At 75.9% G+C, this 57,671-nt stretch carries 51 protein-coding genes (1 of these 51 running past the window's edge); 34 read left to right on the top strand and 17 right to left on the bottom strand.

The genetic code is table 11. The features are described 5' to 3' along the window. From ACI783_RS11510 to hpf, 10 genes are all read left to right on the top strand, one after another. Positions 1-781, top strand: partial view of a phosphomannomutase/phosphoglucomutase gene (locus tag ACI783_RS11510; protein WP_457140558.1) — the 3' portion only. Its footprint begins 617 nt before the window's first position; only the last 781 of its 1,398 coding nucleotides appear in the window; the start codon falls outside the window, past its left edge; it ends in the stop codon at positions 779-781. Beyond that, a complete protein-coding gene (locus ACI783_RS11505) occupies positions 778-987 on the top strand; it encodes a Trm112 family protein (RefSeq protein ID WP_457140557.1) in 210 nt (69 codons plus the stop codon). Before ACI783_RS11510 ends, ACI783_RS11505 begins: the two co-directional genes overlap by 4 nt. A gap of 58 nt (positions 988-1,045) precedes the next feature. Next, on the top strand, positions 1,046-2,191 hold the full coding sequence (locus ACI783_RS11500) for an SIS domain-containing protein (protein WP_457140556.1): 1,146 nt from the start codon (positions 1,046-1,048) through the stop codon (positions 2,189-2,191). 139 nt (positions 2,192-2,330) lie between these two features. After that, on the top strand, positions 2,331-3,506 hold the full coding sequence (gene manA, locus ACI783_RS11495; protein WP_457140555.1) for a mannose-6-phosphate isomerase, class I: 1,176 nt from the start codon (positions 2,331-2,333) through the stop codon (positions 3,504-3,506). A 237-nt stretch (positions 3,507-3,743) separates the two neighbouring features. Further along, positions 3,744-5,228, top strand: a complete 1,485-nt coding sequence (gene ahcY, locus ACI783_RS11490) for an adenosylhomocysteinase (RefSeq protein WP_457140554.1) — start codon at positions 3,744-3,746, stop codon at positions 5,226-5,228. Positions 5,229-5,438: 210 nt separating this feature from the next. Next, positions 5,439-6,146 (top strand): MtrAB system response regulator MtrA, encoded by a 708-nt coding sequence (gene mtrA, locus ACI783_RS11485; RefSeq protein WP_457085144.1) that lies wholly within the window; start codon positions 5,439-5,441, stop codon positions 6,144-6,146. Positions 6,147-6,369: 223 nt separating this feature from the next. Next, entirely contained in the window at positions 6,370-8,097 is a 1,728-nt protein-coding gene (mtrB, locus tag ACI783_RS11480) for an MtrAB system histidine kinase MtrB (protein ID WP_457140553.1), read from the top strand. Then, a complete protein-coding gene (locus ACI783_RS11475) occupies positions 8,094-9,824 on the top strand; it encodes an LpqB family beta-propeller domain-containing protein (protein WP_457140552.1) in 1,731 nt (576 codons plus the stop codon). The genes mtrB and ACI783_RS11475 overlap by 4 nt, the downstream gene beginning before the upstream one ends. A gap of 96 nt (positions 9,825-9,920) precedes the next feature. After that, positions 9,921-10,718, top strand: coding sequence for a ComF family protein (locus tag ACI783_RS11470; protein WP_457140551.1), 798 nt, complete (start codon positions 9,921-9,923; stop codon positions 10,716-10,718). Between the two features lie 90 nt (positions 10,719-10,808). After that, a complete protein-coding gene (gene hpf, locus ACI783_RS11465; RefSeq protein WP_457140550.1) occupies positions 10,809-11,537 on the top strand; it encodes a ribosome hibernation-promoting factor, HPF/YfiA family in 729 nt (242 codons plus the stop codon). 100 nt (positions 11,538-11,637) lie between these two features. Here the strand turns inward: hpf and ACI783_RS11460 are convergent, their stop codons facing one another. Together ACI783_RS11460 and ACI783_RS11455 are read right to left on the bottom strand one after the other, a co-directional pair. Continuing rightward, positions 11,638-12,195, bottom strand: coding sequence for a GNAT family N-acetyltransferase (locus tag ACI783_RS11460; protein ID WP_457140549.1), 558 nt, complete (start codon positions 12,193-12,195; stop codon positions 11,638-11,640). Between the two features lies 1 nt (position 12,196). Beyond that, positions 12,197-12,631, bottom strand: coding sequence for a pyridoxamine 5'-phosphate oxidase family protein (locus ACI783_RS11455; RefSeq protein WP_457140548.1), 435 nt, complete (start codon positions 12,629-12,631; stop codon positions 12,197-12,199). Positions 12,632-12,720: 89 nt separating this feature from the next. On the opposite strand from ACI783_RS11455, the gene secA reads away from it, so the two are divergent. Further along, entirely contained in the window at positions 12,721-15,897 is a 3,177-nt protein-coding gene (gene secA / locus ACI783_RS11450) for a preprotein translocase subunit SecA (RefSeq protein ID WP_457140547.1), read from the top strand. A 156-nt stretch (positions 15,898-16,053) separates the two neighbouring features. Here the strand turns inward: secA and ACI783_RS11445 are convergent, their stop codons facing one another. Continuing rightward, complete coding sequence (locus tag ACI783_RS11445; RefSeq protein WP_457140546.1) at positions 16,054-16,635, bottom strand: Rv3235 family protein; 582 nt, start codon at positions 16,633-16,635, stop codon at positions 16,054-16,056. Next, positions 16,632-17,417 (bottom strand): LysM peptidoglycan-binding domain-containing protein, encoded by a 786-nt coding sequence (locus ACI783_RS11440; RefSeq protein WP_457140545.1) that lies wholly within the window; start codon positions 17,415-17,417, stop codon positions 16,632-16,634. The genes ACI783_RS11445 and ACI783_RS11440 overlap by 4 nt, the downstream gene beginning before the upstream one ends. A gap of 85 nt (positions 17,418-17,502) precedes the next feature. On the opposite strand from ACI783_RS11440, the gene ACI783_RS11435 reads away from it, so the two are divergent. Beyond that, the gene (locus ACI783_RS11435) at positions 17,503-18,069 is read left to right on the top strand and encodes a hypothetical protein (RefSeq protein WP_457140544.1); all 567 of its coding nucleotides are present in this window, start codon (positions 17,503-17,505) and stop codon (positions 18,067-18,069) included. 17 nt (positions 18,070-18,086) lie between these two features. Here ACI783_RS11435 and ACI783_RS11430 read toward each other — a convergent pair whose 3' ends face one another. Further along, entirely contained in the window at positions 18,087-18,335 is a 249-nt protein-coding gene (locus ACI783_RS11430; protein WP_457140543.1) for a helix-turn-helix domain-containing protein, read from the bottom strand. A gap of 195 nt (positions 18,336-18,530) precedes the next feature. Between ACI783_RS11430 and ACI783_RS11425 the strand changes: the two genes are divergently transcribed. The 4 genes from ACI783_RS11425 (at position 18,531) to ACI783_RS11410 (ending at position 22,683) form a co-directional block, all read left to right on the top strand. Further along, a complete protein-coding gene (locus tag ACI783_RS11425) occupies positions 18,531-19,271 on the top strand; it encodes an SAF domain-containing protein (protein ID WP_457140542.1) in 741 nt (246 codons plus the stop codon). Then, positions 19,271-20,548, top strand: a complete 1,278-nt coding sequence (locus tag ACI783_RS11420) for an AAA family ATPase (RefSeq protein WP_457140541.1) — start codon at positions 19,271-19,273, stop codon at positions 20,546-20,548. Before ACI783_RS11425 ends, ACI783_RS11420 begins: the two co-directional genes overlap by 1 nt. Before the next feature lie 92 nt (positions 20,549-20,640). After that, a complete protein-coding gene (locus ACI783_RS11415; RefSeq protein WP_457140540.1) occupies positions 20,641-22,038 on the top strand; it encodes a WS/DGAT/MGAT family O-acyltransferase in 1,398 nt (465 codons plus the stop codon). Between the two features lie 132 nt (positions 22,039-22,170). Further along, complete coding sequence (locus ACI783_RS11410; RefSeq protein WP_457140539.1) at positions 22,171-22,683, top strand: DUF6912 family protein; 513 nt, start codon at positions 22,171-22,173, stop codon at positions 22,681-22,683. Between the two features lie 13 nt (positions 22,684-22,696). On the opposite strand, the gene ACI783_RS11405 is transcribed toward ACI783_RS11410, so the two are convergent. Then, on the bottom strand, positions 22,697-26,929 hold the full coding sequence (locus tag ACI783_RS11405; RefSeq protein WP_457140538.1) for an FtsK/SpoIIIE domain-containing protein: 4,233 nt from the start codon (positions 26,927-26,929) through the stop codon (positions 22,697-22,699). A 153-nt stretch (positions 26,930-27,082) separates the two neighbouring features. On the opposite strand from ACI783_RS11405, the gene ACI783_RS11400 reads away from it, so the two are divergent. After that, positions 27,083-27,376, top strand: a complete 294-nt coding sequence (locus ACI783_RS11400; protein ID WP_457085126.1) for a WXG100 family type VII secretion target — start codon at positions 27,083-27,085, stop codon at positions 27,374-27,376. An 89-nt stretch (positions 27,377-27,465) separates the two neighbouring features. Here ACI783_RS11400 and ACI783_RS11395 read toward each other — a convergent pair whose 3' ends face one another. From ACI783_RS11395 to ACI783_RS11385, 3 genes are all read right to left on the bottom strand, one after another. Continuing rightward, positions 27,466-28,395: an MFS transporter permease gene (locus ACI783_RS11395; protein ID WP_457140537.1), complete on the bottom strand. Its 930-nt coding sequence runs from the start codon at positions 28,393-28,395 to the stop codon at positions 27,466-27,468. Further along, positions 28,392-28,880: a hypothetical protein gene (locus ACI783_RS11390; protein ID WP_457140536.1), complete on the bottom strand. Its 489-nt coding sequence runs from the start codon at positions 28,878-28,880 to the stop codon at positions 28,392-28,394. Before ACI783_RS11390 ends, ACI783_RS11395 begins: the two co-directional genes overlap by 4 nt. Positions 28,881-29,016: 136 nt before the next feature. After that, a complete protein-coding gene (locus ACI783_RS11385) occupies positions 29,017-29,454 on the bottom strand; it encodes an NUDIX domain-containing protein (RefSeq protein WP_457140535.1) in 438 nt (145 codons plus the stop codon). Positions 29,455-29,559: 105 nt separating this feature from the next. On the opposite strand from ACI783_RS11385, the gene ACI783_RS11380 reads away from it, so the two are divergent. The 5 genes from ACI783_RS11380 (at position 29,560) to ACI783_RS11360 (ending at position 33,044) form a co-directional block, all read left to right on the top strand. After that, a complete protein-coding gene (locus ACI783_RS11380; protein WP_457084897.1) occupies positions 29,560-30,183 on the top strand; it encodes a DUF6758 family protein in 624 nt (207 codons plus the stop codon). 206 nt (positions 30,184-30,389) lie between these two features. Beyond that, positions 30,390-30,545, top strand: coding sequence for a hypothetical protein (locus ACI783_RS11375; RefSeq protein WP_457084898.1), 156 nt, complete (start codon positions 30,390-30,392; stop codon positions 30,543-30,545). 8 nt (positions 30,546-30,553) lie between these two features. Continuing rightward, positions 30,554-31,237 carry a PH domain-containing protein gene (locus ACI783_RS11370; RefSeq protein ID WP_457140534.1) on the top strand — a complete coding sequence of 228 codons (684 nt, stop codon included), beginning with the start codon at positions 30,554-30,556 and terminating at the stop codon, positions 31,235-31,237. 51 nt (positions 31,238-31,288) lie between these two features. After that, positions 31,289-32,146 carry a PHP domain-containing protein gene (locus tag ACI783_RS11365; protein WP_457140533.1) on the top strand — a complete coding sequence of 286 codons (858 nt, stop codon included), beginning with the start codon at positions 31,289-31,291 and terminating at the stop codon, positions 32,144-32,146. A 49-nt stretch (positions 32,147-32,195) separates the two neighbouring features. Further along, positions 32,196-33,044 carry a RecB family exonuclease gene (locus tag ACI783_RS11360; protein ID WP_457140532.1) on the top strand — a complete coding sequence of 283 codons (849 nt, stop codon included), beginning with the start codon at positions 32,196-32,198 and terminating at the stop codon, positions 33,042-33,044. 46 nt (positions 33,045-33,090) lie between these two features. Here the strand turns inward: ACI783_RS11360 and ACI783_RS11355 are convergent, their stop codons facing one another. Beyond that, positions 33,091-33,717 carry a LysE/ArgO family amino acid transporter gene (locus ACI783_RS11355; RefSeq protein ID WP_457140531.1) on the bottom strand — a complete coding sequence of 209 codons (627 nt, stop codon included), beginning with the start codon at positions 33,715-33,717 and terminating at the stop codon, positions 33,091-33,093. A 76-nt stretch (positions 33,718-33,793) separates the two neighbouring features. Here ACI783_RS11355 and ACI783_RS11350 point away from each other — a divergent pair, with 76 nt between their 5' ends. After that, positions 33,794-34,687, top strand: coding sequence for a LysR family transcriptional regulator ArgP (locus tag ACI783_RS11350; protein WP_457140530.1), 894 nt, complete (start codon positions 33,794-33,796; stop codon positions 34,685-34,687). Positions 34,688-34,690: 3 nt separating this feature from the next. Here ACI783_RS11350 and ACI783_RS11345 read toward each other — a convergent pair whose 3' ends face one another. Genes ACI783_RS11345 through ACI783_RS11330 form a run of 4 tightly spaced genes read right to left on the bottom strand, consistent with a single transcriptional unit; the run spans position 34,691 to position 39,387 of the window. Then, on the bottom strand, positions 34,691-35,563 hold the full coding sequence (locus ACI783_RS11345; RefSeq protein ID WP_457140529.1) for an oxygenase MpaB family protein: 873 nt from the start codon (positions 35,561-35,563) through the stop codon (positions 34,691-34,693). Next, entirely contained in the window at positions 35,560-36,504 is a 945-nt protein-coding gene (locus ACI783_RS11340; RefSeq protein ID WP_457140528.1) for an alpha/beta fold hydrolase, read from the bottom strand. Before ACI783_RS11340 ends, ACI783_RS11345 begins: the two co-directional genes overlap by 4 nt. 46 nt (positions 36,505-36,550) lie before the next feature. Next, positions 36,551-37,777 (bottom strand): outer membrane protein assembly factor BamB family protein, encoded by a 1,227-nt coding sequence (locus tag ACI783_RS11335; RefSeq protein WP_457140527.1) that lies wholly within the window; start codon positions 37,775-37,777, stop codon positions 36,551-36,553. Next, positions 37,777-39,387, bottom strand: coding sequence for a DEAD/DEAH box helicase (locus ACI783_RS11330; RefSeq protein ID WP_457140526.1), 1,611 nt, complete (start codon positions 39,385-39,387; stop codon positions 37,777-37,779). The genes ACI783_RS11335 and ACI783_RS11330 overlap by 1 nt, the downstream gene beginning before the upstream one ends. 523 nt (positions 39,388-39,910) lie before the next feature. On the opposite strand from ACI783_RS11330, the gene ACI783_RS11325 reads away from it, so the two are divergent. Beyond that, a complete protein-coding gene (locus ACI783_RS11325; RefSeq protein WP_457140525.1) occupies positions 39,911-40,585 on the top strand; it encodes a ferritin-like fold-containing protein in 675 nt (224 codons plus the stop codon). Positions 40,586-40,704: 119 nt separating this feature from the next. Here ACI783_RS11325 and ACI783_RS11320 read toward each other — a convergent pair whose 3' ends face one another. Together ACI783_RS11320 and ACI783_RS11315 are read right to left on the bottom strand one after the other, a co-directional pair. Further along, on the bottom strand, positions 40,705-40,935 hold the full coding sequence (locus tag ACI783_RS11320; RefSeq protein ID WP_457084909.1) for a DUF3107 domain-containing protein: 231 nt from the start codon (positions 40,933-40,935) through the stop codon (positions 40,705-40,707). Positions 40,936-41,040: 105 nt separating this feature from the next. Then, positions 41,041-41,691 (bottom strand): TetR/AcrR family transcriptional regulator, encoded by a 651-nt coding sequence (locus tag ACI783_RS11315; RefSeq protein WP_457084910.1) that lies wholly within the window; start codon positions 41,689-41,691, stop codon positions 41,041-41,043. Between the two features lie 103 nt (positions 41,692-41,794). Here ACI783_RS11315 and ACI783_RS11310 point away from each other — a divergent pair, with 103 nt between their 5' ends. The 8 genes from ACI783_RS11310 to ACI783_RS11275 all read left to right on the top strand — a co-directional run bounded on the left by ACI783_RS11310 (position 41,795) and on the right by ACI783_RS11275 (position 54,039). Next, complete coding sequence (locus ACI783_RS11310; protein ID WP_457140524.1) at positions 41,795-42,820, top strand: alpha/beta fold hydrolase; 1,026 nt, start codon at positions 41,795-41,797, stop codon at positions 42,818-42,820. A 72-nt stretch (positions 42,821-42,892) separates the two neighbouring features. Continuing rightward, complete coding sequence (locus ACI783_RS11305) at positions 42,893-43,912, top strand: DUF3152 domain-containing protein (protein ID WP_457140523.1); 1,020 nt, start codon at positions 42,893-42,895, stop codon at positions 43,910-43,912. A 297-nt stretch (positions 43,913-44,209) separates the two neighbouring features. Further along, complete coding sequence (gene moeZ, locus ACI783_RS11300; RefSeq protein ID WP_457140522.1) at positions 44,210-45,370, top strand: adenylyltransferase/sulfurtransferase MoeZ; 1,161 nt, start codon at positions 44,210-44,212, stop codon at positions 45,368-45,370. 129 nt (positions 45,371-45,499) lie between these two features. Beyond that, complete coding sequence (locus ACI783_RS11295; protein WP_457140521.1) at positions 45,500-46,087, top strand: TIGR03086 family metal-binding protein; 588 nt, start codon at positions 45,500-45,502, stop codon at positions 46,085-46,087. A 333-nt stretch (positions 46,088-46,420) separates the two neighbouring features. Continuing rightward, entirely contained in the window at positions 46,421-47,053 is a 633-nt protein-coding gene (locus ACI783_RS11290) for a hypothetical protein (RefSeq protein ID WP_457140520.1), read from the top strand. A 3-nt stretch (positions 47,054-47,056) separates the two neighbouring features. Next, a complete protein-coding gene (locus tag ACI783_RS11285; RefSeq protein WP_457140519.1) occupies positions 47,057-47,371 on the top strand; it encodes an MGMT family protein in 315 nt (104 codons plus the stop codon). Positions 47,372-47,422: 51 nt separating this feature from the next. Beyond that, positions 47,423-50,638: an ATP-dependent helicase gene (locus tag ACI783_RS11280; protein WP_457140518.1), complete on the top strand. Its 3,216-nt coding sequence runs from the start codon at positions 47,423-47,425 to the stop codon at positions 50,636-50,638. Continuing rightward, positions 50,635-54,039: an ATP-dependent helicase gene (locus tag ACI783_RS11275; protein WP_457140517.1), complete on the top strand. Its 3,405-nt coding sequence runs from the start codon at positions 50,635-50,637 to the stop codon at positions 54,037-54,039. The genes ACI783_RS11280 and ACI783_RS11275 overlap by 4 nt, the downstream gene beginning before the upstream one ends. A 73-nt stretch (positions 54,040-54,112) precedes the next feature. On the opposite strand, the gene ACI783_RS11270 is transcribed toward ACI783_RS11275, so the two are convergent. After that, on the bottom strand, positions 54,113-54,997 hold the full coding sequence (locus tag ACI783_RS11270) for an alpha/beta fold hydrolase (RefSeq protein ID WP_457140516.1): 885 nt from the start codon (positions 54,995-54,997) through the stop codon (positions 54,113-54,115). A 59-nt stretch (positions 54,998-55,056) separates the two neighbouring features. Here ACI783_RS11270 and ACI783_RS11265 point away from each other — a divergent pair, with 59 nt between their 5' ends. Next, positions 55,057-56,469, top strand: coding sequence for a dipeptidase (locus tag ACI783_RS11265; RefSeq protein ID WP_457140515.1), 1,413 nt, complete (start codon positions 55,057-55,059; stop codon positions 56,467-56,469). 1 nt (position 56,470) lies between these two features. Continuing rightward, positions 56,471-57,358 (top strand): DUF2510 domain-containing protein, encoded by an 888-nt coding sequence (locus tag ACI783_RS11260; protein ID WP_457140514.1) that lies wholly within the window; start codon positions 56,471-56,473, stop codon positions 57,356-57,358. Positions 57,359-57,671: the final 313 nt, after the last annotated feature.

Below are 57,671 nucleotides of genomic sequence, written 5' to 3'. Positions count from 1 at the left end.
GCTGCCGCTGGACGTCGTCCCCATGTACTTCGAGCTCGACGGCAGCTTCCCCAACCACGAGGCGAACCCGCTGGACCCGGCCAACCTGGTCGACCTGCAGGCCGCGGTCCGCGAGCACGGCGCCGACATCGGTCTGGCCTTCGACGGCGACGCCGACCGCTGCTTCATCATCGACGAGCGGGGCGAGCCGGTCAGCCCCTCGGCGATCACCGGGCTGGTCGCCGTCCGGGAGCTGGCCAAGGGGCGCGGGACCACGATCATCCACAACCTGATCACCTCCCGCGCCGTGCCGGAGATCGTCCGCGAGCACGGTGGGGAGCCGGTGCGCACCCGTGTCGGTCACTCGTTCATCAAGGCGGAGATGGCGCGCACCGACGCGGTCTTCGGCGGCGAGCACTCCGCGCACTACTACTTCCGGGATTTCTGGCGCGCCGACACCGGGATGCTCGCCGCGATGCACGTGCTCGCGGCGCTCGGCGAGCAGTCCCGGCCGCTGTCGGAGCTGACCGCGGAGTACGAGCGCTACGCCGCTTCCGGCGAGATCAACTCCACCGTCACCGACGCCGCCGGGCGGGTCGCCGCGGTGCGGAAGGCCTTCGAGGAGGGCGAGGGGGTGACCGTCGACGAGCTCGACGGGCTGACCGTCTCGCTGCCCGACGGCTCCTGGTTCAACCTGCGGGCCAGCAACACCGAGCCGCTGCTGCGGCTGAACGTGGAGGCCCCGGACGCGGCACGGATGGCCGAGCTGCGCGACGAGGTGCTGAGGACGGTGCGGGCATGACCGACGGCGACACCGGCGGACGTGCGGACACGCTGGGCATCGACCCGGCGCTGCTGGAGATCCTGGCCTGCCCGGACACCCACCACACCCCGCTGACCCTCGACGTGCCCGCGGCGGAGCTGGTGTGCCCGACCTGCCGGCGGGCCTTCCCGGTGCGCGACGGCATCCCGGTGCTGCTGCTCGACGAGGCCCGGCTGCGGCCATGACGACGGGGCTCGTGACGACGGGGCTCGTGACGACGGGGCCCGGGAGAGGGGGCCGGGCGTGACCTCCCCCGAGCTCGCCGAGGAGGTCCTCGACGACCTCTCCCTGTTGCGGGCCCGCGACCCCCGGGGCCTGCTGCCGGCGGTCGCCGGCGCCGGTGCCCAGGTGCGGGAGACCGCCGCGCTCACCGGCGAGACCGACCTCGGCCGGGTCACCGCCGGTGGCCGTCCGCGCGGGCTGGTCATCGTGGGCCGGCGCGAGGGCGCGGTGGCCGCCGAGGTGCTGCGGAGCCTGCTGGGCCCGGCGAGCCCGGTCACCGTCGACGTCGTCCCCGGGCCGGCGCTGCCGGTCTGGATGGGCGCCTCCGACATCGCGGTGGTCGCCACCCGGACCGGCGCCGGGCAGTACGCCGTCGCACCGGCATACGAGGCAGCCCGCCGCGGCGTGGCCCTCGTCGGCATCGGTGCGGTCGACGCCCCGCTGCACGCCGCCTGCGCCACCGCCCGCGCGCCCTACGTGCCGCTGCCTGCCAACCGGGTGCGGCACGCCACGCTGTGGTCGCTGCTCACCCCGATGCTGCTGCTCGCCGCCGAGCTCGGGCTGCTGCCGGGCGACACCGCCGACGTCTCCCCGGTCGCCGACGCGCTGGACGCGGTCGCCGCGGAGTGCGGGCCGGCCCGGGAGTCGTTCGTCAACCCGGCCAAGACGCTGGCGCTGGAGCTGCTGGACGCGCTGCCGGTGATCGTCGCCGAGGGGCCGCTGGCCGGCGCCGCGGCGGGGCGGGTCGCCGACCAGCTGGCCACCCTCGCCGGGCTGCCGGCCACCACCTTCCGGCTGCCCGACCAGCGGGTCGCCGCGCGCACCGTGCTGGCCGGACCGCTGGCTCCGGAGGGCGGCGAGGACGACTTCTTCCGGGACCGGGCCGAGGACACCGGCCGGCGGCTGCGGCTGCTGACCCTGCGGGACGCCGGCGCCGGCGCCAGCGAGGGGGCGCACGAGCGCGATCCCCGGTCGGCGGGGGAGGCGATGACGGAGGTGCTCCGGATCGCCGCGGAGCACAACGTCCCGGTGAGCCGGCTGGGTGACGACGACCAGCCCGAGCGCCACCCCCGGCTGGCCCGGGTGGCCCGGCAGCTGGCGGTCGCGGACTTCAGCGCCGTCTACCTGGCACTGGCCCTGGACCACGAGCGGGCGCTGGGCTCGTGAGCGGCACCCCCACGGCGTGGGCGACGGCGCCGGACGCGACTGCCCCGGCCGGGTGAGCCCCGACGGCGTGGGTCTCCAGCTCAGGAGGGAGGTGGCCGACTCCCGGGAAGTGACCACTCCACCGGTAGCCTCCGCATCGATGTGGCAGCTGGACAGCCCGGTGCGGCACTACCCGTGGGGGAGCCGGACGGTCATCCCCGAGCTGCTCGGCCTGCCCTCGCCGGCCGAGCAGCCCTTCGCCGAACTCTGGATGGGGGCACACCCCGACGCCCCCAGCCGGCTCGCCGACGGCACCGGCCTGGACGATGCGATCGCGGCCAACCCCGACGAACTGCTGGGCACCCGGGTGCGCGAGCGCTTCGGCCCGCGGCTGCCGTTCCTGATGAAGGTGCTGGCCGCGGACACCCCGCTGTCGCTGCAGGCGCACCCCACCACGGCCCAGGCCGAGGTGGGCTTCGCCGCCGAGGAGGCCGCCGGGGTCCCGCACGACGACCCGACGCGGACCTTCAAGGACCGGTTCCACAAGCCGGAGCTGCTGCTCGCGATCACCCCGGTCGAGGCGCTGTGCGGCTTCCGCCCGGTGGCGGAGTCGCTGCACTGCCTGGCCAAGCTCCAGCTGCCCGAGCTGATGCCGACGATCGCGGCGCTGGCCCACGGCGGGCTGCGGGCCGCGATCCCGCAGCTGCTGGCGCTGTCGCAGCTGCGCAGGACGTCGCTGGTGGCCGCGGTGGCCGAGCGGGCCGCGTCCTTCGTCGCCGCGCACGACCCGGAGTTCATCAACACCTACCGCTGGGCGGCCACGCTGGCCGAGCAGTACCCGGGTGACCCCGGCGTCGTCATCTCCTTGATGTGCAACCACCTCCGGCTCGCCCCGGGCGAGGCCGTGTTCCTGCCCGCCGGCAACCTGCACGCCTACCTGTGCGGGGCCGGCGTCGAGGTGATGGCCAGCTCGGACAACGTGCTTCGCGGTGGGCTCACCAGCAAGCACGTCGACCTGGCGGCGCTGATCGAGGTGCTCGACTTCACCGACGGCCGGGTGCCGGTCATCCACCCGGTGCTCGGCCCGGGCGGCCTGCGCTACCCGGTCCCGGTCGACGACTTCGACCTCACCCGGTGCCAGGTCGACGTCGACCCCGGTGTGCTGACCACCGCCGGCCCGCAGCTGCTGCTGTGCGCCGAGGGCACCGCACGGCTGGCCGCGGCCGACGGCGAGCTGGTCCTGGAGCGGGGGCAGTCGGCGTTCGTGCCGGCCGGGGCCCCGGTCACCGCGCGCGGCCCCGCCGTGCTCTACCGGAGCACCACCGCCCTGCGCTGAGGGGAGGACCCCGCTGCCCCCCACCGCTCGCACGCTCGCGGCGGGACCCTGCAGGGGGGCCGTTCCAGCACCTCACCAGGCGGCCGACCCGGCAGCTCACCTGCACTACCCTGAGACGCGGCACGAGCCCCGCCGAAGCCTCGGCATGCTCGCTCACCGCGTCCGCCTGACCGATCGTCAGGGGACTCAGCGACCGACGACCGCCCGCCGACCGAGCGGGCCGGACACTGGAGCGACATGACCGCCAGCACTGGCAACCCCGTCCTGACCGACGGCGACTTCAAGGTCGCCGACCTCTCCCTCGCCGGCTTCGGCCGCAAGGAGATCTCCCTCGCCGAGCACGAGATGCCCGGGCTGATGGCGCTGCGCGCCGAGTACGGCGACGCCCAGCCGCTGGCCGGCGCCCGGATCGCCGGCTCGCTGCACATGACCATCCAGACCGCGGTGCTCATCGAGACGCTGACGGCGCTCGGCGCCGACGTGCGCTGGGTCAGCTGCAACATCTTCTCCACCCAGGACCACGCCGCCGCGGCCATCGTCGTCGGCGACGGCACCCCGGAGCAGCCGTCCGGCGTCCCGGTGTTCGCCTGGAAGGGCGAGACGCTGGAGGAGTACTGGTGGTGCACCCAGCGGCTGTTCGAGTTCCGGGACGAGAACGGGGACGTCGTCGGGCCGAACATGGTGCTCGACGACGGCGGCGACGCCACCCTGCTGATCCACCTGGGCACCCGGTTCGAGGCCGACGGCGTCGTGCCCGACACCACCGACGCCGACTCCGAGGAGTACGGCGTCATCCTCGACGTGCTGCGCGGCACGCTGGCGACCGACGGGCAGTACTGGACCCGGATCGGCCAGGGCATCAAGGGCGTCACCGAGGAGACCACCACCGGCGTGCTGCGGCTGTATGAGCTCGCCCGCGAGGGCCGGCTGCTCTTCCCGGCGATCAACGTCAACGACTCGGTCACCAAGAGCAAGTTCGACAACCTCTACGGCTGCCGGCACTCGCTGATCGACGGCCTCAACCGGGCCACCGACGTGATGATCGGCGGCAAGGTCGCCGTCGTCTGCGGCTACGGCGACGTCGGCAAGGGCTGCGCGGAGTCACTGCGCGGCCAGGGCGCCCGGGTGATCGTCACCGAAATCGACCCGATCAACGCCCTCCAGGCCGCGATGCACGGCTACGAGGTGACCACGCTGGACGAGGTCATCGGCAAGGCCGACATCATCATCACCGCCACCGGCAACAAGGACATCATCTCCGCCGAGCAGCTGGCCTCGACCAAGCACCAGGCGATCATCGGCAACATCGGCCACTTCGACAACGAGATCGACATGGCCGGCCTGGCCCGCACACCCGGCGTCACCCGGACGACGATCAAGCCGCAGGTCGACGAGTGGCGGTTCGCCGACGGCCACACGATCATCGTGCTCTCCGAGGGGCGGCTGCTGAACCTCGGCAACGCCACCGGGCACCCGAGCTTCGTCATGAGCGCGTCGTTCTCCAACCAGACGCTCGCCCAGATCGAGCTGTGGAACAACCGCGCCGCCTACGAGGGCAAGACCCCCGGCGTCACCGTGCTGCCCAAGAAGCTCGACGAGCACGTCGCCCGGCTGCACCTCGACGCCCTCGGGGTAAAGCTCACGACGCTGACCAAGGTCCAGGCCGACTACCTCGGCGTCCCGGTCGAGGGCCCGTACAAGAGCGACCACTACCGCTACTGAAAGGACCCCCTCGCCCCCCGCCCCTCGCAGGCTCGGGGCGGGACCCTGCGAGGGGGCCGTTCCAGCACGTCACCTGCTCGGCGCGGGCCCCTGAAGGGTGGCCGTTCCATCCGCTCACCTCCGCCCCTCACCCCCGCTCGGGGTGAGGGGCGGACGGCTTTCCCGGCCGGGTGGGAACGATTGCCGCGCTCCGTCACGCACAATGGCGCCGTGCCCCCTTCCGCACCCATGCCAGGAGCCAGTCGCGGCCGCGTGCTGGTCGTCGACGACGACGCCGCCCTCGCCGAGATGCTCGGCATCGTGCTGCGGCGCGAGGGATACGAACCCGCCTTCGTCTCCGACGGCGCCCGGGCGGTCGCCACGTTCCAGCAGGTCCGGCCCGATCTGGTGCTGCTGGACCTGATGCTGCCCGGCCGCAACGGCCTGCAGATCTGCCAGGACATCCGCACCCAGTCCACGGTCCCGGTCATCATGCTGACGGCGAAGGGCGACACGATCGACGTCGTCCAGGGTCTGGAGGCCGGCGCCGACGACTACGTGACCAAGCCGTTCAAACCGGTGGAGCTGGTCGCCCGGGTGCGGGCGCAGCTGCGGCGTGGGGAGAACGGTCAGGCGGAGAGCCTGTCCATCGGCGACGTGCTGATCGACGTCCCGGCCCACCAGGTGACCCGGGACGGCGAACCGATCGCGCTGACCCCGCTGGAGTTCGACCTGCTGGTGGCGCTGGCCCGCAAGCCCCGTCAGGTGTTCACCCGGGAGCTGCTCCTGGAGCAGGTGTGGGGCTATCGGCACGCCGCGGACACCCGGCTGGTCAACGTGCACGTGCAGCGGCTGCGCGCCAAGGTCGAGCGCGACCCGGAGAAGCCCGAGGTCGTGCTGACCGTCCGCGGCGTCGGGTACAAGGCCGGCCCCCCGTGAGCGGAGCGGGCCGTGAGCATCGCAGCGAGCGCCAGCGAGCGAGGAGCGGAGGGGGTCGCGGGAGCGAACCACTGGGCGCCGTGAGCGGAGCGGGCCGTGAGCATCGCAGCGAGCGCCAGCGAGCGAGGAGCGGAGGGGGTCGCGGGAGCGAACCACTGGGCGCCGTGAGCGGAGCGTGCCGCGAGATCGGGCCAGTGGGCGCCGTGAGCGGGCCGTCCGGCCGGTGAGCACCGTGCCACCCGCCACGTCGGCACCGACGGTGCCCGGGCCCGACGCCGCGCCGGCCGCGCGTCCGGGTGGTGCGCCCGGCACCGCCCAGCGGCTGCGGCGCGGGGTGCGTCGCCGGGCCCGGCGGGCCCGCCGCAAGGCGCTGGTCGGCAGCTGGCGGCTGGCCCGCCGGGCGTTGCACGCCTGGCGGTCCTCGCTGCAGCTGCGGGTCGCCTCGATCACCGTCGTCGTCGCGGGCGCGGTGGTGGTCGTCGTCAGCCTGGTGCTGTTCCGCCAGATCACCGACCAGCTGCTGGGCGTGAAGGAGCAGGCGGCGATCGACCAGTCGCTCAACGGCATCCCGTTCGCCCAGTCCGAGGTCAGCGCCATCGCCACCGGTGACTCCGCCAGCGTGCGGTCGGCGCTGGCCCGCACCGTCGAGGGGCTGCAGCAGCGCGGGGGCGCCGCCGGCGACTTCGACGTCGTCATGCTCTACCGCTCCGGTGAGTTCGAGCGGCCGGCGGTCAGCCGGCGCGACGTCTACCCGGCGTTGCCCGCCGACCTGCGCGCGGAGGTCGCCGCCGGCTCCCAGGCCTACCGCTACGCCCCCGTGTCCGACGACGAGGGCAACCCGGTGCCCACCCTGCTGGTCGGCGCGCCGGTGCCCACCGATGCCGGGGCGGGGGAGCGGGTGGAGCTGTACTTCGCCTTCCCGCTGGACCAGGAGCAGGAGAGCCTGGAGCTGATCCGCAGCACCGTGGTGATCAGCGGGACCGCCCTGGTGCTGTTCGTGGTGGGGATCGGGGTGCTGGTCACCCGGCTGGTCGTCGACCCGGTGCGGCGCGCCGCGGCAGGCGCCCAGCGGCTCGCCGAGGGGCACCTGGAGGAGCGGCTGGCCGTCCGCGGCGAGGACGAGCTGGCCCGGCTGGCCACCAGCTTCAACGCGATGGCCGACAGCCTGCAGCGCCAGATCACCCAGCTGGAGGGCCTGTCCCAGCTGCAGCAGCGGTTCACCTCCGACGTGTCCCACGAGCTGCGCACGCCGCTCACCACGGTGCAGATGGCGGCCGCCGTCCTGCACGACGCCCGCGACGAGTTCGACCCGGCGGTGGCCCGTTCCGCGGAGCTGCTGCAGGCCGAGCTGAACCGCTTCGAGGTGCTGCTGTCGGACCTGCTGGAGATCAGCCGGTACGACGCCGGTGCCGCGGTGCTGGAGGCGGAGGCGCAGGACCTGCGGCGGCTGGTCGAGCAGTCGGTCGAGGGGATGACCGCGCTGGCCGAGCGGCACGGCTGCGAGCTGCGGGTCGACGTCCCCGCGAAGCCGGTGGTCGCCGAGGTCGACGGCCGGCGGATCGAGCGGGTGCTGCGCAACCTGGTGGGCAACGCGGTGGAGCACGGCACCGGACGCCCGGTGGAGCTCACCCTGGCCGCCTCGGGCAGCGCCGCGGCGATCACCGTCCGGGACCACGGCGTCGGCCTGAGCAGCGCCGACGCCCAGCACGTCTTCGACCGCTTCTGGCGCGCCGACCCCTCACGGGTGCGCACGGTGGGCGGCAGCGGGCTGGGCTTGTCGATCAGCCTGGAGGACGCCCGGCTGCACGGGGGCTGGCTGCAGGTGTGGGGTCAGCCGGGGCAGGGCGCCCAGTTCCGGCTCACCGTGCCGCTGACCGCGGGTGCGGCGCTGACGAGCAGCCCGCTGCCGCTCCGCCCGGTCATGCCGCGCCGGACGGAGGACGCCCGGTGACCGCCCGGCGGCGGTGGACCGCCGTGTTGAGCCTGCTGGCGGTCCTGGTGCTGGCCGGCTGCAACACCGTGCCGAGCAGCTCGCCGACCGTGCGGATCACCCACGTTCCCCAGCCGCCCCGCGGGGACGTCGGGCTCGAGCCGTTCGGCCCGGTGTCCGGGGCGACCCCGGAGGAGGTCGTCCGGGGCTTCATCGAGGCCAGCGCCAGCCCGACCCGCAACCACCCGGTGGCCCGCCAGTACCTGGCCACCGGGGCGGCGGAGTCCTGGTCCGACGCCGACGGCATCACGATCATCAGCCGCGACTACGCCGCGGTGCGCGCCGAGCCGGGCACCGTCGAGGTGACCGCGGCGAAGGTGGGCAGCGTGGACCAGCGGGGCGTCTTCACCGTGGCCGGCGACGAGCAGTACAACGGCTCCTTCACCCTCGTGCGGGAGGAGGGGGAGTGGCGGATCACCGACCCGCCGGGTGGCCTGGTCATGCTGCAGCCGGACTTCGAGCGCACCTACGACCAGCTCGACGCGTTCTTCCTCGACCCCACGTTCAGCCGCGTCGTGCCCGACCCCCGTTACCTGGTCTCCGGCGACGCGCAGTACAACCTGCTGGTGGAGCGGCTGCTCAGCGGGCCCGCGCCGACGATCGCCGCCGGGGTGGAGAACCCGCTGGCGGGGGCGCAGCTGCGCAGCGCGGTCGAGGTGTCCGGCCAGACCGCGACGGTCGACCTCACCTGGCCGGACCGGGTCTCCGACACGACGCTGGAGGCCGCGGCCGGCCAGCTGGTCTGGACCCTGGTGCGCGCCGGCCTCGGCGCGGTCGAGGTGCGCCGGGACGGCCAGCCGTTGGGCATCCCCGGCCTGCCCACCGCGCAGACCACCGACGACTGGGTGCGCCTGGACCCGGACTACGCACCGGCCGACGCGGTGGGGCACTACCTCGCCGGCGGCGCGCTCCGCCGGGCCACCGACGGGGAGCCGGTGCCGGGCCCGGCGGGTGCCGGGGCCTACGGGCTGCAGTCGGCGGCGATCACCACCGACCGGGAGGGCGCGCTGGGCCTCACGGCGGGTGTCTCGACGTCGGTGAACCCGATGGGTGCGCCGGCGACGCTGTTCGCGGGGCCGTACGGCGGGGAGATGGCCCCGGTACTCGGCGGTCCGGGCTTCACCCCACCGACCACCGCGGGTCCCCGCGCGGAGGTGTGGACGGTCCGCGACGGCACCGAGGTGGTGCGCCTGGCCGCCGGGGGTGCCCCGCAGACGGTGAGCGCGACGACGTTGGCCGGCCTGGGGCGGGCGACGGCGTTCCAGCTGTCGCCGGACGGGGTCCGCGCGGCCTTGGTCATCGAGGGCCCCGACGGCGGCCGGTTGTACGTCGGCACCGTGGTGCGCGACGAGGAGGCGGTCAGCGTCCGGGACCTGCGCTCGATCACCCCCTCACTGCGGGAGGTCACCGACGTGGCGTGGCGGAACGCAGGCGTGCTGGTCGTCCTCGCCGCCGACGCGGGGGAGGAGCGCGCCGTCCCCTGGTCGGTCGACGTCGACGGCTGGGCGCTGACCGCGCTGGCCACCGCCGGCCTGCCCGCTGACCGGACCGGCCTGGCCGCCGCTCCAGGTCGCCCGTTGCTGGTCAGTGCCGATGGCACGATCTGGCAGCTGGTCAGCGGCACCTGGGTGACGCCGATCCGCAGCGCCGGGCCGCTGGCCGGTGGAGCGCCCTTCTACCCGCTCTGACCCGCCGGTGACCGCCGCCGTCCCCAGCGCCGGTGGGCGTCCCCAGGACGCAGTGCGGGACGGTGGTTCGCGCGGGAGCCGGGCAGCCTGGTGCCCGTGGGCACGACGCCGGCCGGCCCGGGTTCCCAGTGGCGTGGCCTGCTGGGGGACGCCGTCCGCACGCTCGCCGACCTGGTGCTGCCGCGTGCCTGCGCCGGCTGCGCGGTGCCCGGCCCGGTGCTGTGCCCGCGCTGCCGGGCGCTGCTGGCCCGCCCCCGGCTGGCCCAGCCGCGGCGGCACCCGCCGGGCTTCCCGCCCACCGTCGCCGCCGGCGCCTACGCCGGGCCGGTGCGCCCGGCGGTGGTCGCGTTCAAGGAGCACGGCCGGGCGGAGCTGGCCGTGCCACTCGGCAGCGCGCTGGCGCTCGCGGTCGCCGCGGTGCTGACCGGCCTGGCGCACCCGCCTGCGCCGGGCGCGCCGGTGCTGCTGGTGCCGGTGCCCAGCTCCGCCGCGGCGGTGCGGGCCCGCGGCCGGGACCACGTGCGCGAGCTGGCCGACCGGGCGGTGGCGGACCTGCGCGCCGCGGGGACGCAGGCCACGACCGTCCCGCTGCTGCGACGGCCCCGGGGCGCCGTGGACAGTGCGGGGCTCGGGGCGCGGGAGCGGCAGGCCAACCTGGCCGGCCGGTTCGCCGTGCGGGGCCGCCCGGTGCCGTCCGGCGTCCTGGTCCTGGTCGACGACGTGGTGACCAGCGGGGCCACCCTGACCGAGGCCGCCCGGGCGCTCCGGGCCGCGGCGGAGCAGGCTCCGCCGGCCGACACGCCGGTGCTCGCCGCGGTGGTCGCCGCGACCCCGCGGCGCGGCTCCGTGCCCCGGACGGCGCCCCCACCAGGGGCGTTCACCGTGCGTCGCTGACGGCGGCCCCCGAGGGGGGCGTCTCCGGTGTCGGGAACCGGAAGACGCAACTAGCGTGGGTGCGATCACACCCGCTCACCGGGAGGTCTCATGGAGATCGTGGTCCGTGGACGCAACGTCGAGGTGCCCGAGCACTTCCGCACGCACGTCGAGGACAAGGTCGGTCAGCTCGAGCGCTTCGACGGCAAGTTGATCCGCATCGACGTCGAGCTGTTGCACGAGAAGAACCCGCGCCAGGCGGCCAACTGCCAGCGCGTGGAGATCACGCTCCGCGGCAAGGGCCCGGTGGCCCGCGCCGAGGCGTGCGCCCCCGACTTCTACGCCGCGCTCGAGCTCGCGGTGGACAAGCTGGAGAACCGGCTGCGGCGGGCCAACGACCGCCGCCGGGTGCACCACGGCCGCCGGACTCCACCGAGCGTCCGGCTCGACGGCGTCTCCGACGCTCCCGTGGAGACGATGCTGGCCGGCAAGGCCGCCGACCTCGGCGGGGGCGTGCCCGACCTGGAGCCGAACGCCGCGCCGCTGGTCACCGACCTCGACGAGCACCTGCCCGGCCGGATCGTGCGCGAGAAGGTCCACTCGGCCACGCCGATGCACGTCGACCAGGCCCTCTACGAGATGGAGCTCGTGGGCCACGACTTCTTCCTGTTCCTGTGCGCCGACACCGGCCAGCCGTCGGTGGTCTACCGCCGGCACGCCTTCGACTACGGCCTGATCCGGCTGGGTGCGCAGGTGCCGGGTGCCCAGACCGCCGGCGCCGACGCGGCGAGCGGCGGGGACAGCGTCGGGACGACGGAGCGGGAGCCGGCCACGGTCTGACGAAGGGCCTCCCTGCCCCCACCACTCGCCAGCTCGCGGCGGGCCCCTGCAGGGAGGCCGACGGCGGGCCGTCTCCCTCCCGGGAGGCGGCCCGCCGTCGTCAGTCGCCGGGCAGCCGGGAGAACAGCGCCGCGTCGCCACGGCTGCCGTCCCGGTACGGCAGGTAGGAGCGCAGGACGCCCTCCTGGGTGAAGCCCGCCCGGCGGGCGACGGACTGTGAGCCGGTGTTGCGCACGTCAGCGACGAGGTAGACCCGCGGGGCGCCGAGCCCGATGGCCCACTCGGCCATCGCGTGCGCCGCCTCGGCGGCGTACCCGGTTCCACGCGCGTCGGGGGCGATCCAGTAGCCGACCTCGGGGCCCAGCGGGTGCTGGTTGATCCGGTGCACACCGGTCGACCCGATGAACCGCCCGTCGGCCTCGATGGCGACGGTCAGCCCGGTGCCGGCTGCGCGCTCACCCGGCGCCTCCCGGGTCACCCACGCGACCGCGTCGTCCCGGGTGTACCGCGGACCGACCGCCGGGATCCAGCGTCCGATGTCCGGGTCCTGGCAGGCGGCCAGCACCGCGTCGACGTCGTCGGGCCGGTAGGGGCGCAGCACCAGCCGCTCGGTGCGCACCACCTCGGTGGTCAGGTCCACGCCGCTGAGGTCGAGCACGTCAGTCCTCCGTCGGTCGGGGAGCGGATCGTTCCGCGTTGCCCAGCACCCGGTCCACCGAGATCTCGATGACCACCCGCGCGGGGTTGGGGCGGGGCTGCTTGTAGCGGCGGGCGTAGCGGGCCTCGGCGTCGGCGATCGACGCGGCGTCCTCCCGCAGCACCGCCGTCCCCTCCAGCGTCGCCCAGCGCCGCCCGTCGACGGTGCAGACGGCCACCCGGGACTGCCCGGACCGGACGTGTCGGGCCTTCACCGACGTGCCCGAGGTGATCACCCGGGCGGTGCCGGTGGCCGCGTCGAAGGTGACCCCGACCGGGACGACGTGCGGCGTGCCGTCGGCGCGCAGCGTGGTGAGGGTCGCCAAGTGCCGTTCGGTGAGGAACGCGACCAGGCCGGGGCCGAAGGACGGCCGGGGCGGTGTGGTGGGGGAGGACACGCCCGCAGACGGTACGGCCGGGACCGCGCGGGGTAGGGAGATCGGCCACGTCGGGACCGCTGCCCGGCTGCGCCGCCTACGCTGGGGTCGTGGTGTTCTCCAAGATCCTGCGTGCCGGTGAGGGCAAGATCGTCCGTCGTCTGTCGAAGATCGCCGATGCGGTCGAGGCGCTGGAGGTCGAGGTCGTCGACCTCACCGACGCCGAGCTGCGGGCCAAGACCGACGAGTTCAAGGCGCGCTACGGCGACGGGGAGACCCTCGACCAGTTGCTGCCCGAGGCGTTCGCGGTGGTGCGCGAGGCGAGCAAGCGCACGCTGGGCCAGCGGCACTACCGGGTCCAGCTGATGGGTGGCGCGGCCCTGCACCTGGGGAACATCGCCGAGATGAAGACCGGTGAGGGGAAGACGCTCACCGGTGTGCTGCCGGCCTACCTCAACGCGCTGTCCGGCGAGGGCGTGCACGTCATCACCACCAACGACTACCTGGCCACCCGCGACGCGGAGTGGATGGGCCGGGTGCAGCGGTTCCTGGGCCTGAGCGTCGGCACGATCGTCTCCGGGCAGCGGCCCGACGTCCGCCGGGAGCAGTACCTGGCCGACATCACGCACGGCACGAACAACGAGTTCGGCTTCGACTACCTGCGCGACAACATGGCCTGGTCCAAGGCCGACCTGGTGCAGCGCGGGCACGCCTACGCCATCGTCGACGAGGTCGACTCGATCCTCATCGACGAGGCCCGCACGCCGTTGATCATCAGCGGCCCGGCCGAGTCCAGCGCCCGCTGGTACGGCGAGTTCGCCCGCATCGCCCCGCTGATGAAGCGCGACCGGCACTACGAGGTCGAGGAGAGCAAGCGGACGGTCGCCATCACCGAGGAGGGCGTGGAGTTCGTCGAGGACCAGCTGGGCATCGACAACCTCTACGAGGCGGCCAACACCCCGCTGATCAGCTACCTGAACAACGCCCTCAAGGCCAAGGAGCTGTTCAAGAAGGACCAGCAGTACATCGTCAGCAACGGCGAGGTGCTCATCGTCGACGAGTTCACCGGCCGCGTGCTGGCCGGTCGCCGCTACAACGAGGGCATGCACCAGGCCATCGAGGCCAAGGAGCGGGTGCAGATCAAGGACGAGAACCAGACGCTCGCCACGATCACCCTGCAGAACTACTTCCGGCTCTACGCCAAGCTCTCCGGCATGACCGGTACGGCGCAGACCGAGGCCGCCGAGCTGCACCAGACCTACGGGCTGGGCGTGGTGCCGATCCCGACCAACCGGCCGATGATCCGGGCCGACGAGGCCGACCTGATCTACAAGACCGAGAAGGCCAAGTTCGAGGCGGTCGTCGACGACATCGCCGAGCGGCACGAGGTCGGGCAGCCGGTGCTGGTGGGCACCGCCAGCGTGGAGAAGTCCGAGCTGCTGTCGAAGTTCCTGCTCCGCCGCGGCATCCCGCACGAGGTGCTCAACGCGAAGAACCACGCCCGGGAGGCCGCGATCATCGCGATGGCCGGTCGGCTCGGCGCGGTCACCGTGGCCACCAACATGGCCGGCCGAGGCACCGACATCCAGCTCGGCGGCAACGCCGAGTTCATCGCCGACGAGGCGCTGCGGGCGAAGGGTCTCAGCCCGACGGAGACCCCGGAGGAGTACGAGGCGGCCTGGGACGACGCACTCGCGGCGGCCAAGGAGCAGGTCAAGGCGGAGCACGACCAGGTCGCCGAGGCCGGGGGCCTCTACGTGCTGGGCACCGAGCGGCACGAGAGCCGCCGCATCGACAACCAGCTGCGCGGTCGCTCCGGCCGGCAGGGCGACCCGGGCGAGTCCCGGTTCTACCTGTCGCTGGGCGATGACCTGATGCGCCGGTTCAACGGGCCGATGCTCGAGAACATGATGAACACGCTGCGGGTCCCCGACGACCAGCCGATCGAGCACAAGATGGTCAGCCGGGCCATCCGCTCGGCGCAGACGCAGCTGGAGCAGCAGAACTACGAGGTCCGCAAGGACGTCCTGAAGTACGACGAGGTGCTCAACCGCCAGCGCACGGTCATCTACGCCGAGCGCCGCAAGGTGCTCGACGGCGAGGACCTGCACGTGCAGGTGCGCAGCATGGTCGACGACGTCGTCGCCGCCTACGTGGACGGCGCCACCGAGATCGGCTACGCGGAGGACTGGGACCTCGAGCAGCTGTGGACCGGCCTGAAGGCGCTGTACCCGGTGGGCCTGGACCGGCAGGAGCTGCTGGACCGGGTGGCCGACGGCGACCAGGCCGCGCTCACCGCCGACGTGCTCAAGGCCGAGCTGCTCGCCGACGTGGAGCGCGCCTACGCGGAGCGGGAGGGCACGCTCGGCGCGGAGGTCATGCGCGAGCTGGAGCGGCGGGTGCTGCTCTCGGTGCTGGACCGCAAGTGGCGCGAGCACCTCTACGAGATGGACTACCTGCGGGCCGGCATCCACCTGCGCGCGATGGCCAACCGCGACCCGGTCGTGGAGTACCAGCGCGAGGGCTACGACATGTTCAACGCGATGCTCGACGGGATCAAGGAGGAGTCCGTCGGCTTCCTGTTCAACATCGAGGTCAAGACCAAGGAGCAGCAGGAGGCCGAGGCCCGGGCCAAGCAGGCGCAGTCCGAGGCGGAGGCGCTGGCCCGCGCCCAGGCCGGCACCCAGCGGGTGCTGGCGCGGCAGGCCGCGGCCGCGGCCGCCCAGGCGGCCACCGCGACGGCCGCGCAGGCGCCGGCGCGCACCGACGGCGACGGGGCTGCGCCGGCCACCGACGGCGCGGCGCCGACCACCGACGGGAACAGTGCACCGCCCGCCGCGACCGGCGATGGCGCCGTGCCGGCCGGCAGTGGTGCGGTGCCGGCCGGCAGTGGTGCCGTGCCGGCAGGGAACGGCAACGGCTCGGGCAACGGCTCGGGCAACGGCTCGGGCAACGGCGCGGGGACCGCGAGCTCCGCCCGTCGCGCCCGGAAGCCCGCCACCGCCACCGCCACCGCGACGGCTCCCGAGGCCCCGGCCGCCGCCGCGGTGCCCGGGGCGCCCGCCGGGGGGCCGGAGCTGGAGGTCAAGGGCCTCGAGGCGCCGAAGCAGGAGCAGCTGACCTACAGCGCGCCCGGCCTGGACCAGTCCGCCAAGGACGCCGGCCGGCCGAAGGCGGCCAAGTCGGCGACGGTCACCGGCACCAAGGAGACCCCGCGCAACGCTCCCTGCCCCTGTGGCTCGGGCAAGAAGTTCAAGCAGTGCCACGGGTCGGCTGCCAACAGCTGAGAAGAGGCCCCCTTCCTCCCCACCCTTCGCAAGCTCAGGGCGGGCCCCTGGAAGGGGGCCTGACGACGCTCCGCTGAGCTGCAGGTCGGCGGGGCGACCCGAAGGACCCCGTCCCCTCGACCTCCGCACGCGCGGGCGAGCCTCCGGACGGGGCCGTCAGCCGATCTGCAGCGCGGTGCACCGCCAGCGCCCGTCGATGCCCTCCAGGCGAGCGGCGACCGCGTGGGCCCGCCCGGCCCGGCGGGCCACCGCGCTGACCTCCGCGACGCCGTCCACGGGCTCGCAGACGTGCACCCGGCCGACCAGCAGCGGCGCCGTGCCCTCGGCGCACCAGCGCGGACGGCGCCGCTGGGCGAGGGCGGTGAAGAGCGCGGGGGTGACCAGCGGCTGCAGCTGTGCCATCGGTCGGCGGCCGGCGAACGCCTCCAGGGTGAGGGTGACCAGCCGACGGCCGGCCGAGGCGGCATCGGGCAGTTCCGCGCGCCCCGACCAGCGGGGGCCGAACTCCACCTCCTCCGGGGCGAACAGGTGCGCCGCCCGGTCCAGCCGGGGGCGCGGGCCGGGCGGTGGCGCCGGCCGGCGGCGCCGGTGACCGGGCACGAGCAGCCGCACCGGGTGCGCGTCCGGCTCCAGCGCCGGCCCCGGGGTGCGCACCACCGTCAGGTGCATCCGCGGTCGCGTGGTCGGCTCGGCCACGCCGGGCACGGGCGGGGGCAGTTGGTGCTGGGGTGCGCTCATCGGAGCTCCTGGGAGGGCGAGGGCGGGGCCTGCAGCACCTGACCGGGCAGCAGGAGGTCGGGGTCGGGGCCGATCACGTCGGCGTTCGCCTGCCACCAGGCGGCGACCGCGCTGGTGGTGGCGGCGTCGGTGACCGGGGTGCCGGGGGACGTCCGGGCCAGCCAGGCGGCCGCGATGTCCCAGAGGCAGTCCCCGCGCAGCACCACGTGCTGCGCGGACCGCACGTCGGGCGGGGTGGGGCCGGCCGTCCCGTCCGCGGCGTCGCCGGGGTGGTCGCCGGCTCGTGGCCAGTCACCACCGGGCGCGGCGGGCCAGTCGATGTCGGAGCCGAGTGGTCGCTGGCCACCGGGTGCCGTCGGCCAGTCCACGGACACCGGCGACCCGAGGTCGGTGGCGTCGGCGACGGTCGCGACGACGGTCGGCGCGGGCACTGCCACCGTGGGTGCGGCGGTGACCAGACCCAGTCCGACGGCGAGCGCGGCCGTTCGACGGGCACCGGCCGGCAGCAGCAGGTGGAGCAGCCGGCTCGCCGCACGGCCGGCCGTGCCCGGCGTGGCCGACAACGCGGTGAGGAGCAGGCCCACGGCCCCCCAGCCCCAGCAGAGCCAGGCCGCCGCAGTGACCCCGGCGAGGACCAGTGCGTCCGGTCCCGCGCCGTCGACCAGCCCCTGCGGGTCGGCCAGCGCCGTCCGCACCGCGGCCGGATCGGTGCCCAGGGCAGCCAGCGCCCAGGCGACCGCAGCCATGGTCGCCGTCGTCGTCATCCATCGCCGAGTGGACATCACACCTCCTGGATGACCACCAAACAGGATCAACGCAAGCAAATGCAACCAAATGCAAGGATCTGTGGACGGCTACGCTCCCGCCATGCGCTGGGAGCAGCTCTTCGCCGACCTCGAGGCGCAGGCGGCTGAGCAGGAGGCGGCCGAGCTCGACGCCGAGGCGGCGTCCCGGTCGCGGGCGGAGCTCGGCCGGCTGCAGCTGACCGATCGGCTGCGCGGCGCGGTCGGCACCGAGATCGCGCTGGCCTGTGCCGGGGTGGGTGAACTCGCCGGACGGCTGGTCGAGGTGGGCGTCGACTGGCTGCTGCTGACCGACGTCCAGCAGCGGGAGCTGCTGGTCGCCACCCGCGCGGTCCGGGCGGTGAGCGGGCTGACGACCGTGACCGTGGAGGTCCCCGACGTCGGTGCGCCGTCGCGGCTGGACCTCCGCCGGGCGCTGCGTGGCCTGGCCCGCGATCGTGCGACGGTGCAGTGCCTGCTCGACGACGGCAGCGTCTTCGCCGGCACCGTCGACCGGGTGGGCGCCGACCACCTGGAGCTCGCCGAGCACGCGGTCGACCGCCCGCGCCGGCGGGGTGCGGTCAGCGGGGTGCGGGCGGTCGTGCTGGCGGCGGTGGTCGCCGTGCGCACCCTGCCGCCGGCGGTGGTCTGAGCCCGGAGCTCAGCCGGTCAGGAAGGCGAGTCGACCTGCGCGTCGTGCGCCGCGCTGTCGAGCGCCTCCGGCTCGCCTGCACGCGCCTCGGCGTACTTCTGCTGGATGAAGCGCTCCAGCTCGTCCTTCTCCACCCGCCACTGGCCCCGGCCGCCGATCTGGATCGCGACGAGCTCCTTGCGGCGGACCATCGCGTAGGCCTGCGACCAGGAGACGTTGAGGATCTCCGCGACGTCGTCGAGGGTCCAGAACCGCTGGGTCGCCATGAGGTGGGTCGCTCTCCCGTCGAAGGTGGTCGCCAGTCTGTCAGTCGGGTGGTCCAGGCCTGCACCGTCCACCCGAACGTGTGGACAACGGCTGCGGGGCCGGCGGTCCCTCGGTCATGATCTGCCTCCGCCGCACCGAGCGGTACTGCTCCGGACGCATCCCGTCCGGCCGTGATCCGGGGAGGACGACCAGGCATGAGCGTGCCGAGCACCCCCGTGGCCCCCGGCGTCGGGTCGGCGCCGACCGGCCCGGTCGTCCGGCGCGTCCGCCCGCCGCGCTGGCTGGACCTGCGCCTCGTCCTCGGTGTCCTGCTGGTGCTCGGGTCGGTGCTGGTCGGGGCCCGCGTCGTCACCGCGGCTGACGCGACCGTGCCCGTGTGGTCGGCCGGCGCCGACCTGGCGGCGGGCACGGTGCTGACCGCCGCGGACCTGGTCTCGGTGCCGGTGCGGCTGGACGACGTCGCTGGCGCCTACCTGTCCGCGAGCACCCGCCCGGAGGGCCGGGTGCTCGCGCGGGCGGTCCGCGCAGGTGAGCTGGTGCCCAGGTCGGCGCTGGAGGAGGTGACCGGGCAGGTCCAGCTGGCGCTGCCGGTCCAGGCCGGGTTCGTGCCGCCGGGGCTGTCCCGCGGTCAGCTGGTCGACGTCTACGCGGTGGCCGACCCGGCCGTGGGCGCTTCCCTCGAGACGGGGGGCGACGTGGACCTGGTGGTCGGCGCCGCCCCGGTCCAGGCGGTGACCGGCCGGTCCGACGGCGTGCTGTCGGCCTCCACGAGCACCCTGCAGGTCGTGGTCACCGTCCCGACCGGCGACGCCCCTGTGGTGCTGGCCGCCATCGGTGGCCGCGGGCTGGTCGTGGTGGTGCGCGACTCGGTCGACGCCGCTGCCGGAACGGCCACCTACGGGGACGCCTCCGCCGACCGGGGACCGACCGGCTGATGGGGCTGCAGGTCTTCACCGCCGTCACCGGGGCGGCCTGGGAGTCCGAGCTGGTCGGAGCCCTGGACCGGGAGGACCACGGCGTCACCGTCGTCCGCCGGTGCGTCGACGTCGCCGACCTGCTCGCCGCGGCCAGCACCGGCACCGGCCAGGCCGCGCTGCTCTCCGCTGAGCTGCGGAGGCTGGACGGCGCCGCCGTGACCAGGTTGATCGCCGCCGGGGTCGCGGTGGTGGGGTTGGTCGAGCCCGGTGACCTGCGTGCCGGCGACCGGCTGCGCCAGTTCGGCGTCGAGCGGGTGCTGCCGGCCGACGCACCGGCGGAGGAGATCGCGCGGGCGCTGCGGGCCGCGGTCGCCGGGGGTGTGCCGGCCGGCCGGGACGTCGCCGACCCGCGTGGGGCCCTCCGCCCGGCCGAGCCGGGTCAGGAGGAGCCGCCCCGGCCGGCCGGGCGGGGTCGGGTGGTCGCCGTCTGGGGTCCGACGGGAGCCCCGGGTCGCACCACGGTCGCGGTGGGCCTGGCCGACGAGGCGGCCCGGCTGGACGTGAGCACCCTGCTGGTGGACGCCGACGTCTACGGCGGCGTGGTGGCCCAGGTCCTCGGGCTGCTGGACGAGTCGCCGGGGGTGGCCGCTGCCGCGAGGCAGGCCGGCGCGGGCACCCTCGACGGCCCCGCGCTGTCCCGGCTGGCCGGGGCGGTGGGGCCGCGGCTGCGGGTGCTCACCGGGCTGGCGCGCGCCGACCGGTGGCCGGAGCTGCGTCCGCAGGCGGTCGCCGTGGTGCTGGAGGAGGCCCGGCGGCTGGCCGCCCTGACCGTGGTCGACTGCGCGTTCTGCCTGGAGGAGGACGAGGAGCTGTCCTTCGACACGGCGGCGCCCCGGCGCAACGGCGCCACCCTGGCCGTGCTCGAGGCCGCCGACGAGGTGCTGTGCGTGAGCGGTGCCGACCCAGTGGCGCTGCAACGGACGATCCGGGCGCTCGACGAGCTGCGTGAGGTGCTTCCCGAGGTCCACCCGAGGGTGGTCGTCAACCAGCTGCGCCGCGGCCCGGTGGCCGGGGACCCGCGGCGGGAGGTCGCTGCGGCGCTGGCCCGCTTCACCGGCGCGGAGGTGGACTGCTTCCTCCCCGCGGACCGGCGATCGACCGACGCCGCCCTCGCCGCGGGCCGGACGCTGGCCGAGGTGGCGCCCGGGTCTCCGCTGCGGGCCGCGCTGCGCGAGCTCGCCGCCGGCCTGAGCGGTGCGCCGGTGCCGGTGGGCCGTCGGCGCGCTCGCGGCTGAGCCGCCGGTCGGGGCCGAACCGTGGGGCCACCCCGACCGGGTGGCGGGCCACCCCGTAGGTTGGGGCGACCGTCAGTGAGGGAGGTCACCCCGTGGTCCAACGGCTCACCGCGCTGGACGCGTCCTTCCTGTACCTCGAGGAGCCGGCGACGCCCATGCACGTGGGTGGGGTGCTGGTGCTCGAGTGTCCCGACGGCGGGCTCGACCACGAGGCGCTGGTCGCGCTGGTCCGGGCCCGCCTGCCGCTCGTGCCCCGCTACCGGCAGAAGGTGCTGGAGGTGCCCGGGCACCTGGCCAACCCGGCCTGGGTCGACGACCCGGACTTCGACATCAGCTACCACGTCCGGCGCTCTGCGCTGCCCCGCCCGGGCACCGAGGAGCAGTTGCTGGACCTGGTCGCCCGGCTGACCGCCCGGCCGCTGGACCGCACCCGGCCGCTGTGGGAGATGTACCTGGTCGAGGGGCTGGCCGGTGACCGCACGGCGGTGGTGACCAAGACGCACCCGGCGCTGGTCGACGAGCTCGGCGCGATCGACATCGGGCAGGTCATCCTGGACACCAGTCCGCACGCCGATGCCGGCACGGTGGCGGTGCCCGACGACTGGCGACCCCGGCGCCCCCCGGGCCCGGCTGCGCTGGTCTGGGAGGCGGTCGAGGACTACCTGCAGCGGCCCTCGGCCGTGCTGGACACCGCCCGGACCGCGGTCGGTGACGTGCGGGCCACGGCCGCCCGCTGGGCCGGCGTGGCCACCGGCCTGCTGGCCGCCGCCGCCCGGACCGCGGTGTCGCCGGCCCCGGCCAGCCCGCTGAACGCGCCGATCGGCCGGCAGCGGCGGTTCGCCGTCGCCCGGGTGTCCCTGGCGGAACTGCGGGAGGTGCGCCGGTCCCTCGGCGGCACCGTCAACGACGTGCTGCTCAGCACGGTCACCGGGGCGCTGCGGGAGTGGTTGCTGTCCCGCGGGGAGCCGGTCGTGGGCAGCACCGTGGTGCGGGCCCTGGTGCCGGTGTCGGTGCGCACCGACGACGACGCGGGCGGCAACCGGGTCTCCTCGTTGCTGGTGGACCTGCCGGTCGGGGAGCCGAACCCGCGGGTGCGCCTGGCCCGGATCAGCTACGCGATGCGCGGGCTGGCGCCGCGCAGCCAGTCGGTGGGCGCCGACACGCTCAGCGCGCTGTCCGGTTTCGCCCCGCCGACGCTGCACGCCCTCGGCGCCCGCGCCGCCAGCGGGCTGTCGCGGCGGCTGTTCAACCTCGTGGTCACCAACGTCCCCGGACCACAGGTGCCGCTGTACGCGGGCGGGGCCCGGATGGTCGAGGTCTTCCCGGTGGTGCCGCTGGTTCGCGGGCAGGGCCTGGCCATCGGCCTGACCAGCTACGACGGCACCGTGTACGTCGGCCTGAACGCCGACCGGGACAGCATCAGCGACGTCGAGGTGCTCGCCGACCTCATCGAGGCCGAGGTCGGCGACCTGCGCGGGGCCGCCGGCTGAGGGAGCACCTCCTGCCCACCCCTCGCAGGCACTCCGGGAGGTGGCGGGCCCGGCTGCTCTCGCCTGCCGGGGAACGAGGCGCGCGGCCGGCGACGTTACGGTCGCTGTTCCACGACTGAGGAGGCGACCCGGGTGCGCGTGTACGTGCCGGCCACGACGACCGTCCTGCGACGGCTGCTGGACGACGGCCGACTGGAGGGGCCGCTCACGGTGTTCGCCGTCACGCCGCAGCTGCGCAGCCACTACGAGCTCAGCGACGGTCTCAGCGACGACGAGGAGCTGGAGTACGCCGCGCTGCTCGCCGCGGCCCGGGCCAGCCTCCGGCTGATCGACGTCGACCCGGCCGCCGCCCGGCGACGGGTGGTGCTGGCTGCCGACGTGCCCGACGCCTCCCTGACCCCGATCGAGGACCCCGCCGCTGATCCCGGGGCCGCGCGGACCACCGCTGCCGTCGCCCTGGCGGACGTGGCGAGTGCGCACCTCGACGTGGCGGAGGCCGAGGCGGACGTCGCGGCCGCGGTCGCCGTGGTGCTGGAGGCAGACCTGGGCAGTGACGAGGCGCAGTTCACCGTGGACCAGGCCGAGGGCCACGAGCTGGCCTGGTACGCGACGCAGGAGATCGGGCCGGCGCTCGAGCTGCTCTGACCGCCGCACCGGGTCACGCCGCCTCGCGCGGGATCCGGCGCCGTGCGACCTGCACCCGCGTCGGCTCCCCGCGGACGAGCAGCCACCCGGAGCCGGGCCGGCCCGGCAGGGGCGTGCGCGGGACGCGCAACCCGAGCAGTTCGGCGTCGCCGGGGCCCGGACGCAGCAGCAGTGCGGTGCGGGACCGGCGCAGCGCGGCCACCGGCCCGCGGAAGCTCCCGGCCAGCTCGGCCGGGCTGCCGGCCGCGATGACCAGCACGACGCCCGAGGCGGGCACGTCGCCCGCAGGGCTCCCGGCCGGTGTGCCGGCCGCCACCGCGAGCGCGTCGGCGACCGCGTCGGGCAGCGAGGTGACGTCATCGGCCAGCACCACCCTGGCGCCGGTGCCCGGCTCGGCCAGCCAGGCCCGCAGCCCGGTCGCGTCGCCGCGGTCCACCCGGTCGACCCGGTGCTCCTGGCTGTCCGGGCTGCCGTGGCCGCCCCGGCTGTCCTGGCCGCCCCGGTGCTGCTGGCCGTCGTGGCCGTCGTGGCCGTTGCCCGGGGGCGGCGCCGCCAGTTCGAGCACCCGGGCGCCGCCGGCGCGGCAGTGCCGGCCGAAGGCGCGCACCGCCTCGCTGCGGCCGCTCCCGGGCGGACCGACGACCAGCAGCCCACCGCCTGCCCCGAGGTCGACCCCGGTCACCTGCCCGTCGTCACCACCGGGGCCGACGGGGAGCCAGCGGGACCCCGCGTCCGGGAACGGCAACGGCAGCTCGGGGTCGGCGGGCAGGTCGGTGACCCGCACCGGGGCGGAGCCGCCGGTGCGCGGCGGCCAGGCCCGGACGGAGCCCCGGGGCGACGCCAGCTGGCACTCCACGGCGTCCTCACCCACCAGTGCCCGGCCCGGGGGGCGGTGCTCGGGCACGGCGCGGGCGGGCACCCCGGCGACCGCGTAGTCGGTGCGGTCCGGCAGTGGCAGGACCAGACGCTCCCGCACCGCACCGGCCAGCCTGCTCCCGGGCACCGCCCGATCGGCCGTGAGTGCGACGGTCAGCCCCACCGCACCGCCCTCCCGGCAGAGGCGGATGAGATCGGCGGCGCCGCCCGCGGGGTCGCCGTTCTCGAGCTCGGCGGCGAGGCTGTCGTAGCCGTCGACCAGCAGGAGGACGAGCGGCTGGTCCGGCGGGTGCCCGGCACGCCGGCGCTCCAGCTCCGCAGCCAGCCGGTGCAGCAGCCGACCACTGCGGTGCGGGTCGCCGCGCCCCACCACGGTGCCGGTGTGCGGCAGCTCCGTGGCTCGCGTGCCCACCGCGCCGCCGCCGTGGTCGAGCACGTGGACGTGCAGCTGATCGGGGGAGAGCTGCGTCGCCGCCTCCGTCAGCACCGTCTCCAGCGCCGTGCTCCGCCCACTGCGCGGCCCACCCACCGCCAGCCAGCCGCCACCGGCGGCGAGGTCCAGCTCGAGAGGCGGTTGCACCTGCCGGTCGGGGACGTCGAGCAGGCCGATCCGGAGGACCGTCGGGCTGGCCGGGGTCCGGTCGGTGGGCAGTTCGGCGACGGTGAGCCGGCTGGGGAGCGGGGGCAGCCAGGGACGCTGGGGCAGCTGCAGCCCCTCTCCGGCCGCCCGCCGACCGACGGCGGCGACGATCCGGGCGAGGTCGGTGGTGCCGTCGGTGCGGCCCCCTCCTGCGGCGGGGGCGGACTGCGGTGGCCAGGCCCGCCGGCGCACGTGGACCTCCGGCCCGGCCGGTGCCGGGATGGAGACCCGGGCGACCTGGAGCAGGACCGGTGCCGCGCCGCCGGCGCGCAGCCACGCCCGACCGGGGCGGTCGGCGGGCAGCTGGGCGGGCGGTGCGCTGCCGAGCACGTCGCGGGCCTCGGCCTCGTCGGTGGTGCGCAGGCAGATCCGCAGGGAGCAGTTGGCCCGGATCTCCGGGCTCACCACCCCGGAGGGGCGCTGGGTGGCGAGGACCAGGTGCACCCCCAGGGAGCGCCCGCGCTGCGCGATGCCCACCAGTCCGCTGACGAAGCCGGGCAGGTCCTCCACCAGGGTGGCGAACTCGTCGACCACGATGACCAGCCGGGCCAGCGCCACCTCGTCGGGCAAGCTCCCGACGTCCCGGGCGCCGTGGGCGGCGAGCAGCCGCTCCCGGCGGGTGAGCTCGGCGGCCAGGGACCGCAGCGCTCGCGCGGTCGACTGGTGGTCCAGGTCGGTGAGCACCCCGACGGTGTGCGGCATCGCGGCGGCCTCGGCGAAGGCCGCGCCGCCCTTGTAGTCGACCAGCAGGAGGCTGCAGCGGTCCGGTGGGTGGTGCAGCGCCAGGCTGGCGACCAGGGTCTGCAGCAGCTCGGACTTCCCCGACCCCGTCGTGCCCGCGACGAGCGCGTGCGGCCCCTGGGCCACCAGGTCCAGGGTCAGCGGGCCGCGGCCGGTGGCACCGAGGGTGGCCGTCAGCCGGGTGCGCGACCGGTCCCAGTCAGGGGTGGGCTGGTCGCCGGTCCGCCCAGGGGGTGCGCAGAGCTCGAGCAGCCGGGCGCTGTCGGGGATCCCGGACGCGTCGGCCGGCGCGGTGAGCGCGGCCAGAGTGCGGGCCAGGGCCGCCGCCGTGGTCTCCCGCACCCCGTCCAGCGTGATCGGGCGGCCGGGGGTGCCGGGCAGCTCGAGCCGGCCGGCCGAACCGGTCTCGCCGGTGACGGTCAGCTGCGCGCCGGATGCCGGCCCCGGCCGGTCGGTGAGCTCGAGCACGGCCACGCGCGGTGCAGCGGCCACCAGCGCGGCCCGGGCCTCGGCGTCCATGGGGCCGTCGACCACGACGAGGGTCCGGACACCGGCGTCGCCGCCCCGGTCACTGCCTCCGCCGCCGGCCGGGAAGGGAACGGGCCGGTCGCCCGCGGAGAGCCCGGCCGGGTGGACCCCGCCCAGCTGGGGCAGCCAGCGGACCCACGCCCAGTCGGCGAGTCGGGCCGGGTCGCTGACCAGCTCGAGGGACAGGGCCCCGGGCGGGCAGAGCGCGGCCAGCTGGCACACCAGCGTCCGCGTCGTGGCCAGGACGGCCGGCCGCGGGCCGGAGAGCGCCAGACCGCCGCAGGAGCCGAGGTCCAGGGTGATCGGGACGGCGTCGGCCGGCGCCGCGGACCGCCCGCCGTCCGGGCCGGAGACGGTCACCGCCGTGGGGCCGGGGCCGCTGCCCAGGCGCACCACCCAGCCGGACGGGTCGTGCGCGCCGCGGGACCACAGCGGTGCGACCCGCCGCCGCGCCGCGGCGACCAGCCGGGCGACGTCGGGGTGGCGCTCGTCCTGGCCGACCACGTCTGCGGTGACCGCGGCAGCGAGCTCGAGCTCCGCCCGGGCCAGCGCGACCGCGTGCTCGGCGTGGGCCCGCCGGCCGGCCCGGCGGCCGGTGAGCCGGTCGGACCACCAGCCGGCCACCGCCACCGCCGGGCTGAGCAGGGCGAAGAACAGGAACGCCGGGGTGTCGAGCAGCCAGGCCATCGCGACGCCGCCGACCGCGGGCAGGGACACCGTCACCCAGCTCAGGCGCCGGCTCGGCGCATCGGCCGGCGGGGCGGGCAGCGCGACGGTGACCGGGACGGACGGCGGTGGGGTGCCCGCGACGGGACGCACCACCAGCCGTCCCGCCCTGGCGTCCCGGCTCTCCAGCGGGGAGCCCGCGGGGCCGGTCAGCCGGAGGGTGGTGGCACCCAGCCGGATCACCTCGCCCACCGGCCAGGTCGTCTCGGCGGAGCCCAGCGGGGCGGCGCCCTGCCGCGTGGTCAGCACCGTGCCGTTCGAGGAACCGAGGTCGGCGACGGTCACCCGCCCCTCGGCGACGGTGACGGCGGCGTGCCGGCGGGACACGTCCGGGTCGTCCAGCTGCAGCCCGCACGTCGAGCTCCGCCCCACGACGAGCCGCCCGCGCTCCAGCGGCAGGCAGCGCCCGGCGTCGGGCCCACCGACGACCTGCAGCTCCAGCGCCCCGGCCCGCTCCGCGGTCGGGTCCCGCGGGGCGGGACGGCCCCAGCCCAACACTGCGGCGTGGTGCAGCTCGGGGACCGACAGCGGTGTGCTGCCGGGCAGCTCCGTCGAGCCGGACCACAGCGGGCCGGCCGACGGGCCCAGCTCGACGGCGAGGGCGGGCAGGACGTCGTCCAGCACGGCGTCCTCGGGCGCGGAGACCTCGACGTCGACGGCGCCCCGGGCTGTGTGCAGCGTCCAGCTGCGGCTGGTGGTCCGCGCCCCGCCCGGGGCGCCGGCTGAGGTGGGCACCGGGGGATCGTGCCGCTCCCCGGACCGCCCGTGGCGCCGGCCCGGCGGATCTGTGGACAGCGTCGGAGGCTGTGGACGACGGACGACGCCGACCGGGCCGGCCACCTAGCGTCCTGCTCCACCCGGGAGGTGCCCGGGTCAGGAGGAGGAACCGTGAAGGTCGACATCGCGACGTTGCAGGGGATGGCCGGCCGGTGCCAGGCCGAGGCCGGGGAGACCACGGCGCGGCACACGGCGTTGTCCGCCGGGATCAACACCTCGGTGCTCGAGGGGTGGACCGACAGCCAGGCGGCAGTGCAGTTCACCGAGCTCTACGAGAAGTGGCGGCTGTCCAGCCAGGGGCTGAGCGAGGCGCTGACCGGGATGGGGCAGCTGCTCACCAACGTCGCGGCCGCCTACCAGCAGCACGAGGCGGAGATGGCGGCCCGGATCGGCGCGATGATCTGAAGCGCCGCGATCTGAGGTGCTCGCGACCCGAGGTGCTCGCGACCCGAGAGGCGGTCGGAGGTACCGGGTGCCGCCGCACCCGGCGTCGGTCAGCTCCGGGCGGGAGCCGGCACCGGTGCGGCGGGCCGGTCGGAGGTCGTGTCCCGCCGGTGGGCGGTGAGCCGCTCCCAGGGCAGGATCGACAGGATCGCGATGCAGTGCGGCAGGAAGATGATGCTGACGCCGGCGTAGACCATCACGTGGAAGCCGAGCAGGAAGAGCACCAGGCCGATCCGGGCCCGGTCGGTGCGCACCAGCAGGATCAGCGGTGCGGCCAGCTCGACCACGATCATCACCCACTGCGCCGCCGGCAGCAGCCAGGCCACGTCCAGCGTCCACATCGACAGGTCCGTGCCGCGGCGCAGCACGGCGCGGGTGAGCGTCGACCCGGTGGCCCAGTCCCAGCCCCCGAACCGAATCTTCGCCCAGGCGGCGAGGAAGTAGGTGAGCATCACGGTGACCAGCACGGCGGCCATCGCGAAGCCGGCGGCCTCCGAGGAGCGGCGGTCCCGGAACCGGGCCGCCCCGATGGTGGGCAGCACGGCGAGGGCGACCAGGAAGGCGATCCGGTCGTGGTCGACCTTCCCGTAGCTCATCGCGATCACCATCCACTCCATGTACAGGAGGAAGACGGTGGCGCCGAGCAGCCGGGGCGCGCGGCCGGTGGCGGCGGCCACCGCGGCGAGCACCAGCGCCCACTGCACGACCACCACGAGGGTGTGCGTCGGGGTGGGCAGGTGCAGCAGCCGGCCGATCAGCAGCGGCTGGTACCAGTCGGTGGGCACGTCGGCGTGGGCGCGCACCCACCCCGTGGTCAGGAAGACGTCGACCGGGATGAACAGGTAGGCGATCACCCGGAAGACCGCGATGCGGGCCAGCGGCACCGGGCGGAACCACCAGCCGGGGGTGCCGGGGACGGCCGGCGCCTCCTCGGGGCGCACCGGTGCCGCGGCGGGTGGGGTGGTGGCTGCGGTGCTCATCCGCCGTCCTCCAGCTGGTACTCGATCAGCACCCGGTCGCTGACCTCGCCGGTCCGCTGGCCGTCGGAGAGCTCGAAGCGGCGCTGCACGACCTGCACCTCCACCAGCTCCTCGGCATCGGGGTGGTGCTCGGCGTAGGAGTCGGCGAGGAGCCCCAGCAGCGAGGGGTCACGGTGGATGCGGGGGAGCTGCCCCTCGAACTCCGCCCGGCGCAGGCCGACCTCCCCACCGGACAGCCGCACCTCCGTGCCGGCCGGGGTCAGCCCGACCACCCGGGTGGAGGTCACCGGGGTGTCCGGGTTCGCGCGGGTCGAGTACATCCGGAACGGGCCGAAGGGGAACGCGTCGTCGTCGCCCCAGACGGTGCCGGCCAGCAGCAGCGCCAGCACCACCGCCGCGGCGGCGAGCCGGGCACGCCGCCCGGCTGACGTCAGCCGCACCACCTCACCCTCGGCGGGCAGGTCGGGAGCGGACTGCAGGTGCACCGGGCCATCGTAGGAGCGGCGCCCGTGCGTGCGGGCCATCGTCGCCCCGCCCGGGCAACTCCCGTTCCGCGTGTGGAACGGGGGTCGCCTGGGGCGTCCGCGTCCCGTCGTCGCGAGCCGGTCCGCCGGTGACCGGTCACCGGCGGGGGAGCAGACCCCAGCCCGCCAGGGCCGCGACGACGCCGGGCGCCATCCGGCCGGCGGCCGCCAGCGCGGCCAGGCCGGTGGCGTCGACGAACGCCACCTCGGTGGCGTCGTCGCCGGCCACCGGAACCTGGCCGTCACCGGCCAGGTCGCAGGTCCAGTCGGTCACGGTGAACAGCACGCCGTCGCCGGGGATGCGCACCCGCCCCGCGACCGCGACCGGGCGCACCCGCAGCCCGGTCTCCTCGCGGGTCTCGCGCACCACCGCGTCCGGCTCGCTCTCGCCGGGTTCCACCCGGCCGCCCGGCACCGACCACAGGCCCGCGCTCGGGGCGTGCCCGCGCCGGATCAGCAGCAGCCGGCCCGTGGCGTCGTGCACCACCGCGCCCACGCAGGGCACCTCCGGGACGGCGACCTCGCGCTCGGACACGCCCGCAGGCTACGGCGGTGTGCACGGCCCCCGGGCGGGCGACCGCGACACCGTCGGGGGGCCGACGCTTGACGAAACCGCGTCGGGGACCGACGGTGAGCGGCGATGAGCGTCTCCCCGGTGTGCCCCCGATGCGGCGAGGCGCTGGTGGTGAAGCCCGGCTCCACCGCCGAGGGCTGGTGCCACCTGCACGCGGCGGTCACCCCGCTGCACCACACCGCGGTGGTCGCGCACGACGCCATCACCGCCGTCTGCGCCGACGCCCGGGTACCGGCCTGGGTGCCCGACCCGATGCCGCCGGGCTGGGCGGTCACCGGTCTGGCCTGGGGCGGTGAGCCCGGCGCCCGGGCGATCGTGGTCGCCTGCGCCGGCCCCGGCCCGCTGGGCGAGGCCGCGGAGGTGGTGCTGGTCGCCGAGGAGCCGGGCACGGGACTGGGCTGCGGGTACGCCGGGCTCCCCGGCGTCGACCCCGGTGAGCTGATCGACGGCCCGTCCACGGCGGCCGTCCGCGCCGCCGGGCAGCGCGCGCCGCTGTGGGCCGTGCCCACCAGCGAGGACCGGGCTGCGTTCGTCGGCGAGGCGTACGGGGTGTGGCTGTGGCTGGTGACCTGGCCGTCGTCGGCCGCCTGGCTGCTGGCCGAGGACCCGGCGCTGCTGGACCTGCGCGAGCGGGTCTACCCCGACCTCCCGCTGGGCCCGCCGACGGAGCGGCTGCTCCCCGGGCGCTGACCGGGAGCCCTCCCCGGGTCCGCCGGCGAGCCCGACCCGCCGTCCGGATCCGACGATTCACCGTCCCCCGGCGTGGCGACTGGTGTTGTGCGTGGGGCTGCTGTTACCCATGGGGCGCGGTCGAGCAGGCCGTGGTGAGTCGTGCCGTCGTCCCTGCGGGCGCTCGGAGACCCGCCTGGCTGCCCGATGGGAGGAATGGTGCGACCGTGCTGAAGAAGGTGCTCACCTGGGTGGCCATCGCCTTCGTCGTCTTCTACGTGATCCAGCGACCGGAGGACGCGGCCGGCATCGTGCGCAGTGCGGGCTCGGCCCTGGGTGACGCGGCCCAGTCGCTGTCGGCCTTCGTGGGCTCGCTGGTCTGAGCCGGGGCGTGTCCGGCCCGCGACGGCCCCGCTGGGGCAAGGACGCCGAGAAGTACCTGCTCGCCGACGAACCGCCGGTGATCGCCACCCGCCGCCACCCGGCGGTGCTGGTGCGCCCCTACACCCGGGGGCTGCCGGTGCTCGTCATCGGCGTCTGGCTGCTGCAGCTCGACCCGGACAACCGGGTGGGCGCGGTGCTCGGCCTGGCCGCCGTCGTCGGCGCGCTGGCGTACCTCGGCCTGCACACTGCCGAGTGGTGGGTGCGGCACCTGCTGGTCACCCGGCGCCGGGTGCTGCTCACCTCCGGTGTGATCATCCGCACCGTCGCCGTCATGCCGCTGCGCCGGATCACCGACCTCACCTGGAAGGAGACCTTCTGGGGGCAGATCCTCGGCTACGGCACCTTCCGGTTCGAGTCGGCCGGGCAGCAGCAGGGCCTGGACGTGGTCACCTTCATGCCGCACGCCGGTTCGCTGTACAAACGGCTGAGCGAGCTGATGTTCGGCAGTGACTTCTCCACCAACCCGGTGAGCAGCGACGAGGACGCCGACGGGTCGCTGAGCGCCGACGACCGCGGGGACGACGGCGCGCCCGAGCAGCACCTGCCGCGGCCGCTGGTGTCCGGGCGGCGGCACGACACCGAGCCCATCCCGCGGGTACGGGACGGGCGGCGGACCCCGCCCGCCGAGTGATCGCCGGCCTCCGGTCACCCGGCACCGCGCCGGGTGCGGCAGGCTGAGGACGTGCTCATCGACCTGCACACCCACTCCGCGGTGTCCGACGGCACCGACAGCCCCGCGACGCTGCTCGCCACCGCGGCCGCGGCCGGCCTCGACGTCGTCGCCCTCACCGACCACGACACGACCGCCGGCTGGCAGCCGGCCGCCGCTGCCCGGCCGACCGGGCTCAGCGTCGTGCCGGGCATGGAGCTGTCCTGCCGGTGGTTCCCGGCCGACGAGCCGCCGATGAGCGTGCACCTGCTGGCCTACCTGTTCGACCCGCAGCACCCCGGGTTCGCCGCCGAGCGGGTCCGGCTGCGGGAGGAACGGCTCGAGCGCGCCGAGCGGATCGTCGGCAACCTGGTCGCCGCCGGCTACCCGATCACCTGGGACGTGGTGGCGGCCCGCAGCGGCGGCGGGGTGGTCGGCCGGCCGCACATCGCCGGTGCCCTCGTGGCGGCCGGCGTCGTCGACTCGGTCGACCACGCCTTCGCCACCGTGCTGAACCACCGCAGCCCGCACTACGTGACCAAGGCCGACACCGACGTGCTCGACGGCATCGCGCTGGTCCGCGCGGCCGGCGGGGTGCCGGTGTTCGCCCACGGGCTGGCCACCTCCCGCGGCCGGGTGGTCGACGACGCCGCGATCGCCACGATGGCCGACGCCGGCCTGCTGGGGCTGGAGGTCGACCACCCCGACCACAGCCCCGCCCAGCGCGAGCACCTGCGCGGCCTGGCCGGTGACCTCGGGCTGATCCGCACCGGGTCCAGCGACTACCACGGCACCAACAAGCGCACCCCGATCGCGGCGTGCACCACCGACCCCGACCAGTTCGAGGCGATCGTCGCCGCGGGCACGGGGAGCACCGTCCTCACCGACTGAGGACGGTCGGTGGCCCCGGCTACGGTGGCGCCATGGGGGAGGACCGGCGGTGAGCGCCCAGCTGGAGATGCCGGGCATGCCCAGGCGGCTGTTCGCCTGCACGCCGAGCAAGCTCGCCACCTTCGCCGACTGCCCGCGCCGCTACCGGTTCGCCTACGTCGAGCGGCCCAGCCCGCCCAAGGGCCCGCCGTGGGCGCACAACACCGTCGGCTCCGCGGTGCACGCGGCGCTGCGCAGCTGGTGGGAGCTGCCGATCGAGAAGCGGACCACCGCCGCGGTCCGCCAGCTGCTGTACGGCGTCTGGTCGCACACCGGCTTCCGCGACGAGGAGCAGTCGCACCGCTGGCGCGCGAAGGCCGCCACCTGGCTCACCGACTACGTGGCCGGGCTCGACCCGGCCGACGAGCCGGCCGGCACCGAGCGCACGGTCGGGACGACGACGCCGGCGCTGGCGCTGTCGGGCCGGGTCGACCGGATCGACCGGCGCGGCGACGAGCTGGTCGTCGTCGACTACAAGACCGGCCGGACGCCGTCCACCGAGGACGAGGCCCGCGGCTCACCGGCACTGGCCGCCTACGTGCTCGGCGTCCGCCGCACGCTGCGCCGGCCGTGCAGCCGGGTCGAGCTGCACCACCTGCCCAGCGGCACGGTCGCGGCGTTCGAGCACACCGACCGGTCGCTGGCCAACCACGTGCGCCGCGCCGAGGACATCGCCGCCGACATCGCGGGCGCCACGGACGCCGTCGAGGCCGGGCAGAGCCCCGACGAGGCGTTCCCGCCGGTCACCGGCCGGCAGTGCAGCTGGTGCGACTTCCGGCCCAGCTGCCCCGCCGGCCAGGCCGCCGTCCCCGCGCGGGAGCCGTGGAGCTTCCTCCCCGAGGAGCCGGCGGCCGACTGACCGGCTCCACCGTGATGGGGCGCTGCGTCAGGGCCGTGCGGACGGATCAGGCGCTGCGCACGCCGCGGACGACCAGCGAGAGCGCCAGCGACACCATGACGACGGCGATCAGCGCGTCGAGCACCCGCCAGGCGGCCGGGCGGGCGAACACCGGGCGCAGCAGCCGCGCCCCGTAGCCGAGCCCGGTGAACCAGACCGCAGACCCCAGCGCGGCCCCGGCGGCGAACCACCAGCGCTGCTCGGACCAGGTGCTGGCCAGCGAGCCGAGCAGGACCACGGTGTCCAGGTAGACGTGCGGGTTGAGCCAGGTGAGCGCCAGGCTGGTGGTGACGACAGCAGCCAGCGAGCTGCGCGCCCCGCCGTCGGCGGGCAGCAGCGCCGCCGGGCGCAGGGCCCGCCGGGCCGCGAGGACGCCGTAGCCCAGCAGGAAGGCCGCGCCGGCGAAGCAGACGACGACGAGCAGCTCCGGGACCCGGGTCACCAGGGCACCGGCGCCCGCCGTGCCGGCCGCGATCAGCACGACGTCGGAGACCAGGCAGACGGCGACGACGGCGGCGACGTGCTCGGCGCGGAGCCCCTGCCGCAGCACGAAGGCGTTCTGCGCGCCGATCGCGATGATCAGCGACAACCCCAGTCCGAGTCCGGAGGCGGTAGCGACGGCGGCAGTGGGCATGCCGGAGACCCTAGGCAGTTGCGCGCTGCAGCATCGCTCATGTCATTGACGGTCCAACAGCTGCTCTAATGCGCGGGTGGATCTCGATCTCGGCCAGCTGCGCGCCCTGGAGGCGACGGTCGCGGCCGGCAGCCTGGACGCGGCCGCCCGGGCCCTGCACGTCACGCCGAGCGCGGTCAGCCAGCGGCTCAAGGCGCTGGAGACGGCCACCGGCCGGGTGCTGCTCGTCCGCAGCCGGCCGGTGCAGGTGACGTCGTCGGGGGAGGCGGTGCTGCGGCTGGCCCGCCAGGTGGGGCTGCTCACCGCCGAGACCGCCCGGGAGCTGGGCGCCGACCGCGGCCCGGTGGCCCTGCCGATCGCGGTGAACGCCGACTCGCTGGCCACCTGGGTGCTGCCCGCGCTGGCCCCGCTCGCCGGGGAGGTCGCCTTCGACCTGCGCCGGGAGGACCAGGAGCACACGAGTGCGCTGCTGCGCGACGGGTCGGTGATGGCCGCGATCACCGCCGACGCCGACCCGGTGCCCGGCTGCACGGTGACCCGGCTCGGGGGCATGCGGTACCGGCCGATGGCGACCGCCGCCGTCGTCGCACGGTGGTTCCCCGAAGGCGTCACCGCGACGGCGCTCACGCAGGCGCCGGTCGTCGTCTTCGACCGCCGGGACGATCTGCAGCACCGCTACCTGCGGTCCCGCTCGGTCGACCCGGACGGCGTCCCGGCGCACTTCGTCCCGTCGTCGACCGACTACGTGGAGGCCGTGCGCCTGGGCTTCGGCTGGGGCATGGTGCCGCCGCAGCAGGAGCCGCCGGGCGAGCTGGTCGCGCTGGACGACGCCGGCGCGGTCGAGGTCCTGCTGCACTGGCAGCAGTGGAAGCTGCGCTCCCCAGCGCTGGGCCGGGTGGCCGATGCCGTCCTCGCTGCGGCCCGCCGCGTCCTGGACCAGCCGGCCGGGGAGGAGCGCCGGGTGTCCTGACCGCTACGCGCTGAGCGCGGCGTCGTCGGCGACTCTCTCCCGGGCGGCGCGCACGATCGGCGACTCCCGCACCCGGGCGGGCACCGCCAGGGCTGCCTGCCGGAACGCGCGCACCGCCGCGGTCGCGGCCGCGTCGGTGATGCCCAGCCCGGGCAGGCCGTAGAGCCGGCGGGCCCACTGCGGGAGCGTCGCCGCGCCCAGGCCGGCCAGGGTGCTCCACGCGGGGCGGGCCGGGGTGAACAACTGCACCCAGCCCGGCATCGGCGGTGCGAGCACGAAACGCGAGGCGGTCCGCGCGGCGGGGGTGACCGCCAGTCGCGGCCGCGTCCGGTCCAGGTAGCCGGCCAGCTCGGCAGCGGTCGTGGGGACGTCGCCTTCCTCGCAGCCGATGAGCACCGCGGCCACCACCTGCTCGGCGACGTAGCGGTCGGCGTCGTCGTCGGTCAGCGGGACCCCCGCGCGGCGGGCGGTGGACAGCAGCGAGTCGACCTCGCAGCAGTGCACCCACAGCAGCAGGTCGGCGTCGTCGACGGAGTAGGCGCGCCCGGTGGTCTCCTCCACCGCCGACTTGTCCCGGTGCATCCCGCGGACCCGGCGCACCGCGCGCAGCGCGTCCCGGCGGGTGCCGAAGGTGAGCGTCGCGACGTACTCGGCGGTGCGGGTCAGCCGTGCCCACGGCTCGCTGCCGAAGGCCTCGGAGAACTGGTGGACGCCGTCCATCGCCACCGGGTGCAGCGCCTGGAGCAGCAGCGCCCGGATGCCGCCCACGGAGAACGCCGGGTCGGCGTGGATCCGCCAGCTGATGCTGTCCGGGCCGAAGAAGCCCAGCCGGTCCTCCGCCGCGGTGAACTCGCGCAGCGACGGCGTCGGCCTCACCGCACCGCCCCGGCGTCGTCGGCGGACCGGGCGGCGGCGGTCGAGGCAGCGGGATCGGCGAGGAAGTCCAGCAGCACGGCGAGCGTGCGGGCCGGGTTCTCGATCGCGGGGGAGTGCACCGCCTGCGGGATGACCTCGTGCCGGGCACCCAGCCGCGCGGCCATCTCCGCCTGCAGCGCCGGGCGCCACGCGTCGTCGGCGATGCCGTGCGCCACGAGCACCGGGACCCCGGTGGCGGCCAGCTCGGCCACCCGGTCGGGCTCACCGAGCATCGCGTCGGCCATGCCGCGCAGGCCGGCGGCGCTGTTGGCCAGGAAGCGGCGGGTGAGGAACTCGCGGGTGGGGGCGGGCACCGCCTGCGCCCGGGGGTCGGTCATCGCGAGCTGTTCCAGGGTGTCGCTGACCAGCTGCACGCCGCCGGCGTCCAGCAGCGGGGAGAGGTGGTCCAGCAGCTCCGCGCGGGGGCCGGTCAGCGCGGCCGGGCCGCTGCCCAGCAGGGTCAGCGAGGCGAACAGCGCCGGGTCGGCGAGCACGGCGGCGCGGGTCACGATGCCGCCGAAGCTGTGGCCCAGCAGGTGCACCGGGCGGCCGTCCTGCTCCTGCAGCTGGCGGGCCACGGTGACGACGTCGGCGGCGAGCTCGGCCACGGCGTAGGCGGCCGGGTCGTCCGGGCCCGGGGACTCGTACTGCCCGCGCTGGTCGATCGCGACGGCGCGCAGGCCGGCGTCGGCCAGCGGCGTCAGCAGCGGCGCGAAGTCCTCCTTGCTGCCGGTGTAGCCGGCCACCAGCAGCACGGTGGCGCGGGCGTCCCGGTCGGCGCCGGTGTCCAGCGCGGCGATCGGCCCGCTGCCACCCCGGAAGGTGACCGGCCGGGCGTCGTGCACGGCGAGCTGGCGGAGGTCGTCGGGGGCGGCGTGCTCGGAACCACCTGGCAGGACCATGTCACCGAGTGTGCACCGGACCGCCCGACGGTCGTCCGGCCACCCGTCAGCGGAAGGCGCGGACCTCTCCCGGGGTGGCGACGACGACCGTCGGCCCGACGACGGCGGTGCGGCCACCGGAGGGCACCTCGCCCCCGACCGTGGACCGGCCCAGCTCGGCGCCGTCGGCCAGCGCCCGGCGGACGAACGCGCCGTCCTCGGGCACCAGCACGTCGGTGACCGGGGAGTTGCCCACCGCCGCGGGCAGCCCGAGCGCCGGCCGGCTCCAGCGGGGTTCGCCGGTGCCCTGGTCCAGTGCGATCAGCGTGCCGCGGACCCACAGCAGGGCGACGTCCTCGACGCCGGCCTGCAGCAGTGGCTCGCTGCGTTCGTCGGCGCCGGCGGGCAGCGGCGGCAGGTCGAGCACCCGCAGGGTGGCGCCGTCGGCCGGGTCGAGCACGGTGACCGTGTCCCCGACGACGACGTCGACCAGCCGGTCGGCGCCGACCAGCCGCGCCGTCGCGGGACCGGTGTCCAGCTCGCGGGTCCAGGTGAGGCCGCCGCCGAGGCCGTCGTAGAGCAGCACCTGCAGCGGGGAGCCCTCGCCGCAGCGCTGCAGCACGGCCACGCCGGTGCTGCCGGCGTCGGCGTCGACGAACCGGCAGCCGTCCGCGGGGGAGACCCGCCAGCGCGTGTTGTCGCCGGTGGGGTCGATGGTGACGATCCCGGTCGGGGTGCTGGCCAGCAGCACCTGCTCGGTGCTGGTCAGGTCGACGTCGGTGCGGAAGCGCACGTTGCGGTACCAGGCCCGCTCCCCGGTGGCCGCGGTCAGCGCGGTGAGCTCGTTGCACCGGCTCGTGGTGCGGAAGGCCACGATCACCAGGCCGTCGACCGCGGTCGCGTCGCACAGCTGTGCGTTCGACCGCCGGTAGTGCCAGGCCTCCGTGCCCGTGGCGGCGTCGAGCAGGGCCACCCCGTGCTCGTCGGTGACCAGCACCCGCCCGCTCGCCACCACCGGTCCGCGCAGGTCCGCGCGGGTCGGGGCCGACCACGCCGCGGTCAGCGCGCCGGCCGGTGCCTGGTCGGCCACGGACGCCGGTGGTGCGGTCGTCGAGGAGGTCGCGGCGACGTCGGAGGTCAGCCACAGCGAGACGGCGACGGCGGCCACCACGAGGGTGACCGCCGTCCAGACCCACACCCGCAGCGGCGGGCGCGAGGCGACGCGCCGGAACGGCCTGCCTTCAGGAGCCCGCCCCGAGCGGAGCGGGGAGCGGGGGGAAGGCAGGTCCTTCATCAGGCGGGAGGCTCGCCGCCGCCGGCCGAGCCGGAGTCGGCGCTGCCGCCGGTCGTGTCGCCCCCCGCCGAACCGCTGCGCTTGGCGCCGCCACGGCGCCGGCGGCGGCGCTTCGGCGCGCCACCGTCACCGGTGGCCGAGGCGGTCGCGGTGGGCGCGCCCTCGCCGCCACCGGCCGCGCCTGCGGCCGGTGCGTCGTCGCCGAGGGCGGCTGCCGCACCCGCGGCGGCCTCCCCGCCACCGCGCGTGCGCCGGCGCGGGCGGCTCTTGCTGGGCCCGGCCGACGGCTCGGCGTCCTCCCGGCCGGGGCCGGAGTGGTTCGCGCCGCCGGGGCCGCGACCCGAGCCGGTGGCGGAGCCACCGCCGGCCCGCTGGCGCTTGCCGGTCTCGCCGAGGTCCTCGAGCGTCTCGGCGCCCAACCCCTCGCGGGTGCGCTGCGAGCGGGGCAGCCGGCCCTTGGCCGTGGTCGGCACGTCCAGGTCGGTGTAGACCCACGGCGACGTGGAGTAGGTCTCCGGCGGGTCGGCGAAGTCGAGGTCCAGCGCCTTGTTGATCAGCTGCCAGCGCGGGATGTCGTCCCAGTCGACCAGGGTGACCGCGACGCCGGTGCTGCCGGCGCGGCCGGTGCGGCCGATCCGGTGGACGTAGGTCTTCTCGTCCTCGGGGCACTGGTAGTTCACGACGTGGCTGACACCGGTGACGTCGATGCCGCGCGCGGCGACGTCGGTGGCGACGAGCACGTCGACCTTGCCGGCGCGGAAGGCGCGCAGCGCCTGCTCGCGGGCGCCCTGGCCCAGGTCGCCGTGCACGGCGGCGGCCGCGAACCCGCGGTCGACCAGCTCGTCGGCGACCTTCTGCGCGGTGCGCTTGGTGCGGCAGAAGACCATCACCAGGCCGCGGTCGCGGGCCTGCAGCACCCGGGACAGCAGCTCGGGCTTGTCCAGGTTGTGCGCCCGGTAGATGAACTGGGTGGTCTGCGGGACCGTCGAGCCCTCGTCGTTGCCGTGTGCCCGGATGTGCGTGGGCTGGGTCATGAACGACCGCGAGAGCGTGACGATCGGGCCGGGCATGGTCGCGGAGAACAGCATCGTCTGCCGCTTCTCCGGGACCATCGCCAGGATGCGCTCGATGTCGGGCAGGAAGCCCAGGTCGAGCATCTCGTCGGCCTCGTCGAGGACCAGCCCGCGGACCTTGCCCAGGATCAGGTGTCCCTGCTGCGCGAGGTCCAGCAGCCGGCCGGGGGTGCCGACGACGACCTCGACCCCGGCCTGCAGCGCGGCGACCTGCGGCTCGAAGGCGCGGCCACCGTAGATGGCCTGCACCCGGATGCCGCGCTTGGCGCCGGCGGCGGCGAGGTCGCGGGAGACCTGCACGCACAGCTCGCGGGTCGGGACGACGACCAGCGCCTGCGGGACGCCGTCCGCGCCCTCGGCCGGCGGGGTGACCCGCTGCAGCAGCGGGACGCCGAAGCCCAGGGTCTTGCCGGTGCCGGTGCGGGCCTGCCCGATGAGGTCGTTGCCGGCCAGCGCCAGCGGCAGCGTCAGCTCCTGGATGGCGAAGGTGCGGGTGATCCCCACCTCGGCCAGCGCGGCCACGATGTCGGGGTGCACGTCGAAGTCGCTGAACAGCGGGCTGTCGCTGGCGACGGGGGCGCCGCCGAGCTCCTCGACCTGCTGCTCGAGCTCCTCGGGAGCGGGCGCGCCGGTCTCGGCGTGCTCCAGCTCCGGAGCGGCGGGGGCGTTGTCCGTGGGGGTGTTCTCGATGGAGGTCAGTTCTCTCGCCTCGGTCTGGTGGGGGACCGTCGGCGTCGTGGTCCGGCCCCGGTGTCGGGGCGCCGCCGGCGACGCACGCCGGTCCCGGTCGGTTCCGGGATTGTCGATCCAGCGCCGACGCGGCCAGTTCGACCGGGCGTCGAGTGCAGACTGCCCGGGAGAGCTCCGGGAGGAGCGTCATCCAGCGGTCATCAGCGCACACGGAATTGCATTGCGGTCGTGCACTTCGGTGAACGGACCTCGCGGCCCGCACATTCCATCCTAGCCTGCGGCAGCCCGTTAACCTGCCGGTGCGCCGCTGCGACACCGCCGGGACCACCCGGCGGGGGCAGGGCGGACGGCGACGGGGGGCGGACGCGGAGTGGGTGCCGACGGGCGCGTGCTGGACGCCGAGGTGCAGCGGCGGGCGGTCGTGGAGCTGCTCGGCGTGCTCTCCTACGCCGAGCTCACCGCCTTCGACCGGCTGGCCGAGGACGCCCGGATGGCGCCGACGCTCGCCGGCCGCGCCGCGCTGGCCCGGATGGCGGCCGCGGAGATCGACCACCACGGCCGGCTGGCCGCCCGGCTGGTCGAGCTGGGGGTGGACCCGGCGGAGGCGATGGCGCCGTTCGTCGCCGCCCTGGACGGCTTCCACGACCAGACAAGGGCCGGGAGCTGGCTGGAGGGGCTGGTCAAGGCCTACGTCGGCGACGGCCTGGCCACCGACTTCTACCGCGAGGTCGCGGCGTTCCTCCCGCATCCTGACCGTGCGCTGGTGGAGGAGGTGCTCGCCGACACCGGGCACGCCGACTTCGCCGTCCGGGAGGTCCGCGCGGCGATCGCCGCCGACCCGACGGTGGCCGGGCGGCTGGCGCTGTGGGCCCGTCGCCTCGTGGGTGAGGCGCTCACCCAGTCGCAGGCGGTGATCGCCGAGCACGACGACCTCGCCGACCTGATGATGACCGGCACCGGCGACCTCGCCGGTGTCGGCCAGCTGCTGCAGCGGCTCACCGAGGCGCACGGCGTGCGCATGCGGGCCCTCGGTCTGAACCCCTAGCGACGCCGAGGGGGCGCCACCGCGGCTGCGGTGACGCCCCCTGGTGGGCTGATGGAACGGCCCCGGTGCCGGGGCCCGCGACGAGCGTCAGCGCGTCGTGGGGGCACCGGGGTCCTTCTTCAGCCGGAGATGAAGCCCACCCGGCGCTGGTCGGCCTCGGCGATCTCGACGTAGGCGATCCGGTCGACCGGGACGACGACGCGGCGGCCGCGCTCGTCGACCAGCGTCAGCAGGCCGTCCTTGGACGCGCTCATGGCCTTGGACACCTCGGCCGCGATCTCGTCGGGGCTCTTCGGGCTGTCGATGACCAGCTCGCGGGGGGAGTGTTGGACACCGATCTTGACTTCCACGTGGAGATGCCTCCTCAGGTCTGGCTGCTCCGGCCCACGCTAGTGCAGCGCCCGCGGGTCAGCCGGTCCGGCGGATGCGCCGTCAGCGAACGACGGCGCCGGACGTCACTGCCCGTCGCCGTCGTCGCGGCGGGGGAAGCCGGAGATGCCGCGCCACGCCAGCGCGGACATCAGCGCCACCGCCTCGTCGCGCGACAGGGTGCCCTTGCGGGCCAGCCACCAGCGGGCGCTGCTCTCCGCCATGCCGGTCAGCCCCGCGGAGAGCAGCAGCGCCCGCTCCTCGTCGGCGCCGGTGTCGGCGGCGATCACCTCGGCGATCGCCTCGGTGACCGCGCGGGTCCCGCGGCCGGCTAGCTCGGAGACCTGCGGGTCGTTGCGCAGATCGGACTCGAAGACCAGGCGGAACGCCTCGCCGTCGGCGTCGATGAAGTCGAAGTAGGCGCCGACCGCGCCGTCGACCCGCGCCCGGTTGTCGTCGGTGCCCGCCATCGCCTGCCGCACCCGGTCGGTGAGCTCGTCGACCTGCTGCTCCAGCAGCGCCAGATACAGCTCCCGCTTGCCGGGGAAGTGCTGGTAGAGCACCGGTTTGCTGACCCCGGCCCGGTCGGCGATGTCGTCCATCGCCGCGGCGTGGTAGCCCTGGGCGACGAAGACGTCCTGGGCGGCGCGCAGCAGCTGCAGTCGGCGGGCGCCGCGCGGCAGGCGGGCGGTCCGGCGACCGGCCGGCGGCGCGGGAGCGGGGAGGCTGGGCTGCATGGCCCGGCGATCGTACCGGCGGGTAGGTCGGACGACGTCGTACCGGCCCGCGGTCGGGCGGCTCCGGCGGGCGGGGTCGCGTCGGTGTTCTACCGTCGAGCGGGTGACCGACGCACGGCTGTCCGAGAGCCCGCTGCCGCGGCTGGGCCGGTTGCTCCCGCCCTGGCCCGGGGAGATGGTGCCCGTCTCCGGCGGCGAGGTCTTCGTCCGCTCCACACCCTGGCGTGGGCCCGTCGACGGCTCGGACGTCGCCACGGCCCCGCGGGAACGGGCGCTGTACGTGCACGGGCTGGGCGGGGCCTCGACCAACTGGACCGACCTCGCCGGACTGCTCGCCGTCCGCTTCGAGGGCCACGCCCTGGACCTGCCCGGGTTCGGCCGGTCGGGCCCGCCGCGGCGCTACTCGATCGAGCGGCACGCGCAGGCCGTCATCGACGTCCTGGAGTGGGTCGCCGCCCGCCCTGGGCCGGGGCAGGGGCGGCCGGTGCACCTGATCGGCAACTCCCTCGGCGGGCTGGTGAGCGTGTGGGTGGCCGCGCGCCGTCCGGACCTGGTCGCCACCCTCTCGCTGATCTCCGCGGCCATGCCGGTCTACCGGGTGCCCGCCGCCTTCGACCGGGCGATCACCCTGGTCCTGCTGCCGGGGGTGCCGGCGCTGGCCGAGAAGCGGCTGGCCGGGGTGAGCCCCGAGGAGCGGGTGCGGGGGCTGGTGCAGGCCTGCTTCGGCAACCCCGACGCGGTCCCACCCGAGCGCCTGCAGCAGGTCGTCGAGGAGATGCGGGAGCGCGACGAGCAGCCCTGGGCGGGGCAGGCGCTCACCCGCAGCCTGCGCGGCCTGATGACCTCCTACCTGCGGTTCGGCCGGGCCAACGCCTGGCGCATGGCCCGGTCGGTGCGGATGCCGTCCCTGGTGGTCACCGGCGACCGGGACCGCCTGGTCGACCCGGCGCTCGCCACCCGGCTCGCCGACGTGCTGCCCGACGCCCGCCTCCAGGTGCAGGCCGGCATCGGCCACCTGGCGATGATGGAGGCCCCCGAGCCCACCGCCCGGGCCGTGCTCGCCCTCGCCGAGGACGTCGCGGACGGCGCCCGGGCCGCCGGACGGGACTCCTCGACGGCGCAGGCCTGAGCCGGACACGCGACCGGGACACCGCCCGGCGGCTCTGCCGCCCCGCCCGGGATCCGTGAGAGCCTGGCCGCCGTGGCCAGCCCCGACGACCGTCCCGGTCGCCACCCGGCGCGGCCACCGCGGCCCCCCGTCCCGGTTCCCCGGTCCGCGGGGACGGCCGGCCGCCAGCGCCCCGTCCGTGCGGGTGCACCCGCCGCCGGTGCCTCGGCGCGCAGTGCCGGCTCGCGCACCGGACCACTGGTCGCCCGGCCCGACCCGGTGCCGCGGGCCCGCCGCCAGGCGCCGCCGCCCGCGGGTCCGATCCGGCGGTTCACCCGCCGGTACGGCTGGCGCGCCTACGCCATCCCGGTGCTCACCCTGGCCACCGTCCTCACCCTGGCCGACGTCGCGCTCAGCGGCGCGGACCAGGCCCCGGTCGCCGATCCGGCTGCGGCGCCCTCATCGGTCACCGCCCCCGCCGTCGAGCCGACGCCCACGCCGACCGAGCAGGCGCCGGCCGAGGGGGAGGGCGCACCCACCGAGCAGCCCCCGCCGCCGGCCGCCGCGCCCACCTACGTCGAGCAGGGCGCGGGCAGCGTCTCGGTCGTCGACGGCAGCTCGCAGGTCCACGGCACCGGACCGCTGCAGCGGTTCGTCGTCGAGGTGGAGGACGGCATCGGGGTCGACGGCGCCCAGTTCGCCGCCGCCGTCGAGGGCATCCTCGGCGACCCGCGCTCCTGGGGCGCCGGCGGGCAACGGTCCTTCCAGCGGGTGGGCGCGGCCGAGGCCGCCGCGGGGGAGTACGACTTCCGGGTCAGCCTGGTCAGCCCCGGCAGCATGGAGACCTACTGCCCCGGGGTGGGCACCGGCGGCTACACCTCCTGCCGGTACGGCGAGCGCGCTGTGATTAACCTGGCCCGCTGGGAGACCGCCGTTCCCGACTACGGCGGCGACATCCCCACCTACCGGCAGTACGTGGTCAACCACGAGGTCGGGCACGCGCTGGGCAACGGGCACCAGCCGTGCCCCGGGCCGGGGCAGCTCGCGCCGGTCATGCAGCAGCAGACGCTCGGTCTGCAGGGCTGCGTCAAGAACGCCTGGCCGTATCCGTGACATCGCGGTCCTCCGGATCGCACCGCGGCCAGGTGCCGTCCCCCTGCTGCGCTGAGCCGTTCCCAGCGGCTGCGCCGGGGACCCTCCGGGCCCCGCGTCGCCTCCGCTGAGGCGGCTGGCGCCGCCGGTCTCCGTACTCCTGGTCGGTGCTGCCCCGTCGTCCTGGTCGGGCGCGCGTCCCGGTGGGTGGGACGGCGTGCGGGACCGGGATTACCGGCCCGTGTCAGGCTGTTGCGCAGTCCAGGACGCCGGCTCGGGCCGGCGCGCCTGACGACACAGCCGTGTGAGGAGCGCCCCGTGCAGTTGCCACCCCTGGTGGAGCCCGCCGACGACCTGTCGATCGACGAGGTCCGCCGCTACAGCCGCCACCTGATCATCCCCGACGTCGGGATGGACGGGCAGAAGCGGCTCAAGAACGCCAAGGTGCTCGCCGTCGGCGCCGGTGGCCTCGGCTCGCCGGTGCTGATGTACCTGGCCGCGGCCGGCGTGGGCACCCTGGGCATCGTCGAGTTCGACACCGTCGACGAGTCCAACCTGCAGCGCCAGATCATCCACGGGCAGTCCGACGTCGGCCGCTCCAAGGCCAAGAGCGCCGCGGACTCGATCCGGGAGATCAACCCCTACGTCGACGTCCGCCTGCACGAGACGCGGCTGGACAACGAGAACGTGCTGGAGATCTTCAGCCAGTACGACCTCATCGTCGACGGCACCGACAACTTCGCCACCCGGTACCTGGTCAACGACGCCGCCGTCCTGCTGAACAAGCCGTACGTGTGGGGCTCGATCTACCGGTTCGACGGCCAGGTCTCGGTCTTCTGGAACGAGCACGGGCCCAACTACCGCGACCTCTACCCGGTGCCGCCGCCGCCCGGCATGGTCCCCAGCTGCGCCGAGGGCGGTGTCCTCGGTGTGCTGTGCGCGACCGTCGGCGCCATCCAGGCCACCGAGGCGGTCAAGCTGATCACCGGCATCGGCGAGACGCTGCTCGGCCGGCTCATGGTCTACGACGCCCTGGAGATGACCTTCCGCACCATCAAGGTGCGCAAGGACCCCGAGGGTGAGCCGATCACCGGGCTGATCGACTACGAGAGCTTCTGCGGCGTCGTCTCCGACGAGGCCCAGCAGGCCGCGGCCGGCTCGACGATCACCGTCGACGAGCTCAAGGACATGATGGACTCCGGCAAGGAGTTCGAGCTGATCGACGTCCGCGAGCCCAACGAGTACGAGATCGTCTCGATCCCGGGTGCCAAGCTCATCCCCAAGGACGAGATCCTCTCCGGCCGGGCCCTGGCGCAGCTGCCCAACGACAAGCCGATCGTGCTGCACTGCAAGACCGGCGTCCGCTCCGCGGAAGCGCTGGCCGCGGTGAAGAACGCCGGGTTCAAGGACGCCGTGCACGTGCAGGGCGGCGTCACCTCCTGGGCCACCCGGATCGACAAGACCCTGCCCACGTACTGAAGGACCCCCTCGCCCCCCGACCCTCGCTCCGCTCGGGCCGGGACCCTGCGAGGGGGCCGAAGAGCAACTCACCTGGGCCCCGGCTCCGCCACTGGGCGGGCCGGGGCCCAGGTGCGTTCTACTGGCGGCATGCCCGCGCCCAGCCACACCGACCTGCTGCTGCTCTTCCAGCGGGCCCAGGCGCAGTTCACCGACCGGGTGGACGCCGTGGAGCCCGGGGAGTGGGACGCTCTCGCGCTGCCCGAGTGGAGCGTCGCCGACCTGGTGGCGCACCTGACCAGCGAGCAGCTGTGGGTGCCGCCCCTGCTGGCCGGCGAGCCGCTGGAGGTCGTCGCCCAGCGCATCCCCACCGACACCGACGAGCTGATCGGCACCGACCCGCTCACCGCCTGGGAGACCGCCGCCGACGGTGCCCTGGCGGCGTGGGCCGACCCCGCCGTCCTCGACCGCACGGTGCAGCTGTCCGCCGGTCCGGCGAGCGCCGCCGACTACCTCACCGAGATGACCGCCGACCTCACCGTGCACGCCTGGGACCTCGCCCGGGCCGTGGGTGGCGACACCCACCTGGACCCCGAGCTGGCCGCAGCCGCCTTCCGGTACGCCGAGGCCAACCTCGGGGACGACGGGCAGCCCGGCCTGTTCGCCGCCCCGGTCGAGCCGCCACCCGGTGCAGACCTGCAGACCCGGCTGCTGGCGAGGTTCGGGCGTCGCTCCTGAGGGTGGGTCGTGGGCCCGTTCGGCCCGATGACGCGCGTCACGCACCTAGGCTCCGTCGTCGAACAGCCGAGCCGGAGGTCCGCACGCATGAGCCAGCCACCCCAGGGACCGCCCCCGCAGGGACCCCTCGACGCGCAGCCCGCCGGGCAGGCTCCGTGGGCTCCCGAGCCGGGTGCCGGCTGGGGGATCCCGCCGGTCGGCCAGCCGTCGGCCGGCGGCTGGGGTCCGCCGCCCGGGCAACCCGGCACCTGGGGTGCTCCGGGAGGTCCGGCCCCGTGGGGCGAGGGAGCCGGTGGGCCCGGTGCGCCGGGGCCGGACCGGAAGCGGACCCTGGTGGTCACCGCCGCAGCCGCGGTGGCCCTGCTGGCCGTGGTCGCCGTCGGGCTGGTGCTGTGGCTGAAGGGTGGCGGGGACGAGGAGGCACCCACCGCGGCCGGCCACTCGGCCGAGACCTCGACCTCCGCCTCCCGGCCGGCGGCCCCCTCGTCGTCCGCGGGCGCCGAGGCGTTCTCCGCGAGCCCCAGCATCAGCGTGACGGAGTTCCTCGCCTCGCTGCCGGACGACTTCGCCGAGTGCAGCGAGGCCGAGCCGATCGGTGACGGCGACGTCGTCGCCGCCGCCTGCGGCGCGGCGTCGACCCAGCCGGGCCCGACCGACGCGATGTTCCTGCGCTATCCCGACGTCGACACGCTCGACGACGTGTTCGTCGCCGACGTCGGCGGTCTGGGGCTGGAGGAGTGGGCCGGCGCGACCGACTGCACCGAGGACGGCTACGGCGTGTGGGCGCGCGGGGAGGGCGGCGCCGGCGGGCTGCTCGGCTGCGGGCTGACCGATGGCACCGCGTTCCTCTACTGGACCGACGACGAGTTCCTCACCGAGGGCGTGGTGAGCGCGCCGGGGGAGACCCAGGACGACGTCGTCGCGCTCTACGAGTGGTGGGTCGAGAACAGCGACTTCGTGAGCTGACCCGTGGGGTCAGCGGGGGAGGGCCGGTCGGCCGCCGACGTCGACGAGGCCGTCCTCGACGCGGTCGAGGCCATCCCGCCGGGTCGGGTCAGCACCTACGGGGCCATCGGCCGCCTGGTCGGCGTGGGCCCCCGGCGGGTGGCCCGGGCGCTGTCGGCCGGCGGCGGGGCCGTCCCGTGGCACCGCGTCGTGCGCGCCGACGGCACCCCGGCCGAGCCGGTGCGGGTGCGCCAGCTCGCGCTGCTCGCCGCCGAGGGCGTGCCGGTGCGCGGCATCCGGGTCGACCTCGCGGCCGTCGGCTGGCCCGACGAGCCCTGAGCCGGCGGCGCGCTCCCGGGGACCGTCGGTGGGTCGTGTTCTCATCGAGGGGTGCGGGGGGACGGCGGGGTCGCGACGGGGGAGCCGGTCTACCGGCTGGTGCAGCCGGAGGCGGTGCCGGTCGTCCGTCCCCGGCTCGACCCGACCCAGCAGGCGGTGGTCGACCACCCGGGCGGGCCGCTGCTGGTGCTGGCCGGGCCCGGCACCGGGAAGACGACGACGATCGTGGAGGCCGTCGCCGCCCGCATCGAGGCCGGCGCCGACCCCGAGCGCCTGCTGGTGCTCACCTTCAGCCGCAAGGCCGCCGGCGAGCTGCGCACCCGAATCACCGCCCGCGTGGGGCGCACCATCCGGGAGCCGGTGGCCCGCACGTTCCACTCCTACGCCTTCGGCGTCCTCCGGCGAGCCGCCGTGCTCCGGGGTGAGCCGGCGCCTCGGCTGCTGACTGCGGCCGAGCAGGACGCCGTCGTCGCCGAGCTGCTCGCCGGCGACGTCGCCGAGGACGGCGTGCGCTGGCCCGACGAGCTCGCCGCGGCGCTGCAGACCACCGGCTTCCGGGAGGAGCTGCGCGAGCTGCTGCTGCGCGCGACCGAACGGGGCATCGACCCCGAGCGGCTGGCCGCCTGGGGCCGTGACCGCGGCCTGCCGCACTGGGTGGCCGCCGCCCGCTTCGCCGACCAGTACGCCGGGGTGTCCGCCTTCGCCACCGCCGCCCGCGGCGGTGCCAGCGGCTACGACCCCGCGGAGCTGGTGCGCACCGCGATCGACGAGCTGCGCGCCGACCCCGACCTGCTGCGCACCGAGCGGGAGCGGGCCCGCTGGCTGTTCGTCGACGAGTACCAGGACACCGACCCGGCGCAGGTGGAGCTGGTCGAGCTGCTGGCCGGCGGCGGTGGCGACCTGGTCGTCGTCGGCGACCCCGACCAGGCCATCTACGCCTTCCGCGGGGCCGAGCCGCGGGGCATCGTCGAGTTCCCCACCCGCTTCCGGCACCGCGACGGCCGCCCCGCCGACCGGCTGTCGCTCGGCGTCTGCCGCCGCTCGGGGGCCGAGCTGCTCGCGGTCAGCCGCCGGGTCGCCGAAGGGCTGCCCGGCCCCTGGGAGCACCGCCGGCTCGCCCCCGGCGAGGGGATGCCCCCCGGAGAGGCGGAGGTGCACGTCTTCGACTCCCCGGCCACCGAGGCGGCGTTCCTCGCCGACACGCTGCGCCGGGCACACCTGCTCGACGGCGTGCCCTGGTCGCAGATGGCGGTGGTGGTCCGCTCGGCAGCGGCGGGGCTGGCTCCGGTGCGTCGCGCGCTCACCCAGGCCGGGGTGCCGGTCGCGGTGTCCGCCGACGACGTCGCGCTCGCCGCCCAGCCGGCGGTGCAGCCGTTCCTCGCCGCGCTGGGGGCGCTCCTCCCAGCGCAGTCCGCGGTCGACGGTGAGCCAGCTGAGGCGGGGTTCGACGAGCCGGGCGCGGAGGCGCTGCTCGCCTCGCCGCTGGGCGGGGCCACCGTCCTCGACCTGCGCCGGCTGCGCCGCGCGGCCCGGCGGGCGCTGGTCGACCGCGGGGAGGACGCCGGCTCCCGCGGCGCGCCGCTGGCCGCGGTGCTCGCCGACGCCACTCTCCTGGACGCACTGCCCGAGCACGTGGCCCGGCCGGCCGCCCGGGTCGCCCGGGTGCTGTCGGCCGGGCGGCTCGCGCTGACCACCGGTGGTTCCGCCGAGGACGTGTTGTGGGCGATGTGGCAGGCCAGCGGGCTGAGCCACCGCTGGGCCCGGGCCAGCGCCGCCGGCGGGCCGACCGGCGCGGTCGCCGACCGCGACCTGGACGCCGTCGTCTCGCTCTTCGACGCAGCCGCTGCCTTCGTCGACCGGCTGCCGCACGCCGGGGTGGCCGCCTTCGTCGCACACCTGGGCGCCCAGCAGCTGCCCGGTGACAGCGGCGCGGCCCGGGCACCGGCCGGTGAGACGGTCCGGCTGCTCACCGCGCACGCCAGCAAGGGCCTGGAGTGGGACGTGGTCTGCGTGGCCGGGGTGCAGGACGGCGTCTGGCCGGACCTGCGCGCCCGGGCCAGCCTGCTCGGCGCCGAGGACCTGGTCGACGCCGCCGGGGGCACCGACCCGGAGACCCTCGACCGCCGCACGCTCGCCCTCGCCGAGGAGCGCCGGCTGTTCTACGTGGCCTGCACCCGCGCCCGGCGGCGGCTGCTGGTCACCGCCGTCGACGGCGCGCTGGAGGGCGGGGACGCCGGGGCCGCCGCGTCGCGCTTCCTCGACCTGGTCGACCCGCTGCCGCGCGGCGGCGACGGCGCCCGGCCGCACACGTCGCTGCCCCGGCAGCTCACCCTCCCGGCGCTGGTCGCCGAGCTGCGCCGGCACCTGACCGACCCGCAGACCCCGTCGCCGCGCCGGTCCAGCGCCGCCGCCGTGCTGCGCCGGCTGGCCGACGAGCGGGTGCCGGGTGCCGACCCGGCGGGCTGGTGGGGGCTGGCTCCGCTGTCCGACGACGCCCCGCTGGTCGACCCGGCCGACGTCGTCCCGGTCCGGCCGTCGGCGATCGACACCTTCCAGCGCTGCCCGCTGCGGTGGGTGCTCGGCGCGGTCGGCGCGGAGGCGGCGCCGGAGGCGACCCGCACCGTCGGGTCCGCGGTGCACGACGTCGCCCAGCGGGTGGCCGAGGGCCTGCCCCCGGCCGAGGCCGCGGCGGTGCTGGACACCGAGCTCGACGGCCTGGACCTCGGGCCCGGCTGGTTCGACCAGCGGCAGCGGGACCGCGCCCAGGAGATGCTGGCCAAGTTCCTCGCCTGGCACGCGAAGGGCGACCGCGAGCTGGTCGCGGCCGAGGAGGACTTCGACGTCGTCGTCGGCCGGGCGCGGCTGCGCGGTCAGGTCGACCGGCTGGAGCGCGACGCCGACGGCCGGCTGGTGGTGGTCGACCTCAAGACCGGCAAGACCGCGCCGCGGACCGTGGAGGAGCACGGCCAGCTCGCGGCCTACCAGGTGGCCGTCGCCGAGGGCGCCTTCGAACGGCACGGCACGGTGAGCGGAGGAGCCGCGCTGCTGCAGGTGGGCGGTGCGCAGAAGGCGGCCAAGGAGCACGCGCAGTCGCCGCTGCCTCCCGACGTCGACCCGCGGCAGACCTGGGCCGGGGAGCTGATCGCGGAGGTGGGCGAGGGCATGGGTGCCGGCACGTTCGTCGCACGCACCGACACCGATTGCGAGCGCTGCGCGTTCCGGCGCAGCTGCCCGGTGCAGGAGTCCGGCCGGCAGGTGACCCAATGAGTGCCTCTTCCGGTGTCTCCCGGCCCCGTTCCGGGTTCCCTCGCGAGGGTGCGAGCGGAGGGGAGAACGGGGTCCTTCACCAGCTGTCGTTCGACCTCCCCGGTCTCGGGCCGGTCGGTGAACCGGCGCTGCCGGAGCTGCTCACCCCCGCCGAGGTCGCCGCCCGGTGCGGCCTGAGCTACGCGCCGTCCCCCGAGCAGGCCGGTGTCGTCTCCGCACCGGTCGACCGGCCGCTGGTCGTCGTCGCCGGCGCCGGGTCGGGCAAGACCGAGACGATGGCCGCCCGGGTCGCCTGGCTGGTGGCCAACCAGCTGGTCGCGCCGGAGGCGGTGCTCGGGCTGACCTTCACCCGCAAGGCCGCCAGCGAGCTCAACGCCCGGGTGCGGCTGCGGCTGGGCGCGCTGGCCGAGCACCCCGACACCGACCCGGCGCTGCGCGAGCGGCTGACCGTCGCCGCGCCCACCGTCGCCACCTACCACGGGTACGCCGCCGGGATCGTCGCCGAGCACGGGCTGCGGATCGGGGTGGAGCCCGGCGCCGGTGTGCTGGGCCCGGCCATGTGCTGGGGACAGGCCGCCACCGTCGTCGCCGGCCACACCGGCGACATGGCCGACGTGGCGCTGGGCCTGGTCACCACCACCGAGGACGTGCTGCAGCTGGCCGCCGAGCTGGGCGAGCACGACGTCAGCCCGGACCGGCTGCGCGCCTGGACCGCCCGCTTCGAGGCCCAGCTGCGCGGCTACGCCGACGCGGGCCGCAAGAAGGGCCCCTACGCCGACGTGCTGGCCATGCTGGCCCGGCAGCGGGCCCGGGTGGCGCTGCTGCCGATGGTCGAGGCGTTCGAGGCGCGCAAGCGGGCCGCGGGCGCCATCGACTACGCCGACCAGGTGGCCTACGCCGCCCGGGTGGCGGTCAGCTCCCCGGAGGTGGGCCGCCGCGAGCGGGCCCGCTGGCGCGTGGTGCTGCTCGACGAGTACCAGGACACCAGCGTCGGTCAGCTGCGCATGCTCGAGGCACTGTTCGGGGGGCCCGGTGGGCACCCGGTGCTCGCCGTCGGCGACCCACGGCAGTCGATCTACGGCTGGCGCGGCGCCTCGGCCGGCACGATCGAGCGGTTCGCCCGCACCTTCCCCGGCACCCCCGAACGGCCGGCCGAGCGGCTCACGCTGTCGACCAGCTGGCGCAACGACCGGGCGGTGCTCGCCGTCGCCAACACCGTCGCCGCCGCGCTGCCGGAACCCGAGCAGCCGCTGCCGGACCTCACGCCGTCGCCGGTCGCCGGCCCGGGGGCGGTGCACGTCGGGCTCTACGAGACCGTGGCCGAGGAGACCGCGGCGCTCGCCGACCGGCTGGCCGCCGAGTGGCACGGTCCCGGCCCGGACCGTCCTGCCGAGAAGCGCCCGACGATCGCGGTGCTGGCCCGCCGCCGGGCCCAGCTGCCCGGCATCGCCGCGGCCCTGCGGGAGCGCGGGCTGCCGGTCGAGGTGGTCGGCCTCGGTGGGCTGCTCGACGTGCCGGAGGTCTCCGACGTCGTCGCCACGCTGCGGGTGCTGGTCGACCCGACCGCCGGTGACGCGCTGGGCCGGCTGCTCACCGGCGCCCGCTGGCGGATCGGCCCGCGCGACCTCGCCGCGCTGGAGGGCCGGGCGCGGTCACTGGTGCGTGAGCGGCGGACCGCGGCCGCCGAACCCGGACCGCCCGGCGACGTCGCCGCCGCCCCCACCGAGGGCGCCACCCCCGAGCTGCCCCGGGAACGGGGCAGCATCATCGAGGCGCTGGACGACCTCGGCCGTCCCGAGGCGTACTCCGCCGAGGGCTTCCGCCGGCTCCGGCGGCTGGGCACCGAGCTGGGCACCCTGCGGGGGCGGCTGGGGGAGTCGCTGCCCGACCTGGTCGACGAGGTGGTCCGGGTCCTGGGCCTGGAGACCGAGCTGGCCAGCCACCCCGACGTCACCCCCGGCCGGGCGCGCACGCACCTCGACGCGCTGCACGAGGTCGCCGCCCAGTTCGCCGAGCTCGCCGAGCTGCCCTCGCTGCCGGCGTTCCTCGGCTACCTCGCCGACGCCGAGGTCCGCGAGCGCGGGCTGGAGCCGGGGGAGGTGGCGGTCAACCCGGAGGCGGTGCAGCTGCTCACCGGCCACTCCGCCAAGGGGCTGGAGTGGGACGTCGTCGCCGTCCCCGGCATGACCGTCGGGCAGTTCCCGGCCAAGGGCGACGCCTCCGACTCCTGGATCCGCGACCCCGGCGCCGTCCCGGTCGACCTGCGCCTCACCGACCGCGCCGAGCTGCCCCGGCTGCACCTGCCCGTGCCCGGCTCCGGTGACCAGGCCGCGGTCCGCGACGCGCTGGCCGACTACGTCGCCGAGTGGAAGGACTTCGGGCTGGCCGAGGAGATCCGGCTCGGCTACGTGGCGGTCACCCGGGCCAAGCACCTGCTGCTGTGCTCGGGCAGCTGGTGGCGCGACGGCAAGACCGTGTGCGGGCCGTCCTCGCTGCTGCTCGCGGTCAAGGACGCGGTCGACGCCGGTGCCGGCGTCGTCGACGCCTGGGCCGAGGCGCCGGCCGACGACGCGGAGAACCCGGCGCTGGCCGAGTGGCCGATCGGCGTGTGGCCGGCCGACCCGCTGTCCTCGGGACGGCGCCGCGCGTTGAGCGCCGCCGCCGAGCTGGTCGCCGCCAGCCGGCCGCACCCGCTCACCGACGAGGCGTTGCAGGCCACCGACGACCCGCTGGTCGCCGACTGGATCCGCGACGCCGACCTGCTGCTGCGCGAGCGGGCCGAGCACTCCCGCGGCACGGTCGAGGTGGCGCTGCCGGCACACCTGTCGGTGTCGGCGCTGGTGGCGTTGCGCCGCGACCCGGCGGAGCTGGCCCGGCGCCTGCGCCGCCCGATGCCGGCCGCGCCGGCGCCGCTCGCCCGCCGGGGCACCGCGTTCCACGCCTGGCTGGAGGAGCGGTTCGGCACCTCCCGGCTGATCGACCTCGACGAGCTGCCCGGCTCCGGCGACGCCGAGGCCGCCCCCGACGAGGCGCTGTCGGCGCTGCAGGAGGCGTTCCTGGCCAGCGAGTGGGCCGACCGGCAGCCGGTCGACGTGGAGGCGCCGTTCGAGACACCGCTCGGGCCGCTGACGCTCCGCGGGCGGATCGACGCCGTCTACGCCACGCCCGACGGCGGCTACGAGGTCATCGACTGGAAGACCGGCCCGGTGCCCGGCGCCGCGGAGCTCGCCGCCGCGGGCGTGCAGCTGGCCGCCTACCGGCTGGGCTGGTCGCGGCTGACCGGAGTGCCGGTCGAGCGGGTCAGCGCCGGCTTCCACCACGTCGCCGCCGGGGTCACCCTGCGCCCGGTCGACCTGCTCGACGAGGCCGGCCTGCTCGCCCTGGTCATCGGCACCGCCTGACGGTGTGCGCTGAGTGTCAGTTGTCGGCTGTTGAACCAGCAGACAGCGCACACCGTCGGACCCGGGCCAGGAGTCAGCTCGGTGGCGTGAGGTGGTGCCGGCGCGCCGGGTCGAACGCAGCGCCGGTGAGCACCCGCTCGATGATCGCCCCGGCCAGCGCCTCGGGGGCCTGCTCCGGCACCCAGTGCGTGATCCCCGGCAGCTCGACGAACCGGTAGTCGCCGGTCACCTGGTCCGCGCACGCCTCGGCGGCGGTGCGGCCGATCGCCACGTCGCCGTCGCTCCACACGAACGTCGTCGGCACCTCGACCGGGTCGACCCGGGTGCTCGCGTCCATCGCCCGGTACCAGTTCAGCGCGGCGGTCAGCGCGCCCGGCGCCGACAGCAGGTGGACGTAGGCGTCGACCGCCTCGGCCGGCACCCCGGGCGCCTCCAGCAGCCGGCGCAGCCGCCGCGCGTCGTCGGCGAGCAGCACCTCCTCCGCCTCACCGGCCCGGCGGAACAGTCGGATGTAGCTCGACCGCTCCTGCTGCTCCCGGTCCGCGCGGTAGGCGAGGGTGAACGCCGTCGGGTGCGGCACCGAGACCGCGGTCAGCGACGCCACCCGGTCCGGGTGCCAGGCGGCCAGCGCCCACGCCACGTTCGCCCCCCAGTCGTGGCCGACCACGTGCGCCACAGGCACGTCCAGCGCCGTCATCAGATCGGCGGTGACCTGCACCAGGTTGGGCAGCGCGTAGGCGTCGACGTCCAGCGGCCGGGCGCCGGGGGAGTAGCCCAGCTGGTCGGGGGCAAGGGTGCGCAACCCGGCCTGCGCCAGCAGCGGCGTCACCGCCGACCACGACAGCGACGTCTCCGGGAAGCCGTGCAGCAGCAGCACCGGCAACCCGTCGTCCGGTCCGTCGGTCCGGACGTCGAAGGTCAGGTCACCGACGTCCACCTGCAACATCCCCACCGGCATGCACGCAACGTAGCCGCCACTGCGCCGGTCGGCTCGGCACCCCGCGTTACCGTTCGGCGGTGAGCAGCAGCGCCGAACGCGACTTCGTCACCGCCCACCTCGAGGACCTGCACGCCGACCTCGACGCGTGGCTGCGGATCCCGTCGATCTCCGCCGACCCGGCCCACGCCGGCGACGTGCGGGCCAGCGCCGAGTGGCTGGCCGAGGCGCTGCGCCGCACCGGCTTCCCGACCGTGGAGATCTGGGAGACCCCCGGCGCCCCGGCGATCTTCGCCGAGTGGCCCTCCGCCGACGCCGGCGCCCCCGTCGCCCTCGTCTACGGCCACCACGACGTCCAGCCGGTCGACCCGCTGGAGCTGTGGGAGCACCCGCCGTTCGAGCCGACCCGCGTCGAGGGCCCCGACGGCCCCGAGCTGCACGCCCGTGGCGCCATCGACGACAAGGGCAACGTCGCCTTCCACCTGCTCGGCATCCGCGCCCACCTCGCCGCCACCGGCCGGAACACCCCCGCGGTCACCGTCAAGCTGGTCATCGAGGGCGAGGAGGAGTCCGGCTCGCCGCACTTCGCGGAGCTGCTCCGGGAGAAGCGGGACCGCCTCGACTGCGACGTCGTCGTGGTCAGCGACACCGGCATGGCCGCCCCCCACCTGCCCAGCGCCGTCACCTCCATGCGCGGGCTGGCCGACGCCGAGATCACCCTGCGCGGCCCGGCCGTCGACCTGCACTCCGGCTCCTTCGGCGGGGCGGTGCCCAACCCGCTGCACGCGATGGCCGAGCTGATCAGCGCGCTGCACGACGACCAGGGCCGGGTCACCCTCCCCGGCTTCTACGACAAGGTGCGGCCGCTGTCGGACCGCGAGCGCGAGCTGATGGGCCGGGTGCCCTTCGACGAGGCCGCGTGGCTCGCCGGCCCGGCCGCCTCCCGGGCCACCACCGGTGAGGCCGGGTTCAGCACCCAGGAGCGCATCGGCGCCCGGCCGACGGCGGAGGTCAACGGGATGTGGGGCGGGTACACCGGCCCCGGCCACAAGACGATCATCCCGGCCGAGGCGCACGCCAAGCTCACCTTCCGGCTGGTCGCCGACCAGCGGCCGGAGGAGATCGCCGACCAGGTGCGCACCTGGGTCGAGCAGCACCTGCCCGCCGGCATCGAGGCCGAGGTGCACGCCCCACCCGGCGGCGTCGCCCCCTGCGCCAGCGACCTGGACTCCCCGTACATGGACGCGCTGCTGTCGGCGATCGCCCAGGCCTGGGACAGCACCCCGGATCAGGTGCTGTTCATGAAGGAGGGCGGCAGCGGCCCGGAGGCCGACCTCGTCGAGCAGCTGGGCGCGCCGCTGGTGTTCCTCGGCGCCGGGCTGCCCACCGACCGGATCCACTCGCCCAACGAGCGGGTGCTGCTGCCGATGCTGCACCGCGGCGCGGAGGCGGCCGCCCACCTGTGGCGCGAGCTGGCGACCGTCGCCCGCTGACGTGACCGCGCCCGGAGCCGCCCCACCCGGCTGGTACCCCGACCCGGACGGCGCCCCGGGGCTGGTGCGGTGGTGGAACGGTGCCGGCTGGTCCGACGTCACCACCCCCGCCGGCCCCGGGGTCAGCGTCGGCCGGGCGTTCGAGGCGCCCAGCCGGCCGGCCACCGGCCCGGCCGCCTGGGAGGCGTGGGGCGCCGGGGAGCCCGCGCCCGCCCCCCGGTCACGCCGGCCGCTGCTGGTCGGGCTCGGCGCCCTGCTGGTGGTCGCCCTCGTCGTGCTCGTCGGGGTGCTCGTCGGCCGCTCCGACGATGACGGGGCGGGCGCCCCCGTCGCCCGGCCCAGCAGCGAGCCGGGCACCCCGTTCCCCCCGGGCACGGTCCGGGTCATCGACGAGGCCGCCGGGATCTCCTACCCCTGGCTGGGCGACGGCTGGTTCGAGTGGGACCGCGGCGACCAGATCGAGACCACCGCGACCGCCGGGCAGTACTTCGTCACCCAGGAGGAGCTGCCCGACGCGTTCGACTCCTTCATCGCCCAGTGCACCTCCGGGCCGTTGGTGTCCGCGTTCGGGTGGAGCGGCCCGGCCAGCCTGCAGATCACCACGACCACGATCGCCGACTTCGTCCGGGACGCCCACTACCCGGGACCCAACGAGCGCACCGTGCGCCGGGACGAGGCGGTCACCGTCGACGGCGCGCAGGCCTGGGTCTACGAGTTCGACCTCGCCTGGGACGTCGAGGGCTACGACGCCACCGGGGAACGGGCCGCGCTGCTGCTCGTCGACGTCGGCCGCGAGGCCCCGGCGCTGCTGTACGTCTCGGTCCCCAACACCCACGCCGAGCTCTACGGCGTCGTCGACCGCGTGCTGGAGTCCGTCGAGGTGCTGTGACATCGGTCGGCCTACCGGCCTCCGCCGCGGCCAGGTGCCGTACCCCCCCCCGCGGACGCGGAGCCGTTCCCGGCGTTCCCGGCGTTCCCGGCGTTCCCGGCGTTCCCGGCGGGACCCTCCGGGCCCCCGACGGCCCCACCGACCGGCTCTCGCCGGGCCCCCGGGCAGGTGCCGGGCTCAGCCGCCACTGATCGGCGAGGGGCGTGGGGGGGGGGGGGGGGGGGGGGGGGGGGGGGGGGGGGGGGGGGGGGGGGGGGGGGGGGGGGGGGGGGGGGGGGGGGGGGGGGGGGGGGGGCGGGGTCGAGGGTGGGGG

The sequence above is a fragment of the Modestobacter sp. SYSU DS0511 genome (genome assembly GCF_054050755.1).
Note: the sequence above shows the minus strand (reverse complement) of the source record. Positions and strands in the feature narration are given on the sequence as shown.

Excerpts from the sequence above, each read along its gene's own strand:
- ACI783_RS11505 (WP_457140557.1), top strand. The coding sequence starts at position 778 with ATGACCGACGGCGACACCGGCGGACGTGCGGACACGCTGGGCATCGAC.
- manA (WP_457140555.1), top strand. The coding sequence starts at position 2,331 with ATGTGGCAGCTGGACAGCCCGGTGCGGCACTACCCGTGGGGGAGCCGG.
- ahcY (WP_457140554.1), top strand. The coding sequence starts at position 3,744 with ATGACCGCCAGCACTGGCAACCCCGTCCTGACCGACGGCGACTTCAAG.
- hpf (WP_457140550.1), top strand. The coding sequence starts at position 10,809 with ATGGAGATCGTGGTCCGTGGACGCAACGTCGAGGTGCCCGAGCACTTC.
- ACI783_RS11445 (WP_457140546.1), bottom strand. The coding sequence starts at position 16,635 with ATGAGCGCACCCCAGCACCAACTGCCCCCGCCCGTGCCCGGCGTGGCC.
- ACI783_RS11440 (WP_457140545.1), bottom strand. The coding sequence starts at position 17,417 with ATGTCCACTCGGCGATGGATGACGACGACGGCGACCATGGCTGCGGTC.
- ACI783_RS11435 (WP_457140544.1), top strand. The coding sequence starts at position 17,503 with ATGCGCTGGGAGCAGCTCTTCGCCGACCTCGAGGCGCAGGCGGCTGAG.
- ACI783_RS11430 (WP_457140543.1), bottom strand. The coding sequence starts at position 18,335 with ATGGCGACCCAGCGGTTCTGGACCCTCGACGACGTCGCGGAGATCCTC.
- ACI783_RS11425 (WP_457140542.1), top strand. The coding sequence starts at position 18,531 with ATGAGCGTGCCGAGCACCCCCGTGGCCCCCGGCGTCGGGTCGGCGCCG.
- ACI783_RS11420 (WP_457140541.1), top strand. The coding sequence starts at position 19,271 with ATGGGGCTGCAGGTCTTCACCGCCGTCACCGGGGCGGCCTGGGAGTCC.
- ACI783_RS11395 (WP_457140537.1), bottom strand. The coding sequence starts at position 28,395 with ATGAGCACCGCAGCCACCACCCCACCCGCCGCGGCACCGGTGCGCCCC.
- ACI783_RS11380 (WP_457084897.1), top strand. The coding sequence starts at position 29,560 with ATGAGCGTCTCCCCGGTGTGCCCCCGATGCGGCGAGGCGCTGGTGGTG.
- ACI783_RS11355 (WP_457140531.1), bottom strand. The coding sequence starts at position 33,717 with ATGCCCACTGCCGCCGTCGCTACCGCCTCCGGACTCGGACTGGGGTTG.
- ACI783_RS11340 (WP_457140528.1), bottom strand. The coding sequence starts at position 36,504 with ATGGTCCTGCCAGGTGGTTCCGAGCACGCCGCCCCCGACGACCTCCGC.
- ACI783_RS11335 (WP_457140527.1), bottom strand. The coding sequence starts at position 37,777 with ATGAAGGACCTGCCTTCCCCCCGCTCCCCGCTCCGCTCGGGGCGGGCT.
- ACI783_RS11315 (WP_457084910.1), bottom strand. The coding sequence starts at position 41,691 with ATGCAGCCCAGCCTCCCCGCTCCCGCGCCGCCGGCCGGTCGCCGGACC.
- ACI783_RS11295 (WP_457140521.1), top strand. The coding sequence starts at position 45,500 with ATGCCCGCGCCCAGCCACACCGACCTGCTGCTGCTCTTCCAGCGGGCC.
- ACI783_RS11275 (WP_457140517.1), top strand. The coding sequence starts at position 50,635 with ATGAGTGCCTCTTCCGGTGTCTCCCGGCCCCGTTCCGGGTTCCCTCGC.
- ACI783_RS11270 (WP_457140516.1), bottom strand. The coding sequence starts at position 54,997 with ATGCCGGTGGGGATGTTGCAGGTGGACGTCGGTGACCTGACCTTCGAC.